This window comes from Candidatus Pantoea communis (genome assembly GCF_011752685.1).
In the GTDB taxonomy this organism is placed as follows: Bacteria; Pseudomonadota; Gammaproteobacteria; order Enterobacterales; family Enterobacteriaceae; genus Pantoea; species Pantoea communis.
The window spans coordinates 1-57,204 of record NZ_VWXC01000019.1 but is presented as its reverse complement, the minus strand read 5'-3'; the positions used below and the strand labels follow the sequence as shown (position 1 = coordinate 57,204).

Annotated in this window: 58 protein-coding genes and 2 pseudogenes (1 of these 60 only partly in view); 43 read left to right on the top strand and 17 right to left on the bottom strand. The window is 50.7% G+C overall.

Annotation, left to right across the window (positions count from 1 at the left end; genetic code table 11):
- The 12 genes and pseudogenes from F3J37_RS21330 to F3J37_RS21275 all read left to right on the top strand — a co-directional run.
- On the top strand, positions 1-220 hold the final stretch of the coding sequence (locus F3J37_RS21330; protein ID WP_166935584.1) for a single-stranded DNA-binding protein. Its footprint begins 281 nt before the window's first position; 220 of the gene's 501 nt are visible here — the last part of the coding sequence; its start codon lies beyond the left edge, outside the window; the stop codon is at positions 218-220.
- A gap of 62 nt (positions 221-282) precedes the next feature.
- Positions 283-525: pseudogene (locus F3J37_RS21325) on the top strand (DUF4160 domain-containing protein).
- Positions 509-757 carry a DUF2442 domain-containing protein gene (locus tag F3J37_RS21320; protein WP_023285897.1) on the top strand — a complete coding sequence of 83 codons (249 nt, stop codon included), beginning with the start codon at positions 509-511 and terminating at the stop codon, positions 755-757. Before F3J37_RS21325 ends, F3J37_RS21320 begins: the two are co-directional and overlap by 17 nt.
- 131 nt (positions 758-888) lie before the next feature.
- Positions 889-2,013: a PIN domain-containing protein gene (locus tag F3J37_RS21315; protein ID WP_166935582.1), complete on the top strand. Its 1,125-nt coding sequence runs from the start codon at positions 889-891 to the stop codon at positions 2,011-2,013.
- A 143-nt stretch (positions 2,014-2,156) separates the two neighbouring features.
- A complete protein-coding gene (gene pilL2, locus F3J37_RS21310) occupies positions 2,157-2,804 on the top strand; it encodes a PFGI-1 class ICE element type IV pilus protein PilL2 (protein WP_166935580.1) in 648 nt (215 codons plus the stop codon).
- A complete protein-coding gene (locus tag F3J37_RS21305; protein WP_370662138.1) occupies positions 2,789-3,571 on the top strand; it encodes a DUF2275 domain-containing protein in 783 nt (260 codons plus the stop codon). Before pilL2 ends, F3J37_RS21305 begins: the two co-directional genes overlap by 16 nt.
- Positions 3,572-3,581: 10 nt before the next feature.
- Positions 3,582-4,307, top strand: coding sequence for a TIGR03759 family integrating conjugative element protein (locus tag F3J37_RS21300; protein ID WP_166935578.1), 726 nt, complete (start codon positions 3,582-3,584; stop codon positions 4,305-4,307).
- Entirely contained in the window at positions 4,286-4,915 is a 630-nt protein-coding gene (locus F3J37_RS21295; protein ID WP_166935576.1) for a lysozyme family protein, read from the top strand. The genes F3J37_RS21300 and F3J37_RS21295 overlap by 22 nt, the downstream gene beginning before the upstream one ends.
- 2 nt (positions 4,916-4,917) lie before the next feature.
- Positions 4,918-5,424: an integrating conjugative element protein gene (locus tag F3J37_RS21290; protein WP_166935574.1), complete on the top strand. Its 507-nt coding sequence runs from the start codon at positions 4,918-4,920 to the stop codon at positions 5,422-5,424.
- Complete coding sequence (locus F3J37_RS21285) at positions 5,421-5,990, top strand: restriction endonuclease (protein WP_166935573.1); 570 nt, start codon at positions 5,421-5,423, stop codon at positions 5,988-5,990. Before F3J37_RS21290 ends, F3J37_RS21285 begins: the two co-directional genes overlap by 4 nt.
- Positions 5,987-8,086, top strand: a complete 2,100-nt coding sequence (gene traD, locus F3J37_RS21280) for a type IV conjugative transfer system coupling protein TraD (RefSeq protein WP_166935571.1) — start codon at positions 5,987-5,989, stop codon at positions 8,084-8,086. The genes F3J37_RS21285 and traD overlap by 4 nt, the downstream gene beginning before the upstream one ends.
- A complete protein-coding gene (locus F3J37_RS21275; protein ID WP_166935569.1) occupies positions 8,079-8,852 on the top strand; it encodes a TIGR03747 family integrating conjugative element membrane protein in 774 nt (257 codons plus the stop codon). Before traD ends, F3J37_RS21275 begins: the two co-directional genes overlap by 8 nt.
- 261 nt (positions 8,853-9,113) lie before the next feature.
- Here F3J37_RS21275 and F3J37_RS21270 read toward each other — a convergent pair whose 3' ends face one another.
- On the bottom strand, positions 9,114-10,124 hold the full coding sequence (locus tag F3J37_RS21270; RefSeq protein ID WP_166935567.1) for an IS110 family RNA-guided transposase: 1,011 nt from the start codon (positions 10,122-10,124) through the stop codon (positions 9,114-9,116).
- 69 nt (positions 10,125-10,193) lie between these two features.
- The gene (locus F3J37_RS21265; RefSeq protein ID WP_166935565.1) at positions 10,194-11,231 is read right to left on the bottom strand and encodes a S66 family peptidase; all 1,038 of its coding nucleotides are present in this window, start codon (positions 11,229-11,231) and stop codon (positions 10,194-10,196) included.
- Between the two features lie 384 nt (positions 11,232-11,615).
- On the opposite strand from F3J37_RS21265, the gene F3J37_RS21260 reads away from it, so the two are divergent.
- Positions 11,616-12,044: an ASCH domain-containing protein gene (locus F3J37_RS21260; protein WP_166935563.1), complete on the top strand. Its 429-nt coding sequence runs from the start codon at positions 11,616-11,618 to the stop codon at positions 12,042-12,044.
- 60 nt (positions 12,045-12,104) lie between these two features.
- Here F3J37_RS21260 and F3J37_RS21255 read toward each other — a convergent pair whose 3' ends face one another.
- From F3J37_RS21255 to F3J37_RS21245, 3 genes are all read right to left on the bottom strand, one after another.
- Positions 12,105-12,563, bottom strand: coding sequence for a GNAT family N-acetyltransferase (locus tag F3J37_RS21255; protein ID WP_166935561.1), 459 nt, complete (start codon positions 12,561-12,563; stop codon positions 12,105-12,107).
- 59 nt (positions 12,564-12,622) lie between these two features.
- On the bottom strand, positions 12,623-12,958 hold the full coding sequence (locus F3J37_RS21250; RefSeq protein WP_369410691.1) for an ASCH domain-containing protein: 336 nt from the start codon (positions 12,956-12,958) through the stop codon (positions 12,623-12,625).
- Positions 12,959-13,204: 246 nt separating this feature from the next.
- Positions 13,205-13,699 carry a GNAT family N-acetyltransferase gene (locus tag F3J37_RS21245; protein ID WP_166935559.1) on the bottom strand — a complete coding sequence of 165 codons (495 nt, stop codon included), beginning with the start codon at positions 13,697-13,699 and terminating at the stop codon, positions 13,205-13,207.
- Between the two features lie 263 nt (positions 13,700-13,962).
- Between F3J37_RS21245 and F3J37_RS21240 the strand changes: the two genes are divergently transcribed.
- From F3J37_RS21240 to F3J37_RS21230, 3 genes are all read left to right on the top strand, one after another.
- Positions 13,963-14,493, top strand: a complete 531-nt coding sequence (locus F3J37_RS21240; RefSeq protein WP_166935557.1) for a GNAT family N-acetyltransferase — start codon at positions 13,963-13,965, stop codon at positions 14,491-14,493.
- Between the two features lie 201 nt (positions 14,494-14,694).
- Positions 14,695-15,147, top strand: a complete 453-nt coding sequence (locus F3J37_RS21235; RefSeq protein WP_240154150.1) for a GNAT family N-acetyltransferase — start codon at positions 14,695-14,697, stop codon at positions 15,145-15,147.
- Between the two features lie 253 nt (positions 15,148-15,400).
- Positions 15,401-16,624, top strand: a complete 1,224-nt coding sequence (locus tag F3J37_RS21230) for an MFS transporter (RefSeq protein ID WP_166935553.1) — start codon at positions 15,401-15,403, stop codon at positions 16,622-16,624.
- An 84-nt stretch (positions 16,625-16,708) separates the two neighbouring features.
- Here F3J37_RS21230 and F3J37_RS21225 read toward each other — a convergent pair whose 3' ends face one another.
- Positions 16,709-17,869, bottom strand: a complete 1,161-nt coding sequence (locus F3J37_RS21225; protein ID WP_166935551.1) for an IS30 family transposase — start codon at positions 17,867-17,869, stop codon at positions 16,709-16,711.
- A 109-nt stretch (positions 17,870-17,978) separates the two neighbouring features.
- The gene (locus F3J37_RS21220) at positions 17,979-18,644 is read right to left on the bottom strand and encodes an SOS response-associated peptidase family protein (RefSeq protein WP_166935549.1); all 666 of its coding nucleotides are present in this window, start codon (positions 18,642-18,644) and stop codon (positions 17,979-17,981) included.
- A gap of 376 nt (positions 18,645-19,020) precedes the next feature.
- Here F3J37_RS21220 and F3J37_RS21215 point away from each other — a divergent pair, with 376 nt between their 5' ends.
- From F3J37_RS21215 to F3J37_RS21135, 17 genes are all read left to right on the top strand, one after another.
- Positions 19,021-19,356 (top strand): integrative conjugative element protein, RAQPRD family, encoded by a 336-nt coding sequence (locus tag F3J37_RS21215; protein WP_166935547.1) that lies wholly within the window; start codon positions 19,021-19,023, stop codon positions 19,354-19,356.
- Complete coding sequence (locus tag F3J37_RS21210; protein WP_045814466.1) at positions 19,356-19,598, top strand: TIGR03758 family integrating conjugative element protein; 243 nt, start codon at positions 19,356-19,358, stop codon at positions 19,596-19,598. Before F3J37_RS21215 ends, F3J37_RS21210 begins: the two co-directional genes overlap by 1 nt.
- Positions 19,599-19,628: 30 nt before the next feature.
- Positions 19,629-20,018 (top strand): TIGR03745 family integrating conjugative element membrane protein, encoded by a 390-nt coding sequence (locus tag F3J37_RS21205; protein ID WP_166935545.1) that lies wholly within the window; start codon positions 19,629-19,631, stop codon positions 20,016-20,018.
- Positions 20,019-20,029: 11 nt separating this feature from the next.
- Positions 20,030-20,395 (top strand): TIGR03750 family conjugal transfer protein, encoded by a 366-nt coding sequence (locus F3J37_RS21200; protein WP_166935543.1) that lies wholly within the window; start codon positions 20,030-20,032, stop codon positions 20,393-20,395.
- Entirely contained in the window at positions 20,392-21,048 is a 657-nt protein-coding gene (locus F3J37_RS21195) for a PFL_4703 family integrating conjugative element protein (RefSeq protein ID WP_166935541.1), read from the top strand. The genes F3J37_RS21200 and F3J37_RS21195 overlap by 4 nt, the downstream gene beginning before the upstream one ends.
- A complete protein-coding gene (locus F3J37_RS21190) occupies positions 21,048-21,965 on the top strand; it encodes a TIGR03749 family integrating conjugative element protein (protein WP_166935539.1) in 918 nt (305 codons plus the stop codon). Before F3J37_RS21195 ends, F3J37_RS21190 begins: the two co-directional genes overlap by 1 nt.
- Positions 21,955-23,484 carry a TIGR03752 family integrating conjugative element protein gene (locus F3J37_RS21185; RefSeq protein WP_166935537.1) on the top strand — a complete coding sequence of 510 codons (1,530 nt, stop codon included), beginning with the start codon at positions 21,955-21,957 and terminating at the stop codon, positions 23,482-23,484. Before F3J37_RS21190 ends, F3J37_RS21185 begins: the two co-directional genes overlap by 11 nt.
- A gap of 11 nt (positions 23,485-23,495) precedes the next feature.
- Positions 23,496-23,912 (top strand): TIGR03751 family conjugal transfer lipoprotein, encoded by a 417-nt coding sequence (locus F3J37_RS21180; RefSeq protein WP_166935535.1) that lies wholly within the window; start codon positions 23,496-23,498, stop codon positions 23,910-23,912.
- Positions 23,912-26,776, top strand: coding sequence for a conjugative transfer ATPase (locus F3J37_RS21175; protein WP_166935533.1), 2,865 nt, complete (start codon positions 23,912-23,914; stop codon positions 26,774-26,776). Before F3J37_RS21180 ends, F3J37_RS21175 begins: the two co-directional genes overlap by 1 nt.
- Positions 26,773-27,168, top strand: coding sequence for a hypothetical protein (locus F3J37_RS21170; protein ID WP_166935531.1), 396 nt, complete (start codon positions 26,773-26,775; stop codon positions 27,166-27,168). The genes F3J37_RS21175 and F3J37_RS21170 overlap by 4 nt, the downstream gene beginning before the upstream one ends.
- 628 nt (positions 27,169-27,796) lie before the next feature.
- Positions 27,797-29,173, top strand: a complete 1,377-nt coding sequence (locus F3J37_RS21165; protein WP_166935529.1) for a hypothetical protein — start codon at positions 27,797-27,799, stop codon at positions 29,171-29,173.
- Between the two features lie 28 nt (positions 29,174-29,201).
- Positions 29,202-29,972, top strand: coding sequence for a DUF2971 domain-containing protein (locus tag F3J37_RS21160; RefSeq protein ID WP_166935527.1), 771 nt, complete (start codon positions 29,202-29,204; stop codon positions 29,970-29,972).
- Positions 29,973-30,161: 189 nt separating this feature from the next.
- Positions 30,162-30,557, top strand: coding sequence for a TIGR03757 family integrating conjugative element protein (locus tag F3J37_RS21155; RefSeq protein ID WP_166935525.1), 396 nt, complete (start codon positions 30,162-30,164; stop codon positions 30,555-30,557).
- Positions 30,554-31,531 (top strand): TIGR03756 family integrating conjugative element protein, encoded by a 978-nt coding sequence (locus F3J37_RS21150; protein ID WP_370662137.1) that lies wholly within the window; start codon positions 30,554-30,556, stop codon positions 31,529-31,531. The genes F3J37_RS21155 and F3J37_RS21150 overlap by 4 nt, the downstream gene beginning before the upstream one ends.
- Before the next feature lie 8 nt (positions 31,532-31,539).
- The gene (locus F3J37_RS21145; protein WP_166935523.1) at positions 31,540-32,994 is read left to right on the top strand and encodes an integrating conjugative element protein; all 1,455 of its coding nucleotides are present in this window, start codon (positions 31,540-31,542) and stop codon (positions 32,992-32,994) included.
- Between the two features lie 14 nt (positions 32,995-33,008).
- Entirely contained in the window at positions 33,009-33,374 is a 366-nt protein-coding gene (locus F3J37_RS21140; RefSeq protein ID WP_240154149.1) for a hypothetical protein, read from the top strand.
- Positions 33,374-34,882, top strand: coding sequence for a conjugal transfer protein TraG N-terminal domain-containing protein (locus F3J37_RS21135; RefSeq protein WP_166935519.1), 1,509 nt, complete (start codon positions 33,374-33,376; stop codon positions 34,880-34,882). The genes F3J37_RS21140 and F3J37_RS21135 overlap by 1 nt, the downstream gene beginning before the upstream one ends.
- Positions 34,883-34,913: 31 nt before the next feature.
- Here the strand turns inward: F3J37_RS21135 and F3J37_RS21130 are convergent, their stop codons facing one another.
- The 3 genes from F3J37_RS21130 to F3J37_RS21120 form a co-directional block, all read right to left on the bottom strand.
- Positions 34,914-35,336 (bottom strand): DUF3742 family protein, encoded by a 423-nt coding sequence (locus tag F3J37_RS21130; protein ID WP_166935517.1) that lies wholly within the window; start codon positions 35,334-35,336, stop codon positions 34,914-34,916.
- 550 nt (positions 35,337-35,886) lie between these two features.
- The gene (locus F3J37_RS21125) at positions 35,887-36,699 is read right to left on the bottom strand and encodes a nucleotidyl transferase AbiEii/AbiGii toxin family protein (protein ID WP_166935515.1); all 813 of its coding nucleotides are present in this window, start codon (positions 36,697-36,699) and stop codon (positions 35,887-35,889) included.
- Positions 36,653-37,648: a type IV toxin-antitoxin system AbiEi family antitoxin gene (locus tag F3J37_RS21120; protein ID WP_166935513.1), complete on the bottom strand. Its 996-nt coding sequence runs from the start codon at positions 37,646-37,648 to the stop codon at positions 36,653-36,655. Before F3J37_RS21120 ends, F3J37_RS21125 begins: the two co-directional genes overlap by 47 nt.
- A gap of 457 nt (positions 37,649-38,105) precedes the next feature.
- On the opposite strand from F3J37_RS21120, the pseudogene F3J37_RS21115 reads away from it, so the two are divergent.
- Positions 38,106-38,546: pseudogene (locus F3J37_RS21115) on the top strand (DUF2913 family protein); the annotation flags it as partial.
- 11 nt (positions 38,547-38,557) lie between these two features.
- Here F3J37_RS21115 and F3J37_RS21110 read toward each other — a convergent pair.
- The 7 genes from F3J37_RS21110 to glnT form a co-directional block, all read right to left on the bottom strand.
- Positions 38,558-39,583 (bottom strand): tyrosine-type recombinase/integrase, encoded by a 1,026-nt coding sequence (locus F3J37_RS21110; RefSeq protein WP_166935670.1) that lies wholly within the window; start codon positions 39,581-39,583, stop codon positions 38,558-38,560.
- Between the two features lie 569 nt (positions 39,584-40,152).
- Positions 40,153-41,064, bottom strand: coding sequence for a hypothetical protein (locus F3J37_RS21105; protein WP_166935511.1), 912 nt, complete (start codon positions 41,062-41,064; stop codon positions 40,153-40,155).
- Between the two features lie 810 nt (positions 41,065-41,874).
- Positions 41,875-43,173 carry an ammonium transporter gene (locus F3J37_RS21100; RefSeq protein ID WP_166935509.1) on the bottom strand — a complete coding sequence of 433 codons (1,299 nt, stop codon included), beginning with the start codon at positions 43,171-43,173 and terminating at the stop codon, positions 41,875-41,877.
- 61 nt (positions 43,174-43,234) lie between these two features.
- Entirely contained in the window at positions 43,235-44,560 is a 1,326-nt protein-coding gene (locus F3J37_RS21095; protein ID WP_084931594.1) for an FMN-binding glutamate synthase family protein, read from the bottom strand.
- 12 nt (positions 44,561-44,572) lie between these two features.
- Positions 44,573-45,256 (bottom strand): GltB/FmdC/FwdC-like GXGXG domain-containing protein, encoded by a 684-nt coding sequence (locus F3J37_RS21090; protein WP_240154148.1) that lies wholly within the window; start codon positions 45,254-45,256, stop codon positions 44,573-44,575.
- Positions 45,256-46,176, bottom strand: coding sequence for a class II glutamine amidotransferase (locus tag F3J37_RS21085; protein ID WP_166935507.1), 921 nt, complete (start codon positions 46,174-46,176; stop codon positions 45,256-45,258). The genes F3J37_RS21090 and F3J37_RS21085 overlap by 1 nt, the downstream gene beginning before the upstream one ends.
- Positions 46,177-46,204: 28 nt before the next feature.
- The gene (glnT, locus tag F3J37_RS21080; protein ID WP_166935505.1) at positions 46,205-47,539 is read right to left on the bottom strand and encodes a type III glutamate--ammonia ligase; all 1,335 of its coding nucleotides are present in this window, start codon (positions 47,537-47,539) and stop codon (positions 46,205-46,207) included.
- A gap of 547 nt (positions 47,540-48,086) precedes the next feature.
- Between glnT and purU the strand changes: the two genes are divergently transcribed.
- From purU to F3J37_RS21035, 9 genes are all read left to right on the top strand, one after another.
- Complete coding sequence (purU, locus tag F3J37_RS21075; RefSeq protein WP_166935502.1) at positions 48,087-48,950, top strand: formyltetrahydrofolate deformylase; 864 nt, start codon at positions 48,087-48,089, stop codon at positions 48,948-48,950.
- On the top strand, positions 48,950-49,849 hold the full coding sequence (locus tag F3J37_RS21070) for a bifunctional 5,10-methylenetetrahydrofolate dehydrogenase/5,10-methenyltetrahydrofolate cyclohydrolase (RefSeq protein WP_166935501.1): 900 nt from the start codon (positions 48,950-48,952) through the stop codon (positions 49,847-49,849). Before purU ends, F3J37_RS21070 begins: the two co-directional genes overlap by 1 nt.
- Positions 49,850-49,860: 11 nt before the next feature.
- The gene (locus tag F3J37_RS21065) at positions 49,861-51,102 is read left to right on the top strand and encodes an FAD-dependent oxidoreductase (RefSeq protein ID WP_166935499.1); all 1,242 of its coding nucleotides are present in this window, start codon (positions 49,861-49,863) and stop codon (positions 51,100-51,102) included.
- 11 nt (positions 51,103-51,113) lie between these two features.
- Positions 51,114-51,431 carry a sarcosine oxidase subunit delta gene (locus tag F3J37_RS21060; RefSeq protein ID WP_166935497.1) on the top strand — a complete coding sequence of 106 codons (318 nt, stop codon included), beginning with the start codon at positions 51,114-51,116 and terminating at the stop codon, positions 51,429-51,431.
- On the top strand, positions 51,428-54,340 hold the full coding sequence (locus tag F3J37_RS21055) for a 2Fe-2S iron-sulfur cluster-binding protein (protein WP_205299015.1): 2,913 nt from the start codon (positions 51,428-51,430) through the stop codon (positions 54,338-54,340). Before F3J37_RS21060 ends, F3J37_RS21055 begins: the two co-directional genes overlap by 4 nt.
- A complete protein-coding gene (locus tag F3J37_RS21050) occupies positions 54,340-54,924 on the top strand; it encodes a sarcosine oxidase subunit gamma (protein WP_166935495.1) in 585 nt (194 codons plus the stop codon). The genes F3J37_RS21055 and F3J37_RS21050 overlap by 1 nt, the downstream gene beginning before the upstream one ends.
- 46 nt (positions 54,925-54,970) lie before the next feature.
- A complete protein-coding gene (locus F3J37_RS21045) occupies positions 54,971-55,774 on the top strand; it encodes an IclR family transcriptional regulator (RefSeq protein WP_166935493.1) in 804 nt (267 codons plus the stop codon).
- Positions 55,771-56,391: a helix-turn-helix domain-containing protein gene (locus tag F3J37_RS21040; RefSeq protein ID WP_166935491.1), complete on the top strand. Its 621-nt coding sequence runs from the start codon at positions 55,771-55,773 to the stop codon at positions 56,389-56,391. The genes F3J37_RS21045 and F3J37_RS21040 overlap by 4 nt, the downstream gene beginning before the upstream one ends.
- 554 nt (positions 56,392-56,945) lie before the next feature.
- A partial coding sequence (locus tag F3J37_RS21035) for an amino acid synthesis family protein (protein WP_166935102.1) occupies positions 56,946-57,204 on the top strand: 259 nt, incomplete at its 3' end.

Sequence of the window (57,204 nt, the reverse complement as noted above, 5' to 3'; positions counted from 1 at the left end):
GCAGGACAAATACTCGACTGAGGTCGTTGTTAACGTTGGCGGCACTCTGCAGATGTTAGGGGGCCGTACACAAAATAGTGCTCAGCAGCAGTATAGTGGCAACCGGGGCCAGCCTCAGCAGCCAGTATCACAGTCACAGCCTGCAGGAGAATGGGATGATGATATACCGTTCCTCGGACACGGTTGCGGCATCGCGAAGCACGCTTTATCCTCTCTCTGACCCTTCGCTGCGTTTTGACCGCTGCACTAAATTTCACCATAATCCTTTAAAGGTTACTGACGATGCCTGCCATACTACGGCTGAACGGTTTTCGGTTCTTTTTCTAATCCAACGAAGGCAATCCGCGCGAACCTGCTCACATTCATGTGATAAAAGCGGGTACAGAAGCAAAATTCTGGCTGGAGCCAGTTGTAAAACTGGCGAGTAACGATGGATTTGACTCACGGACAATAAAAGAGCTGATGACAGTGATAACACAACACCAAACCATGCTTCTGGAGGCCTGGAATGATTATTTCAGCTAAGAACGTTCGGTTCGATCATCATACTATGTGGGTCGAACTCTCAGACGAGCGGATAATCGGCGTACCGCTTTCATGGTTTCCCCGGCTCCGCAACGCGTCTGCCGAACAGCTGAAAGATTACGAACTATCTCCCCGTGGTATCCACTGGGACGCACTGGACGAAGACATCTCAATCGATGGCCTGTTACAGGGGCGCGGTGATGTAACGCACCCGCCTCATCAGGTCGCCTGAAGGTGCTGATTAAAAAACGCTGACTCCGGTCGGCGTTTTTTTATTGCTATACATATAATAAATATTATAAAAAGATGTTATTTCTTTTAGTAAATGCTGTCAGCTGTTATTCAATGCAAGGAGGACTTAAGATGAGTGATAAACCATATACAGCCATCACATTAGATACGTCTATTTTTGACGGTAATAGATTGCTCTTGGAAAAAGGATTGCTAGGTAAACTCAGCCAATTCAAAAACTCAAAGGTCAAGTTTGTGTTAACTGATATTGTTGTGCACGAACTGAAGAAGCATCTTGATGAAAAAATAAAAGCAAGTAAATCTTCTTTGGAAAAATCTATAGAGGATGCTCGTGAGCATTTGTTTTTTGAAGGAAGCGAGTTGAATGAAGCCAAAGAGAAAATTCTAGAGGGTAAAAATACTGAAGATCTAGCAAGAAGTCGGGTTGAAAAATTCATTGAAAGTACAGGTGCGCAATTATTAGACTCTGGTAGTTATGTTTCAATTTCTGAATTAAGAGATAAATATTTTAATAATGAGGCTCCGTTTGCAGCAACTGGAAAGAAGAAACATGAATTTCCAGATGCGATTGCTTTGATGGCTCTGGAGAGCTGGGCTGATGCGAATGATGAGAAAATTTATGCTGTAGCAAAGGACAAAGATTGGGAATCATATTGCGAAGAATTAGAGTGTATTGATTATTTTGAAGATTTAAGTAAAGCACTGGACCACTTCAATAGACATAACACTCCATCAGATGTCATAGGTCGTCTTGAAAGTGCTATTTCTAATAACACTGCAATGAAATTCATCCAAGAATTGGGTCAGGGTTTAGAAGACTATTACAGTAGCTTAATAATCGATCAAGAGTGTGATTCTCCATTGAACTGGGAACCACAAGGGGTAAACATCTCATTCACTGACTTTCATTTCTCAGAAGACGAGTTGCAGATTATAAACTCAGACCATGATTCTATTATTATAGAGGCATATTTAAATGTTGATTTAGATATAGAAGGAGAATTCTCTCTTTATCAATACGATTCTATTGATAGAGAAAATATTTACATGGGCTCAGTGTCGCCTAATGTTTCGCAAAACTTTGAGGAAAAAGTTTTGATTACAGTTTCAGGTGATCTTGAGAAAGCCAAAGCAGACCCTGATGAACTTGAGATAGTGGATGTTGAAGTGTTGAGGAAAAATAGAACGGTTCATTTCGGCTATCTTGAACCAGAAATTGAACCTGACTACGATTAAATCGATAACTTTAAAGCTCCCTGCATTAAAGCGCTGACTCCGGTCGGCGTTTTTTTTTGAAAACGCAAAAAGAGTTGTTGATAGAAGCATGCTGAAGAGTTGCGCACAGTGAAGCCTGTTCTCACTGTACAGGAACTTTTCAGATGAAATTTAACGCCGTCTTTGCCGCTTTACCGCTTGCGCTGCTGGCGGGGTGCGTTCAGCAGCCCCAGAAGCTGCAGGAGCGGGCACCTGCTGAACCGGTTGCCCCGGTCAGCGTATCCCGAAATATTCAGGCATCCGATGATGATGTTTATGCGCGTACGCCAGAAGTGGTTCGCTACGATCGTTACCTGCTGGTCAGCACTGACCCGCAGGCCGTGCAGCGCGACCCCCTCTCGCAGATTATTGACGTTCGCATTCCCTCTTCAGTGCAGCCAACCGTGGCTGACGCTATGCGCTATGCCCTGAAGCAGTCCGGCTACTCGCTTTGTCAGACCGGTCCGGCTAACGGCGTGTTATACCGTCAGCCACTACCGGCCGTCCAGTTTCAGCTCGGTCCTATGCGCCTTCGCACCGCGCTGCAGGTACTGGCGGGCCCGGCATGGGAGCTTGAAGTTGATGACGTTCAGCGCGTGGTTTGCCACAGCCTGCGTGCCGGTTATCAGCTTCCCGTGTCACAGCTGCCGCCACCTACTGCCAGCGCCTACGCACCGGCTACAGGCACGCCATCTTCTGCCAATTCCTCTCAGGTGATCGCGCCTCGTCCTATTCAGGCCCAGCCTGCTCACGGAGGGTGGCTAACAAAATGACCACAGATACGTCCTTCCCTCACGAAAGTGCTGATGATGTTGTTCCGTCGTCGTCAGGCAGCAGGTTCAGCGCTGTAAAACGCCGGCTGCCGGCTATAGGACTGACCACGCTTTCTATTGCCGCGCTTGGCCTCGCATTTATATCGCTTCGCGCCGGTGTGTCGCAGGAAAACCGTCTCAGCTACGTTGAGAAGCAGCAAAACGTGGTTTACACCCAGGCACTGGCTAAAACCGATCTTGAACCTATCCAGGCAAACATTAATACGCAGGCTGAGGCAATAAAAAAACAGCAGCTTCAGCTTGATGCGGTCCGTAAATCTCTCGAAGCCTGGTCTGCCAAAGGCTTGTCTGAAGCTGTCGGACAGGTTCGCCATTCGATCGATGAGCTGAATGATTCCCAGACCGCGCTGCAAAGCCGTCAGGCTGCTCTGGAACAGTCAATCACCGCATTACAGCACCCGCCTCAGAAAGCGCAGCAGGCCACGGCTGAACCCACAGCGACACCCCCTGTAAAAAAGCCGGCACCCGCTAAGCCACATCAGGCAGTCAAAACCGTGGCCCGCAAAGCGCCATTTGTACTGACCGGCGTTGAAAAGCGGGGTTCAGAGTCTTTTGCGGCCATTGCACCGTCAGGGTTTAGCTCCCTGGCTGAAATCCGCCTCATCGGCGAGGGCCAGACCGTTAATGGCTGGACACTTGTTCACGCCGGCTACGGGCAGGCGCAATTTCGCGTGAACGGTCGCCTGACGACGATCAACGTTGACTAAAGGAGGCAGTATGAAGCTAAAAATGATGCATCTTGCGGCGGTTATGCTCTGCTGCTCTGCGCAGGCCGGCGTTCAGGTTCAGAATTCCAAGGGCGAACCGGTGGATGCCCCGGCTCAGAGCGTGCAGCAAAGTAACGTGCAGGATCTGCAACAGCAAGCCGGGCAGTGGGGACTGAGTCAGGACGATTATCAGCGCTATAAGTCGCTAATGAAAGGTCCGCGCGGCATTCAGTCACCGGGTCTGGATCCGTTGTCAACGCTGGGTATCGAGGCGCGGAGCCAGGCTGAACGTCGTCAGTATGCTGAGAAGTGGGTTAAGGAAGAGTTTGCGCGTACGCAAAAAGAGCTGGATTTCCAGCGCGAAGTCACAGCCGCATGGAAGCGGCTCTATCCGGAAACGCTTGCCGTAAACATGGGCAACGCAGCCGGCATTGCCCACGATACCGGAGGCAGACTGGCGCTGTTCGTTAAGTCAGCGGGCTGCGGGCAATGTGACGCCCGTCTGGCAGCGGTCTTAGCCGATAACAGGCCGGTTGATATCTACCTTGTAGACAGTCAGGGCGATGACAGCAAACTTCGCGGCTGGGCAAAAGATCATCACATTCCGCTGGACAGGGTGCGCAGCCGTCAGATCACACTGAATCACGACGGCGGTCGCTGGATGCGGTTCGGTAACGGCATGATGCCGGTGGTTCTGCAGCAGGGGGAAGACGGATGGCAACTCGCCGCATTCTGACCGGAGCGGCGCTACTGCTGCTTTCATTTTGCACGTTCGCGGCTGGCAAACAGACCGTTCCGGAGGGGTACGTGCGCGTAGCGCAGGCTCACAACGTGCCGCCGGAATCACTTTACTCTGTCAGCCTGCAGGAATCATCGCGCAGGCTGCCGCAGGGCGAACGCCCCTGGCCGTGGACCCTGAACGTGGCGGGTAAGGGCTATCGCTATAAAACCCGTCTTGAAGCCTGGCAGGCGCTGCAGGTGTTCATGAAAACGAACTCACTGAAGCGCATAGATGTCGGTATCGCCCAAGTTAATCTCGGCTGGAACGGCCAGCGATTTACGTCAACCTGGGTAGCGCTGGATCCTTATGTGAATCTCAACGCTGCCGCCGCCATCCTGCGCGAGTGCTGGAACCGGAAACCCGGAAGCTGGCTCGATGCAGCCGGCTGTTATCACCATCCCGCAGGCGGCGCACCCGCTGCCCGCTATCGCGCTTTCGTTAAAAGTAAGCTCGCCATGCTCCAGCCCTCGCCGCATCTGCCGACGGCTACCGCAGTTGAACAGACAGCGTCTGTATCGGTGCCGGATAACGGTCTCGTCTGGATAAATCCACGGAGTCAGTGATTATGAATATGAAAAACCTCATCGTTACCACGTTCATCGCTTTTTCGCCTGCCGCACTGGCGGAGCTCAACGTCATTGCAGATCTGGGAGGGGAGAGCACGCAGGCTATTTTCGAGGCCGTAAACCGCCAGGATACGCCGCCTGCGTCTGCTGCGACTCCTGAACAGGGGGAAGCGGCCATGCTGCCTGTTACTACGTCAGAACTTTCCCCTGGCAACGTGGCCCCCCGGGCGCTGCAGCTGCCGGGTATCGGCTCGCTGTTTATCATTGGTGATGACAGCTATTCACGGCAGTGGCTGCAGCAGAACGTACAACTGCTTTCGGCCAGAAATGCAGCCGGCCTCGTTGTGAACGTTGAAAGCATGGCATCGCTGGAATCTCTGCGCAGTCTCGCACCCGGTCTTCAGCTGGCGCCCTCATCAGGAACTGAACTTGCCCGCCGCCTGCAGCTGACCCATTACCCCGTACTTATCACGGACAGCGGCCTGTCTCAGGAGGTAGGGCCGTGATATCAGCTCCTAACATCGCTGCACTGCTTATGGCAAATCCGGTCCTACTGGCCATCCTGTCGGGCGTGATTATCTTTCTGCTCTGGCGTTTTCGCCGTCAGTCGGCCAGCGAGCGGCGGCACCGCAGGTATCGCGCCACAGCAGAGCGCGTTTATGTCCGCCTTCGCCAGCTCAATGGAGACGGGCAGCTCATGAGCTATCTGCGCAAGATTAACCCCTACGTCTTTGAAGAGTTACTTCTGCTGGCATTTGAGCGTCAGGGGTATGCCGTACAGCGCAATACGTCATACAGCGGCGATGGCGGGCTGGATGGACGCGTACACATAAACGGCGAGTGCTTATTGATTCAGGCCAAGCGCTACAGCCGGGCGATAACGCCGGCTCACGTTCAGGATTTTGACGCGCTGCTGACGCGTATGGGGCAGCGTGGGTTGTTTATTCATACCGGCCGAACGGGCCAGAAAAGCAGGGCTGCCAGTAGCAGTTCACAGCAACTGATGATTATCAGCGGACAACGCCTTCTGGCTCTGCTGGCAGGTAAACCCTTTAAGGAGTTTTCTTTGTGAGTGATAAATATGTAATTGAGGCTCTTCTGCGCCCGGCTGTGGAGCTGAATACAGCGGTCGCAGCGGGCACTGCCGCCATCGTCTGCATCACAGCGCCATGGGCAGTAGCTTTGGCACCCTCCGTCAGCTACGTTACCGCCGGCGGATTCGCAGTGCTTTCTGCCATACGCGCGCGTCAGGGAATGCAGGTTATTCGCTACCGCCGCAATCTTCGCCGTTTACCTCGCTACGTCATGACGTCAAAACAGATCCCCGTCAGTAAACGTTGGCTTTTTCTGGGCCGCGGGTTTCGCTGGACCCAGAAACACACCCAGCGCCTGCGCGATACGCTGCGCCCGGAAGTGGCCCACTACCTTAAGCCATCGAAGCTGTATCAGCTTGCACGCCAGTTAGAGGAAGTGACAGAGAGCAGTTTGCCGGCAATTGCCAAACTGCTCAGTGCCGACTCGCCCGTCAATCCCGTTCGCCCGCTTCCCCCCGTGGGCGGTAATCCGGCCGTACACGGCATAGAGCCCGATGAAACTGACGTTACTCTCGATTTACGTGAGCGTGTCGGTCACACGGTTGTTTACGGTACAACCCGCGTGGGCAAAACGCGCCTCGCTGAGCTGTTAATCACTCAGGATATACGGCGCGGAGACGTCACTATCGTATTTGATCCTAAAGGCGATGCGGACCTGCTGAAAAGGGTCTGGGCGGAAGCGCACCGTGCAGGTCGGGGCGATGAGCTGACCGTTTTCCATCTTGGCTGGCCTGAGATTTCCGCGCGTTATAACGCCGTAGGCCGCTTCGGGCGCGTATCGGAAGTCGCGACCCGCGTTGCCGGCCAGCTAAGTAGTGAGGGCAATAACGCAGCATTTAAAGAGTTTGCATGGCGGTTTGTGAATATCGTTGCGCGTGCGCTGGTCGCACTCGGAGAGCGACCGGATTATACCCTCGTTACCCGCTACGTGAATAACATCGCCGATTTGTATCTGCGCTACGCTGAAAAAATCGTTACTGAGAAACTGCCTGAACTGAACATTCAGATCGAAAATAATGCCAACGCATTCAGTGAGGACGACGTGCCGCGCAACATGCAGGGGCAGCCTGAGGCAATCCGGATTTGGGCAGTTGAAGTGGCGCTGAGTTCTGACGCAGGAAACGCGCTGTATGACCCGATACTTGACGGGTTGCGCTCTGCAGTACGCTATGACCGTACTTATTTTGACAAAATTGTGGCGTCACTGCTGCCACTGCTGGAAAAACTCACCACCGGTAAAACGGCGGAGCTGCTGTCTCCCGATTATCTGAATATGGAAGATCCGCGTCCTATTTTTGACTGGGAGCAGGTTATCCGTAAAAAAGGCATCGTTTACGTGGGGCTCGATGCGCTCAGCGACAGCGAGGTTGCCAGTGCCGTAGGTAACAGCATGTTTGCCGATCTGGTGAGCGTGGCCGGTCACATCTATAAACACGGTATCAACGGCGGCCTGCCGGGTTCAAAAGAGGGCAAAGACCCTATTAACCTTCACTGCGATGAATTCAACGAACTGATGGGTAATGAGTTTATCCCACTAATCAATAAAGGCGGTGGTGCGGGCATGCAGGTAACTGCCTATACGCAGACTTCGTCTGATATAGAAGCCAGGATCGGGAGCGCGGCCAAAACTTCTCAGGTTCAGGGTAACTTCAACAACCTAATCATGCTGCGCGTGAGAGAAAACCGGACGGCAGAGCTGCTGACCTCACAGCTGCCGCAGGTTGAAATCTACAGTAAAACACTGGTCTCGGGTCATCAGGATTCAGCTGACGTCACCGTCAATCACGATTTTACCTCCAGCACCCAGGACCGTGTCGGGACCATTAAGGTGCCACTTCTTGAGCCTGCAGATATTGTCACGTTGCCTAAAGGGCAGGCATTTGCGCTGCTTGAAGGCGGCCAGCTCTGGAAAATTCGCATGCCGCTGCCGGCGGGCGATGCAGGCGACGTGCATATGCCTGAGAACATCGCGCGTCTTGCAGAAGAAATGCGACGCAACTATCACAGCAGTGAAGGATGGTGGGACAGTCGCAGTTCAGCAGCTGCGCCAGTGAAGGGAGATAACAATGGCTGAGGCTCGTCGTACCGCACCACAGCAAAATCCGCAGCAGTTCCCCACGCAACCGCGTGAGCATGGCCTGCTTTATAACCTGGTCTGGGGCTGGCCTTGGAAACTTATTGGCGTGATCCTGGCTTCCCTGATGGTGAGCCTTGTCATTGAATATGTCGGGATTGCGTTCTTCTGGCCTGCAGAGGGTGCAGCACACAGCCAGGCGGTGATGAATACCGAGTTCGGCTATCTGTCTTCTGATTTTACCCGCAGCCTGCTGCTTTCCGAGCCGGCTGCAACGGTGACGCGCTGGGTAACTGATGCCTATCAATGGGCGTTTGTGGACAGTGGGATCATCGGCTGGATACAGGCAAAATATCAGGCAGAGATGAATAGCGGCAATGAGGTATCGCGCAATCTTAAAGGTGCCAGCAGCTGGCTGGGAAATTATCTGAAGCAGTACATGCTGGCAACGGTGTACGTCTCTGTAGTGACTTTGATTCGAGTCACTATCATCGCCCTTTCTGTACCGCTGTTCGTCCTGGTTATATGTGTCGCCGTGGTTGAAGGGCTTGGCCGACGGGATTTACGGCGATTTGGTGCCGGTTATGAATCATCTTTTCTGTACCATCGCGCGAAAAGGCTGATTAAACCGGCTGTGTATCTTCCTGTGATGGCTTACCTTTCATGGCCTTCAGCAGTCTATCCAAACCTTCTGCTACTGCCCGCAGCTTTAATGCTGGGAATTACCATTACGGTTACAACGGCATCGTTCAAAAAATATATATGAGCGCCTCCCGTTTGCCAGGCTTTGTACTTCATGACGGACAGGACGATTGCGGCTATATATCCGGTCTTTATGCAGCTGCGAAAGCGGCTGCTGACCCTAATGAAATCCGCTGACTCACGCCTCAATTACCTCTGCGAACCCGGTGTTCGATATTTTTTTCAGGCCTGGTGAGCCCCGGTCTGACCTGTTCTGTCATTACATACACTGCCTGCGCAACCTGGTGACGTTCTGCTTATACACTGTGATTTAGCAAGTAAGTGCTCAGTTAAGAACTGCTTCCTTCTGGTAGGGTCTGCCTTGAGACAGCACAGCCCATATTATTCGTGCCATTTTATTGGCCAGCGCCACGGAGGCGACGTTTACCGGTCTCCGCTTCAGCAGGTCGGTAACCCAGGGCCCCGGCTCGCGGGCATTCTGTATGACGCTATGGGCGCCGTTGACCAGCAGTTTTCGCAGATATTTGTCGCCCCGCTTGCTGATCCCCAGCAGTTGTATTTTCCCGCCGGTTCCGGTCTGCCTGGGAACGAGCCCCACCCAGGCAGCAAACTCCCGGCCTGAACGGAAGGCGTCAGTACTGCCCATTGAAGCAACCGCAGCAGTGGCAGTCAGGAAGCCCACGCCGGGAATTTCACTGATGGCTTTTACGCCGGGGTCATCTCTGCTCAGCTCACGTATCCGGCGTTCAATATCGGTAATACGGCCATCCGTTCTTTCAACTTCACTCAGCTGCTCACGCAGGCTGTCTATGAGCACAGCCGGCAGACGTTCTGACAAACGAATAAGTATCTCGGGGACGTTTTTTACTAGGCTGGCATGTCCTTTACGCATCACTTCACCGTATTCCGCGAGTAACCCGTGCAGGGCATTAGTCTGCATCAGCCGATACTTCATCAGCTGGGAGCGTATCCGGTGCAGCGCCAGCATGGCCTGCTGCTGTTCAGTTTTGACCGCAACTGCCTTCCCGGGTTGCTGCACCGCCCGCCAGATAGCCTGCGCGTCAGCCGTATCATTCTTGTTACGGATATTGAAGGCCTTGACGAACTCGCCCGGCATCAGCTTGACCTTATGACCGAGACTGGTTAACTCTCTTGCCCAGTGATGTGCACCACCACAGGCCTCCATTCCGATAAGGCAGGGGGAACGGTTAGTAAAAAACTCCAGAAATTTGTCGCGCCTGATGGCTTTATTGAAAATTTCTCCAGTATCTGTGTTTATGAAGTGAACCTGCATCACGTTTTTGGCAATGTCGACACCGACTGGTATGAGTTTCATTTCTGTTACCTCCTCCAATCTCTAAGGAAACCGCGACAAATTTATGTCGAGGCAATCCTGCACATATGATTACAGTTGCTGAGTGATAGATCCTGAACCCTCGGTAAAGGTTACTGTAGCTTTAGCACCGTTAACAATTGAAATCTGTGGTGGAATGTGACCAATATCAACGTCATACAATACTGGGATTGAGAGGTCGCCGAGAGCAGCTTTAAGAGCATCCAGATAATTATGTTTAGTATTATCACTAACATCTGGGGCTGCGCTTCTGCCTATAAGAATACCTTTCAAATTTTCGAACCAACCGTGTAAGCGTAGGCTTATCAACGCCCGAGTCATTTCACAGGGGGCCATTTCTACGTTCTCAAAATACAGAATTACGCCTTCTTCAATATGCTGTTCAGTAAACAACTTGATATTCCCAAATGGTGTGCCTGCTAATCTCGAAATGATTTCCAGGCATCCTCCAATAAGGTATCCATTGAAAGATACAGAAGACGTAACGCCATCAAGGATCTTCCATTCAGTTTCGTGGGATAAATTGAATCCAGCATCGCTGGCTGAACCCCACTGATTTTCTTCAATCTGATGTGCTTTCGAAGAAAACTGCTCAATTACATCTCCCTTTTCTGCTGTCAAAAATTCCCATACAGATTTTGTTGTGGGGTCCAGCTCTTTTGCACCAAGATCCATCAGATTCGGCCCATGCAACGTAGACCAGCCAGAGAGTGTAACCAGTGGAAAATGAATAGTACTCAGGTCGGAAAAGCCGACAAACCATTTTGGCTCTGTATTTTCTAAGATGCTGAAATCCATTAACTCAAGTAACTCGATAGCCCGATCTCCTCCCCAAGGGGGCATAACTGCTTTTACCTCTGGATCAGTCAGAACGGTCATTAATTCTTTTGCACGTGAAGTTTTGCATGCGCTTTCATTCTTATGCTGAGAACGCAAGCATTCGCCTTCTAGAACCCTGAAACCCTTTTTTTGGAGATTATTGATGGCGAGTTCCAGTCGAGTATGTAGGTGTTCAGGTACGCCAGATGATGGGGCAGTAACTGCAATCAAATCTCCCGGGACCAGCTTGGGGGGAATGCGAGTATTCATGCATAAATCCTTTTTCCGAATGTAATTCTATAGTCCATAAAAGAATAGAGCTTGCAACCTTTGCCAGCATCCATTTAATGGCATTTTCCGACTTTTAACCCACGCTACCGCCCATGCTCAAGAGGTAGGGAGGCGCTCATTTCATTACCTTTAATGGCCTGATACCAAAGCCTGTTAAATGCAGGCTTTGGTTTACGCCGGTACAATCGATTAAATCTGTATCGGCTTGGACGTCCGCTGTGAGCGATCTGCGGACGTCAAAATTCTGGGGATGGGGATGGGGATGGGGATGTTACGCCACATTAAACATACCACTCCAGAAACTAATTCAATGAATCTATGCTAACTTCAACCACCAAACGGTTGCTGCAAAAGGATTTTATTATGAATTTAGTTGATGCTCTGAAGGCGAAATATCCGGATTCCCAAGCTTTGCAGATCGGAGACAATGCTGATATGGCTAACGAGCTGGCAGACTTGGTTATGAAAGGGATTAAAACCGCATCCTGTGGTTCTTTGGCCTCATACCTGGCAGAAAAATCGCCACCAAGAATAGGCAGTCACAATATTATCCTCGACGGTCGGGATGAGCCGCTATGCGTCATCAGAATGACTTCAATGCGTCTGGTTCGCTTCTCTGACGTTACTGAGGAATTAGCCCGCAAAGAAGGCGAAGGAGATCTGAGCCTTGAATACTGGAGATCTGAGCATAAAGCCTTTTTTACCAGAGCTGGCTTTTACGCTGACGACATGGAGCTTGTCGCAGAAGAATTTGAGGTCGTTGAGGTCTGTAACAGGACTTACCATGCTTAGCTCTCATATTAAATATAACAGTTCTGTAGCGCACTTCCTTGGCGCTATAACAGCATGAAGTCAAGGAAGCTCTTTGCGCATAAAAACACTCAACGGATCTGCTTTATACGGGGTAAATGCATCGCATATCTCGTACCCGCACCTGCGATATAGCGTTATAGCCGGTTGTTGGTGAATCCCTGTTTCAAGCTGCAACAGCCGCGATTTCTTTTCTGAAGCAATCCCCTCGATTGCACTGACTATCTTCTGTCCAAGCTTCCTTCCCCGGTATTCCGGTCGAATGTAAACCCGCTTAATCTCGGCTGAGCCGTCTTCGTGAAATAGCAAAGCACCACAACCTGCAGGTGCATTTCCTTCATCACGTACGATCACGCATCGGAGCTGTTCGTCACTGACTGCTGAAAAATCTAGGCAGTGGTTACTTTCTGTAGGATAAAGTTCGCTCTGAAAGGCATCGAGCTCACTAACCAACCACGTCAGGTCAGAATCCCCTTTTTCGACTTCTGAAATGTTGAACATTCACTATCCTCAGCTCAGTTTTAACAACTGAATCTACCATGCTGTTCTAACTATGACGCCTATAAAGATTTAACATACGCCGCAGGCGGTAAATGGTGGATGACCGTAACCTCTGAATCCATCTCAATTGACGGGTAGTGCTCACGCATCCCTTCCAACAGTTCAGCATCAGGCCATTCAGCACTTTTTCCAAGCCTGGCCGCAACGTCATAAAGCGGCATTTTTTCGACGTGCGTGACACACACCATGACCGTGTCAAAGACATCCTGCACGTTTACGTAAAGCATAGGGCCCGGCACAATTTCGCGTTCCCGCCATCGAATGGTATGACGCTTCCTGCCTGCGCGAACGTCCGGCAGTAGGCGAGGCACGATTTCAACACTCTGCAATGACACATAACCTCCGGTGACCTGCTCCGGTATTTGAGACAAGGATCATTAGTAATACTAGTTTTTAACTAATGGATTGAATTTAATCTTGAGCAGGTTAGTTTTGTAGCAAAGCGTATCTTTTAAACGTCCGCTACTGGCACAATGCGTACGCTATCCAGCCCAATGTCCGCTGTGAGCGAACAGCGGATATTGAATAAATTGGGGCTGGATTTTTTCACATTAAACATCCTATCCCGATTATGAATCAGCCTATGTGTCTCGTCTCATCAGGAATTCGTCATGAAACACTCCATCAACGCATAGCGCATCTGCATCAGTCGCCCACTCTTTAAACCCGAAGGAACAATAAAGTGCATACGCGGCCCGGTTAGTTGTAACCACTGACAGTTTCACGGTTTTTGCTGAACTGGCAGCTTCCAGCGCCGCCTCCATTAATTCTGATGAAAGCCCGGAACCTCTGTTACCGGCGCGAACATACAATCCCCAGATATTCGCCACATGACTCAACTTTAGTAACGAGTTACTGCTAACCCCAATCATGCCCTGCAAGGAGTTGTTAACATCAAAACCACCGAAAACATGGCTTGTCAGCAGCTGTTCGGCAAAGAACTGCAATGGCTTCTGACTGCATTCGCCGTAGGATGCGCCAAAGGCTTCCGGATGAAGGCGCAAAGCCTCCAGCCTCAATTCCCTGAAATCGTCCAGATCGCTTTCAACTATGCGTCGTACTGTGAATGCTTCCACTCATGGGCTCCTTACTCTTCCAGACTTGCATTGTCAGAAGCTAATTAAACTAGCATAAGAGTTCATGTGAAACTTCCGCTTCTGGCATGAAGCTGACTAGGTAACTAAGCGGAAGGTCCGCTGTGAGCGAAATGCAGACACTTATTGATAACGACTGAAGTTTCATCACATTAAACAAAAAATTCCTATTGTGGACCCGAAGATTTCTGACTATAAAAACAGCAAGATAACTCATTTAATGAGTCAAAAACTCAGGAGAAATTTTGCAGCTAATTACCTCCCGATTACATCTTAGGCCTGTAATCGCCTCAGACGCAGATGACCTTTTCAGAATTTATGGCGATCCTGCCACAAATACTTTTAATCCCGCAGGCCCGTATCCTGAAATTGATTACGCCCGAGATGTTCTGGCTCGCTGGATTAAACACTGGGAAGATTGCGGTTTCGGAAACTGGGCTATCACTTTGAAGGATAATCCTGAAAGGATTATCGGTTTTGGCGGGCTGAATATCCGCAGTTATGCCGATACCGCTATCAATAACCTGGGATATCGTTTCTCCACTGAATCATGGGGAAAAGGCCTAGCGACAGAGTTTGCTAACTATGCGGTCAGCCACGGGTTTGGTGATTTCAAACTGCCTGAGATATCTGCAGTAGTAAGAGCAGATCACCTAGCATCGCAGAAGGTCCTGATGAATGCCGGATTCAAGTATGTTCAGGACATTCATGATGTGAAAAATGCGCCCGCCAGTATGCTGTTTAAACTAACCCAGGCAGAATGGGACAAAAGTTAGTGTAAGGGAGCTACTGAGTGTTTTTTACCATAACAGTGCATGTGCAACGTCCGCTTCTGGCACACAGCAGTCTTCGGCTAACCCAAGGACAGCTATGAGCGAGGAACAGACATCACACTGTTGTCCCATACCCGTTTTGTGTGGATGTATTCCTTTACTGGATGCATCATGTTAGTCGCATTCATCCTTCAGGGTATAATCATGATTACAGTAGAGAAATCAGATCCGTTGTCTTCAGAATCCCATCGCTTAATCGAATTGCTATCCGCAGAACTTGCCACTATTACGGGTGATAACGGCAAAAGCAATTTCGCCGTTGAAACAATGAGTGATGAAAAAGCCGTATGGGCATTAGCGAAGAACTCCCAAGGTAGAGTTGTCGGGTGCGGTGCTATACGACCTTTAACGCAAAATATAGCCGAGCTTAAAAGAATGTATTCAGACCGAAGTGAGTCAGGAGTTGGCAGTGCTTTACTCACTTTTCTTGAAAAATCTGCAAAAGAGATGGGATATACCGAGCTTAGGCTGGAAACCCGACACATCAACCACCGGGCTGTAAATTTCTACAACAAAAAGGGTTATATCCGTATTGCGAATTACGGCCCATACATAGGTAGGACGGAAGCAGTCTGTTTCTCGAAGACATTACGCTGATTGTATTAATCGGATCTGACGTCTGCTTCTGATACCAAGCGGACAAGCTAAGAGTGGTGACTGTCCGCTGTGAGCGAGAAGCGGACGCTCCGGCTTCGAGAATACCGCCTGCTTTTTATGTGATACAGTGTTGTATCTGTTTCCAGAAATGTAAATTTTCCAATGTAAAGATTCTGTCTTTTAACAGTTATTGCTTTCCGCATTGCCTGTCGGCTGTGTGGGTTTCTGTTATTTATGATGAGAATCTTTCCGCATGAATACTTTGCTGCTTGCGCTAATTCGCGCACTGCGTAGTCATGACTGGCTGCGCTTCCTTGGTTTTGCTTATATCCTGTCATCTCTAGGTAATGGACTTACTCAGGTCATTGTTTTTGGGCAACTTTTAAACTGGCAAGCTTCTCCTGCGATTCTGACGATAGTTTATATGCTGTCAATGCTGCCCAGTTTTCTGGGGAGCATACTGGGCGAAGCTCTGTGTAAGAAAGTTTCACCACTCCGAATCCTGATTTTTACAGAGCTACTCGGCCTGCTTGCACTTGTTTTTCCGCTATATGGTTTGCTGCATCACAACGTTCCGGCTCTGCTTGCGGTACAGTGTGCAGAAGCCCTATTCAGCGGCATGAGTTATCCGGCACTGGCTCTGCTATTTAAACGTGGATTGGCGCATGACGAACTACCTGCAGCAACCGCTATGGAAACGATAATTTTTGCCTCACAGGTTTTGCTCGGTACCGGATTGGGCGTTTTACTGTTCGACTTGATTTCTCCTTTGAATCTCCTTGCCATTGATGCCGTGAGTTTTGTCGCTTCTACTGCTTTGCTTTTGACGTCAGCCTCTGTTTTTCAGGCGATGGAGCTGCAACCAGAAAAAGCGGTGCCTGACACGCATAAGTTGTTCTGGCGATGTTTATCTCCCTTGCAAAAACGAAGCGTTATGCTTTTACCTGCCCTTGCAGCTGTGGGTTCTCCCGCTATGGCGCTTTTACCTGCTCTTGCACAGGAAATAAGGCCTGAAGAGTCAGCCGGGCTGGCACTGCCGCTGCTTTTTGCGCGCAGCCTCGGACAACTCTGCGGCCCGCTAATGCTCGATGCCGGTAAATTGCAGCGCTATTCCGCTAATAACTGGCTGTTGTTGCTATGCCTGGGTATACATATTGGAAATTATTTTCTAATACCTTTGTCCGCCGGATTGCCATACGCCGGGCTTGTTATGATTTTCAGTGCACACATGGGTTCGAATATTGTTTTTGCTTTGGGTACGTTCGGCGTACTCAAAAACTTCGCAGAAACTCAGGTCGCCAAAGCCAGTGCACTTACATGGCGCGGACAGGTTCTGACCGCGGCTATTTCTACCGGTATAACAAGTGTGATAGCGCAGAAATTGGGTGCTTTTACCGCTCTTTACAGCATTTCTCTGTTTAGTCTGGTAGGCGTCGGAGTTTTACTCTGGTTAAACAGAACGCCCAGAACAAACTAAAACAGGGTTATGTATAGCATCGTAAACAAAGAGTGGGGCGCAGATCTCTCCCCACTAATACAATGTCTGCTTCTGGCTGTGAGTTCAACTGATGGACGCAACACACTTATTGAACCGTTCTGCGGGTGATTCATAGTCTAGCGTTTTTCTCGGTCTTTCGTTGAGCTGTCTGGCAACGCTGTTTAGTCTGTGCTGACTGTGAACCGATAAGTCAGTTCCTTTTGGAAAATATTGTCTTAGCAACCTGTTCGTATTTTCATTTGAGCCACGTTGCCAGGGAGATTGAGGATCACAGAAGTAAATCTGGATGTCTGTTGCTACAGTAAACCGGGTGTGGCTGGTCATTTCAGCTCCCCGATCCCAGGTTAATGTTTTATATAGCTCAACAGGTAATTCCCGGGCTTGTCTGATGAGTGCAGATATAACCGTTATGGTCTTGTTGTCCCTGATTTTGGCTAACATAACAAAACGGGAATGGCGTTCTACAAGGGTAACGATATCGGAGTTTTTCGAGCCCTGGCTCAGATCACCTTCCCAGTGACCAGGGATGGCTCTGTCTGAGGCTTCCGGTGGCCTTTCGCTGATAGGTATCGCATTCGGAATTTTCCCTAATCCTTTCCCTTTAAGTGATGACGTTCGGGATCTACGAACCGCTCTTCCGCTTCTGAGGCATTGCTGCAGCTCTTTTTTTAATGCCCCCCGGGTTTGTATAAAAAGCGTTTTATAAATCGTTTCGTGTGACACATGCATTTCCTGATTATCCGGATAACAGCGTTTCAGCCAACCGGCGATCTGTTCCGGCGACCAGTCCTGATGCATCTTCTCTGCAATGATTTTACACAATGTGGGGCTTTCAATTAGCTTGCAAGGTTTTGGTCTCAGAGCATTTTCCCAAGCAGCATTGTCGGCTTTTGCTGCACGGTATTGCTTGGCACCTCCGTGCCTCCTGACCTCGCGGCTAATCGTTGAGGGTGCTCTTGATAAGTTGGCAGCGATGTCCCTGATACTGAGTTTTGCTACCAATCCTCTGGATATTTCTTCTCTTTCATCAAGCGTAAGCGCTAATCGATGCCGCTTTCGAACGGGAGGACGGTAGCCACCTGTCTGGTGGATTGTGGGCATGATAGAAGAATGAAATCTGTCGAACATTCTGGCGATATCATGCAGGGAATCACCTTGTTTATATCTATCCCAGATAATTGCCTTCTGCTCTGGCGTGTAGTTAATACGAGTTCTTCGTTTCATGGCAACGTCCCCCCTTGATTAAGGATAGCGTTGCATCGAGCCATTGAACTCACAGCACAAAGCGGACTGATCTTACCCCGATAATAGGTGTTAGCGAAAAACAGCTTACCTATATGTTTTCAATCAGCTCTTTGCCCTGATGACGAGGCGTATTCACCTTCGTTGATACGGGGTGCCATTTGAATGCGCTTTCCGGTAAGGCTGCGTTATGCGCGATTTCTATCGCGCGTTCGGGCGTGGTATCACCATTGAGCCACTCCCTTACCGCTGACGCCTTCAGCACCAGAGGCCTGCGGTCGTGAATGTCCACCATGCCCTTGTTACTGGCTGAAGTGACAATCAGAAAACCTTCATGCCCGTGCGGTTCGTCATAGGGCGCTTTGCCGATGGCGGCAAAAAACAGCGGCTCATGCGTTTTGTGATAGATGAAGTAGGGCTGTTTCCTTTCTTCTTCCTTCACCCACTCAAACCATCCATCGGCAAACACTACGGCGCGACCGTGGTTCCATAGCGGCTTAAACATACGGCTCGATGCGGCGGTCTCTCCGCGCGCATTGATGAGCGGCTGCTTGTCCCACCATTCAGGTCCATAACCCCAGTACACCGGGTCAATTTTCAGTTTGTCGTCGCGCTCGCTCAGAAGCAGCACATTAGTGCCAGGAGCAACGTTATAACGCCCAATAGGTTCTGGATCGTGCACGTAATCACTGCCGGCTGCGCCAAGGGCATCAAGGTAGACGTCCCGGCTCTGATACTGCGCAAACCTTCCGCACATAATGTCTCTCCTTTTCTGCAGGATACCTTTTAACGCGGGCTGTGCCTGGCTTTACTCATCATTCAATATTAGTCGGCGAAACCGCATATTAAATTTTGCGTTCGGGGAATTAATTTAATGTCTTAGGCTGTTTTCCCCATATCAGAGCTGGACGGAGGTACCTGAAACTTGTTTCAGATGCCGGCCGTCAGCAGGCAAGGCGCATAGCGCCGCGTCAGAGCAATTATTTAGTTACAACAAACATTAAAACTTAAATCCACTTCTTTCAGCATCTGCGCTGCTTTCTAAATTTTTATTTTCCCAAAAAGAGTTAACGGCTGAACCCGGCAGCCAGATTTCGCATGCTTACCGCACCAAAAAACCACTGGAGGTGCATATGAAATCTCTTCGTCCGGCAACACAACTTCTGTTATGTGGCGGTGTGCTGGGCCTGACCTTTCTCGCGTCCTCTCCGGCGTCTGCATCTGAGAAAGACGAGCTGGCATCCGCTCAGCGAATGATCTTTCAGGTTCAGGCTTCGCTGGAACGGGCGCGGGTTGCCGCAGCACAGGCTGATCCGTCGGAGCGCGGCCGCTACTTCTTTGATTACCAGCGGGCTAATGGCGATTTGAAAACCATAAGCGCCGGCATTGATCGTTACCTGGAGCCAACGCGTGCCCAGCCCCGCGATTTGTCTGCTGTAGCTGGAAATTATCGCCGGGAGCGTCCCTGATGGCGATGACTTCAGCCCAGATGACTGCATTTAAATCTGCGTCAGGAAATCTTGAGCCGTCAGGCCTGCATCTTCTTTGCCTGGGGCTTTTGTTCGGTTTCATGTTCTGGTGGGCTGCCTGGGCAATTGTTGATGTTTACTCAGGCTGGGCAAATCAGCGCCTTAAGGAAGGCGCGTTAGGCAGAGCCGTAGTTCGCTCAGTTTTATTGTTAATTGTAAGTATCTGGATGTTTGGCAGTTAATCCCTAATCAACCCTTTTACAGGTGAAATCATGTCTAAATTTGCTTCTGTTGTGTCCCGCTCAGTTATCAAAGCTAAAAGCTTTTACGCACGCTCTCTGGCAATCGGCTTAACCGGCTGGTTATCGGCTAAACCGGCCTTTGCAGACCTGCCAACTGTTGAATCGCCCTCTTCAAGTGGTTCTGGTACAGGCCTTAATGGTCAGCTGACTGGTTATATACAGGATGGATTAGTTCTGGGTGGACTGGTTCTCTGCGCGATCGCATTTTTCATGGTTGCTCAGAACTGCCTGGTAACTTTTAACGAAGTGCGTAATGAACGCGCGACCTGGGTGAAGTTCGGTTCGATTGTAGTCGTTGGCGTCGCGCTTCTCGTTGCCATCATCTGGCTGCTGGGCAAGTCTGCGGACATCATCAACTAAGGAACTTCACTATGGCGACCATCAGATTTTTACCGGATCGCCTGAATGCTGAGCCAGTAGTTTTTCGGGGGTTTACCACCCCCGAGTTAGGCCTTGCGGCTCTAATCGGTGTTGCGGCTGGCTTCATCCTTTCCCTGCCCTTACTCCTTTTTTTCAGCTGGCTGATTGTTCCCACGGTAACGCTGCTTTTTCCTCTCGTCCTCATTGCTTTCGGTGGACGGTGGCTTAGCAGCAAAAAGCGCGGCAAACCCGAGAACTTTCTCTGGCAGCGGTTTGCTTTGAAAAAGCGCTGCATGGGGCTGGGCGATCCTAAATTGATCATTGACTCGCAGGGCTGGTCCCTGCGACGCAGCAAAAACCTCAGGAGTACTAAATGAGTCGTTTTCGCCACGCGGTTAAGGGCCGCGATCAGCATATTTTTACCCTGCGGGCGGCCTGCGTAGTGTTGCTGCTATTACTGGTTACTGCTATGGGCGGCTGGATGAGAGCGCCTGAAAAGCTGACCATCCATAACCCACCTGATTTGCGTAAGGGCAGCACGCGCCCGTGGTGGGAAATCCCGCCTCCGACCGTGTACGGCTTCACGTATTACATTTTTCAGCAACTTAATGCCTGGCCTAAAAACGGAAGAGTGGACTACCCGGCTCGCATTCAGTCGCTTTCTGCTTACCTGACGCCACAGTGCAAAGCGTTTCTTGAGGAGGATTCAAAGGTGCGCGGTGAGAAAAATGAGCTTACCGATCGAGTGAGAGTGGTTTACGAAATTCCCGGCCGTGGTTATTCAGGTAACAGCGTGAAAGTCATCGATCGTGATAACTGGGTAGTGAAGCTCGACCTTGTGGCCGACGAATACTATCTCACAGAGCCGGTTAAGCGCGCCATGGTGCGCTATCCGCTGAAAGTTGTGCGCTGGGACGGTGATTCTGAGTCCAATCCATTTGGTTTGGCGCTGGACTGCTATGAAGGCATCCCGCAGCGTCTTTCCGCTGCGCCTGAACAGCCGAAACCAGAAAGAAAGGGGATGTTCTGATGTTGAATCCATCTTTTACCTCAGGATCACGTGCATGCCTTATTGCGCTGTCACTGTCCCTGCTGCCCGTGACGATGATTTCCGCGCCAGCGCATGCTGACGAGCTGATGAAATGGGAGCGCGTGCCGCTGCAGATACCTCTCAAAACGGGTCAGGAACGCGTGATTTTCGCTGATAAAAACGTGCGCGTGGGTTTTCCGCCGGCACTTAACGGCAAGCTGCGCGTGCAGAGCACCGGCGGCGCAGTCTATCTCAAAGCAAACAGTGATTTCCCTCAAACGCGCCTTCAGCTGCAGGACATGGAAAGCGGTGAGGTCATTCTGCTGGACGTCCGTACGACTGCCACCGCATCAGCCGAACCGGTTAAAATCGTTTACAGCGGTGACGTCAGTACCATCAGCAGTGCAGACTCTGAAATCGAACAGAAAGCCGCTGGCGATAGCAACAGTTCACAGGCGAAGCGTAAAAAAGTCAGCTTTAAAGCTCCCGTTCCGGTGCTGCTGACACGCTACGCAGCTCAGAATCTGTATGCGCCAGTACGAACCGTTGAATCCGTGCCGGGCATTCACCCCGTTAATCCACATCTGCCATCCCGCATTACTACCCTGTATCCCTCAGCTCCCGTGACCGTGTCACCAGTAGCGGGCTGGGGCGTGGCAGGTCGCACCGTTATCGCGCTGAGAATCCGCAACAACTCTTCACAGAAGGTTGTGCTCGATCCGCGTGAACTGCAGGGCCAGTTTGTCACGGCCACCTTCCAGCATCGCTGGGTGGGTGCCGCTGGCACGCCGGAAGACACCACCACGCTGTACCTGGTTACCGCCGGTCGTCCTGATGGCGCTTTTGTACGTGAGCCCTCTGTAGTGAATAAGGCTACTAACCGCCCAGCCCAGAAGGTGATCCGCTATGAAAATTAAGTCAAATGGGCTGGTTAAAGTGCTGGTCCCCGCCATTCTGGTTGGCGGCGGATTTATTGCTGTAAAAAGCCATAACAGCAAGTCACAGGAACCCGCCACTCAGAATGTTAAGACAGGCGACGCTCTGAAAAACCTCTCACCGCAAGAGTTGAAGGCGCTCGGCATTGAGGGGGATACGCCGCAGGATACGCTTAAGACGATCGTAGGCTCTCTTAACGCCGTTCGTCAGCAGCAGGATTCTCTCAACAAGCAGAATGCACAGCTATTGGATGAAAACAAAAAGCTACGCGATCGCAATAACAACGTTTCCGGCCAGGTTAATGAAGCGGTTCAGGGCGTGGAGAAAAGCTATCACGATCGTGAAAAACAGATGAGCCAGCAGCAGAACGTCCTGACGTCAAAAATCAATGAGCTCACAAATAAACTGCAGAATGCCGGTAAGGGTATTGCAGACAAGGCAAAGGGTGCTGACAGCGATATCCCTCTCGGTCTGGGCCTTGATGGCATGGGTGCTGGTGATAGCAATCCTCCGGCCTCCGGTAGTGATGGCCTGATGTGGGTCTCGCCCCAGGACAGTCCCTCTTCGGCTTCAGCTCAGAAAAATGGCGCTGCAGGCAGCAGCAACACCGGCGAATCCGGCTTCCCGACGTCATTTCTCAGTGAAAACGCGCTGACAAAGCAAAAATCCAGCTATGAACAGCAGGTAAAGGGTTCAACCGCTGAGAAAGGCGCAGAAGAGGAGGCCGAACCGGTATATACACTACCGGAAAACTCCACGCTGATTGGCAGCCGAGCGATGACGGCGCTGCTCGGTCGCGTGCCAATCAACGGCACCGTAACCGACCCGTATCCTTTTAAGGTACTCATTGGTAAAGATAACCTTACGGCCAACGGCATCGAGTTGCCGGACGTTGAGGGTGCGATCGTCTCCGGCACCGCCTCCGGCGACTGGACCCTGTCCTGCGTGCGCGGTCAGGTCAACAGTGTCACGTTTGTATTCACCGACGGCACTGTACGTACTCTGCCGAAACCGGACCGCAGCGGCAAAGGCAGCAATAACAGCAACCAGAACGGCGGGAAAGATACTGGCACCAGTGGCGGCATCGGCTGGATTTCTGATGAAAAAGGGATCCCCTGTATTGGTGGAGAACGTAAGTCAAATGCTTCTACCTATCTGCCAACTATTTTTGGGTTATCTGCAGCCGGTGCAGCTGGTGAAGGCTTAAGTCAGGGGCAGTACACAACTCAAAACAATGTGAATGGTATCTCTTCAACCATGACAGGAGATGCAGGACAAGCGGTCCTGGGTAAAGCCCTGTCAGGCGGCATGTCTGAAACCACTGATTGGGTTAAGCAGCGTTACGGGCAAACATTCGATGCAATTTATGTTCAGCCCGGAGCGCATCTCGCTGTGCATATTACCCGCGAGCTGGCGATCGATTACGAAGATAAAGGCCGCAGGGTGCGTTATGACTTTACCCTGCCCGGCGAAGACGGCAGCACCGGCGGACTGGACTGAGGAGAATGACCATGGGTATTACTGCAAAATTCGGGATTTTCATGATTATTGCAGCCAGCACGCTTGCCGGCTGCTCCACAAACAAAGATGAAATGCTGCCGCCGGGCAACAGCAACATGCTGGAGCTGTGGAAAGGCACCGACGGTGAATCAGGTGTATCGCGCGGCAGTGAAGCACGCAGCACGCTGCGCCGTGGTCTTACTGACAGCGAACAGCAGGCCGCACTCCACGACGATCGTAGCTACAGCCGCACGCAGGAGTCCGAAATCAGCCAGCAGTTCCCTCGCCTGCCTAATCCTGACATGGTGATGTACGTCTTTCCTCATCTCGCACAGGGTAACACCCCCGTGCCTGGTTACAGCACTGTTTTCCCCTTCTATGACCAGACACAGTACGCCATGCCTGGCGAACGTACGGAGGCGCTGTAATGTTCGGACTCTTTAAAGGGAAATCCTCTAAAAAAAACAATGACTTACCTGACGTTTCTGAGCAGGCCGGTCCGGAGCCCGTTGTCCGTCCCGGCAAAATGTCACAGGCCGATGAAAAACGCGTTTATTCGCATAATCCGTCCATCGTTGATTATCTGCCGTGGGCAGAATTTCTAGATGAGGAGCAGTGCCTGCTGCTTGACGATGGTATCTCCGTGGGGGCCGTCTATGAAGTGACGCCGGCGGCAACCGAAGGGCGACCTGACGAGCGTCTGGAGCAGATCCGTGACGTGGTTGAAGATGCGCTGCAGGACAGCTTTGACGATCTCGCGAGCAACCCGTGGATCGTTCAGTTCTACTGTCAGGACGAGAATAACGTTGATGCCTACCTTGACCGTCTGCGCGGTTACGTAAGACCGCACGCGCAGGACAGCGAGTTTACCGAGGCATGGCTTAAAGAAACCGAGCAGCATATGCGCGGGATTGCGCGCCCTGAAGGTCTGTTTGAAGATAAACTGATCACCGGCCAGCCATGGCGAGGGCAACAGCGACGCACGCGGATGGTTATCTACCGCTGGGCGACTAAAAACAGCGTTGATTTGATGTCACCTATCGTCATGCTGAATCAGGCGTGCGAACGCCTCTGCAGCGCTTTTTCCAGTGTCAATATTAACTGCACACGCCAGAATGGCTTGCAGGTTCACGCCTGGCTGCTGCGGATGTTCAATCCCGCGCCAGAGGGCATGAATAAAGAAGCATTTTACCGCGCGGCAGCCTATGAAGACAGCCGCGACACGCCTGCAGGCATGATACCTGTAGAGAATGATTTTGCCGAAACCCTGCTATTCACGCCACCACGCTCAGATGTCGAAAACGGCGTGTGGTGGCTTGATAACATCGCCCACTCAGCCATTTCCGTGGAGCGCCTGCGTAAACCCCCTGAGCCAGGCACACTCACCGGTGAAAAGAGCCGGGGTGAAAAGAAAATCAACGCGCTGATGGACACTTTCCCCGAAGGCACCATGCTTTGCATTACGGTCGTTGCAGAGCCGCAGGACACGCTGGAAGAGAAGTTTAACCGCCTGGCGAAAAACGCCATCGGCGAGAATACCGAGTCCGGTCGCGTCCGCCAGGACGTCGCCGCCGTCAAGGAACTGCTGGGAAACCGCCACAAACTCTATCGCGCGGCCATCACCTTTATCCTTCGCGCAAAAGACATGCCCGAAATGCATCGCAAGCGCATCGAGCTCAGCACAGTACTGTTGAACGAAGGGCTGCAGCCGGTACGTGCTGAGCATGAAACCGGCCCGCTTAACACCTGGCTGCGGGCGCTGCCCATGTGCTTTAACCCGCAACATGACAGGAAAAACTGGTATACCCGCCTGACATGGGTCCAGCACATTGCCGGGCTGCTGCCCGTTACCGGCCGGGAAACCGGGACCGGTAATGCCGGATTCAGCTTTTTTAACCGTGGCGGCGATGTGCTGGACTTTGATCCACTGAACAAAGATGACCGCTCCCAGAACGCGCATATGCTGTTGTTCGGCCCGACCGGCGCGGGTAAATCCGCCACGCTCTGCTCAATGCTCTGTCAGCTGATGGCAGTGCACCGCCCGCGCCTGTTTATTGCAGAAGCCGGTAACAGTTTCGGGCTTACTGCAGACTACTTTGAAAGTCTTGGTCTTACGGTTAACAAGGTCAGCGTCAAACCCGGCAGCGGCGTATCGCTGCCCCCCTTCGCTGATGCACATAAGCTATTTGACGGCGATGCGCCCGCTCCGGCAATTGATGAGAGCGATCTTCCGGACATTGAGGACGATCCTGATGATGATGAAGAGGATGGCAAGCGCGACATTCTGGGCGAAATGGAGATTTCTGCCCGAATGATGATCACCGGCGGCGACCCGAAAGAGGACGCCGCGCTGAAACGTGCCGACCGCGCCATGATCCGCGAAGCGCTGATTATGGCCGCGCGTAAAACTATGGAAGAAGGCCGTCAGATGCTGCCGGGCGACCTGCAGAAAGCGCTTAACGCCATTTCACTGGAGACTGAAAGCGGCAACGGACATGTGCGTAACGAAACCCGGCGGGCGAAAGCGGCTGAAATGGCCGAATCCCTGGGCATGTTCACGCAACAGGGGAGCTTTGAGGCAGAGCTCTTTAATCAGGAAGGTTCTCTGTGGCCGGAAGCTGACGTTACGCTGATTGATCTCGCGCACCTTGCCCGTGAAGGGTACGAGGCGCAGATGGCGCTGACGATGGTGTCACTGACCAACACCATCAACAACATTGCTGAACGTGACCAGTACCTTGAACGCGACATCGTTTTTACCGTGGATGAGGCGCACGTTGTGACGGTTAACCCACTTCTCGCCCCCTATATGACCAAAGTGGTCAAGATGTGGCGTAAGCTTGGCGCATGGCTATGGCTTGCCACACAGAACCTTGAGGATTACCCGAACGCTGCCGGCAAGATGCTTAATATGGCGGAGTGGTGGATCTGTCTGACGATGCCGAAAAAAGAGGTGGAGGATATTGCCCGATTCCGGACGCTTTCAGAGGAGCAAAAAGCCGTGCTGCTTTCCGCCAGTAAGCTCTCAAGGTGCTATACCGAAGGCGTGGTGCTCTCGAAGAAAATTGAAGCGCTGTTTCGCGCTGTTCCGCCCAGCCTTTACCTCGCGCTAGGGATGACGGAGAAAGAAGAGAAAGCCGAACGTAAAGCGCTGATGCGTAAACATAACTGTTCTGAGCTGGATGCTGCTATTCTCGTAGCGAAAAAACTGGATCGTCTGCGTGGATTGATGACGGAAGATGAGGCCGGGATGCCCGAACACAATGATAAGAGAGAGATGCTGACCGCATGATTAAGCTCAAGTATGCGCAACCTCTGACCCAGAGCCCTGCGCCGGACGAAACGCCAACCCCTGCTATGTTTAGCCTGCATCCGCAGGGGGAGCCCGCGATGACGGCAACGACGGCAGAGCGACTGAAAGCAATGGAGAACGCACTGAGATTGAGGCTGCAACCGCCGGTAACGATTACCTGTAACCCACATCGTATTGGTAAGAGCAGCTGCGTGTCGGTTCATCTTGAGGACAACAGGGGCAAACGTGCGGACATTCTGCTGACGCAGGAAGGCCGCGCCGGACTTCCCCTGGACCACGAATTCGATTCGCCGCGCTGGCATGTAAACGTGCCTGACGCAGCTGATATGGTTTTCCTTACGCTTTGGCTCAACAACGTTTTCCCTAGCTGAGTTAAAAGTCACTATGAAACCGGCCTTTAAGCCGGTTTTTTTGTTAAATGGCCTTGTGCCAGGAGCTACCGCTCAGTAGAACAAAATTCTTGTAAAAAAATCAGTACTAAAAAGATGTTTCCGAAGTCCGAACAGAAGACTTTAAATGCTAACAAATTGATTTTTATTTGATAAATTATTCGTCTAAGCGATCTATGTACGTACAGCACACCTTGCACAAAGCCCGTAGTGACTCCGCTAGTCAAAATGCACTTTATCTATGATACTAATTTGACTTTATCTAGCACAAAACACTATTTAAAGTGATCAGTGGCGAAGAAAATAAAATAACTGCTATTTTTCATTTTAACTATATGTTTTATAAGTATGTTAATGTAGGTTTAACTGATCTACACCTCACAGAGTGTTTGTAATTATTATTAACGCAGTGTGACATCCAATGCCTAAAAATCTAACGCATATTCTAAAAATTAAAGGCCCTCTTCTCAGTTCTGACCTGTGCAACTATTTGTGTGCAGAGGGGAACATAACCCGCATAGCTGCGACGAAACAAATATCTCGCGCGATAGCCACAGAAACGGTGAGTAGTCTCAGAGGGCTCTTTCCTCGTCGAGAGGCGTTCATCTATTTGCCTGAACAGTTCGGGAGTCCGACTTACTGGCAAATTCTCACAAGTACGTTGCAAAAAACACAATCTGCTTATGGCTACGCGATTGGGGCGCTATTAGCACGTGGCGGAGTCATGCCTCTAGCGCATTTCCCTGCGGCAAGTGGGTCACCTCACTTCATGAGTAAAAGGTTATCACATGAAGCAGTATTACAGAGACTATGTAGCAACGGTCTTGTGAAAAAAATAGATTTACTAGGTATTGGCGAATGTGTCGCACTACGAGAATCGAATGAAGAATATTTCAATGGCGTAGAAATTGAAGTAAAAGCTCGTATGGTTACTGAATCTGTGCTGCTTAAAGCAGTGGCACAATGGTCAAAAAACCTTGGCCTAGTAAGTTATGAACAATTGAAGAATAGAGACGTCAGCGAACCTAAAGTTACGGGTTTTTTGTTTGATCTCACTGCACCAAGTTACCTCACAGGTCTGCTTCAACAAAAATCTTCAGGCGGCACTATGCCTGGATTTTTTTGCTGTGATGTATTATTTAACGGAAAGTTAGAAGAAGAACACATAGCTCCTTTTATTAATAAATGCAGATCTATAAAGAGCCTACCAAAAACAGGTAGGCCTTTCTTCATCTTTGTGGCAGATTCTTATTCCAAGGAAGCATTCTTAGCTCTTAAAGAGCAAGGAATAGTGCCTGCAACTGTCAACAATCTTTTTGGACAGGAAACAGCCGAAACTCTACGAGCCCTTACAGAAACACTGAAAAGCATTACGTTTCTAAATAATAAATCAGAGCAAATAGATGAAGTAATGACTCGCCTTTCTCATATTGAGGGTGCAGCTTCACAGCTTCGCGGTGATTTATTCGAATATATTGTTGCTAAGGCTGTAAAAGATAGCGCACAGTATGTTGAAGTCGGTGTGCAGTGTAAAGATTCGAAGGGGAAAAAAGCTGACTGTGATGTTTTTGTATCGAATGGCTACAAGAAAGTAACTTTCATTGAATGCAAGGGGTATAACCCTTATGCTGAAGTTCTCCATAAGGATGTCAAGCATTGGATTCATGAGCAAGTACCTGTGTTTTTTAAGCATGCCTTAATACATTATCCTAACACTGCTATTCATGTTGAGTTTTGGACTACAGGTAAGCTGGGCAAGGATTCAATGGACTTATTGAATGATTTTAAAGAAAAAAATAAAAATGACCAGAGGTATGAGGTTGTTTTTCGCCAAGCTCATGATGTAAAAGATTTTATAGATGGAACTCGAAATAAAAGTTTAGTTCGTGTTTTTGGTAAGCACTTTATAGATTATTATAGGAAGGATCCATTAGGTGCGGTTACTCCTCCGAAACGACTCGCTAGCAGCGATAACGTGCCAACTTAATTATTGAGAAATTTAAAGTGGAGTTGAAATGAATCAGCAAGCTTTGTTGTTAAAAGGAATTGAAGATGGTGTGTATCCCGAAACATTATTCAAATTTAGGGGGATCAGTCGCGGTAAACAAATTCTTAAAGACTGTACGTTCAGGTTTTCAAGCCCAACAGCTTTCAACGATCCATTTGATTGCTCTTTGGATGAGGTCGCTTCCTATAAGATGTCCGAAATAAAAAATTTTTTTAATAAAAATAATTTTGGATATGCAAATCTCCCATTAGATAGACGCAATCTAATTAAGCAAGATAAAAGTATCGTTTCGAAATGGGTCCAGGATGCCAAAAACAAGGCCGTAAATTCAAGAGGTGTCTTGGCATTATCAAGAGATGTGAACGAAATTCTTCTTTGGTCACATTATGCTGATTATCATAAAGGTTTGGCTATTGAGTTATCCCTTAGAGAAGACTTGGATTTCTTTCTAGGCCCAAGGATTATAAAGTATGTGGATAATTATACACCTACAAATTACCTTTCTGATCCGGAAGGTACAGTCGATGCAATTTTATCAAAGAAACATGTAAAATGGGAATACGAAAAGGAGTTTAGGATTTACAAAACGGACTCGGCTAACATTGATATTTCAATTAACCCAAACGCAATAAAATCGGTCTATTTTGGTTTGAAAGCCAAACAGTCGGAAATTGATGATGTAAGAAGTATATGTAGTACTCAAGCATTGAGCCATGTGCGTTTTTTCCAGGCCGAAAAGGTTTACGGGCAGTTTAAATTGAGATTTAAACTTTTATAAAATCCATTTTAGTGACGGTTGTCTAATTGCGGCATGTTAAAAATCCGAGGCCGTTGAGGATTCAAACAACCGTGAACATTGTACAACCTCCTTCTTCAGAAATTTTCAAAATCGGAAAAAGAGTTTACTGCTGAAAGCCTGACCACGCGCTGCCACTCTTACGGCCTGTTACCGTAACGGAGATCTGCTATGCGACTCAGGTTATTACACTCACTTTTCCTGCTTATACCGTTTCAGCTGATGGCCGGCACCGTTGTATATACCGATGCCGGACATCCCCCTCAGAATCTGACCGAAGAAAGCTCGGTTGTCTGGCTTGATGGCCCCGACCGCCTGCAGGATTCTATTTTCGGCCAGTTAGCTGCCGATCCGCAGCTGGCCGCTCAGCAGGCCCGCGAAATCATTCAGTCACCGCAATGGCCCGGTCAGCAGGAGCAGATTGCTCAGGCGTACCGGCAGGTTGTGCATGCTTGGGAGATCGGCCTACATAAGTTCCCTGCAGTCGTTTTCGATGATCGGGATGTGGTTTATGGCACGGCCGACATTGCCCGGGCAGCCACGCTTCGCAGTCAGGGGGGTAAATGATGCGCTTCTCCCCCGGAACACATTTAAATGCCGCCGGTGTTGCCACCGTGCTGGTAGCAGCTGCGACGCCGGCCACGGTCTCTGCCATTAATACTGCCGGCATCATTGCCAGCGCCATTACCCAGGACTGCATCAGCTGGCGCGTCAGCGGCATCTGTTACTGGCTGATGTGTACGCCCTTTGGCTGTTCAGTGAAAACCTCCGTTAAAGTGACACACTTCATTCCTGAAGTGGTGGTGTCCACCTACACCGGCCCGGGCGGGAATCCCTGGACAGAGATGGCGTTTATGAGTGGCGCGTCCGGTACGATCGACAACGCGCTGACCAGCGGTGCGCCAGCCGGCGGCGGTAATGCCGCCGATATCAAGACGCCCGGGAAGCGCAAGTCGAACATCAAATTCAAATACGCCGATGCGATAGGCCACCCTGCCACCTCCGTCATCGGCGGCAGTATTGCCGGTTATTCGTGCGATACCGCCGCCACGCCATTTAATCCCTACTATCTGAGCACGCTGGACTCACTTGTCTGGCGATCGGGATTACCTGAGTCACTGTATCCCGAAGCTCTGATTCCCGGCCAGCGCGAATTGGGCAGCCAGACCAGCGCAAACATGTGGGGCAATATCTACCCCCGTTCCGGCTTCGTCAGCCAGACAGACGATGATAAAGCCTCCGCCGTGGTCGCGCAGCGGGTCGCAGACATTATCACCCGCTCCGGGCAGCCCCACGTTTACCAGGTACTGAAGGGCATGCACAAAGCGGGCTACTGGCCGCCCGGAGAGGTTAAAGAAAACACGGGCACGGCGAATCATAAATGGCAGCGCCTGTCACCCACGCTTTCCGCTTCCTGCGCCGCCTTTCCTGACGGCGCGTATCCCATTGCTCAGGACGGTAACGAAGCGTATGCGCTCTGGCAGCCCTACAGCTGCTGCAAGCGACGCGGCCAGACCTTCCTCTATTCAACTGACTTCTGAGAGGCACAATGTCACCAGTTAAATTTAGATCGACCGCTCTTGCCCTGTGCATTGCGTCCGTAGCGTCATCCGCGCAGGCGGCTGATGATAATCAGTCCGGCGCTTTCGGTATTTCACTGCCCTCCGTGAACAACAGCGCCATAGGCTACGGCAAGGACGTCAGCGGCGCAGTTTCTGACAAGCTCTACTATACGCTCGGCGGCGGCTCTGTTATTTCGCAGCCGGCAACACGCAGTAGCATGCGTAAAATTGGTATGAGCGCAGGCTGGAGCAGCGACCTGATGTGCGGCAACTTCGATCTGAAAACAACCGTCGGCAATCAGCTTAATGGGGTAACAAACGGTTTTAAAAACCTCATGGGCGACGTGGTGCAGAACGCCACCGGTGCCGTCGCCAGCCTGCCGGCAATGATTATCCAGCGTGCCAATCCCGGCCTGTACGACATGCTCACAAACGGCGTGCTGCAGGCAAACGTCTCTTTTGATAAAGCCCAGCTCAACTGTCAGAACATGTCGAAGCGCATGATGGATTTTGCCGGCAACAACAAATGGACGCAGGGCGCGGTCATGGATGAATACAAGTCGCTTGTTAACAGCGGAGACGCTGATGCTGTCCGCGTGAATAACTCAGCGGACAAGTTGCAGGGCAACTCAGGCCAGAACTGGATTGGCGGACAGAAACGCGGCGGTCAGGGCCAGCAGGCTATCCGGCCTACCCATGACTTAACCGCTGCGGGGTTCAACATGATGAACAGCCTGCCGGTACTGAGTTCTGATTCAGTCAGCAGCAACAGCTGTAACGGAGGTGCCTGCGGAAAATATGCAAGTGCCGATGAAGCGGCCAAAGCCGTGGTGCAGGTTGTGGGGGACACCTCCCTGCGCACCTGCAGCGACGCATCACAATGTACCAGCGGCGATGACGAACAGCAGCCGGGTGCCACTCAGGCCGGTACCGGCTTTGCGCCCATCCTAGAAGAGACCACCAAAGAGAATACTGAACAGCTTGTCAAACTCGTCAACGGCACCGAGCAGCCTAACGCGACGAACCTGGCAAAACTCAAAACCGGCAGTTTGCCCATCACTGCAGGTGTCATCAGAGCACTTCAGCGTGATCCAGACAACGCCGCCCTGACCGCCCGCCTCGCCGGGGAGCTGGCGATGGCGGATACGGTTGAAACCGCGCTGATTATGCGCCGCATGATTGTTACCGGCATGTCAGAGCCTAACGCTGCCGCTCAGAATGCAGCCATTGAGGAGGGCGATCGTCGCGTTGCGGCCATCGATCGTGAGATCACCGCCCTGAGAAATGAAATGGAGCTCAAGCGCGAGCTTTCCCGCAATTCTGTGCTCACCATTATCGATCGGGAAAACGGGCGTGTTAACAGTAACCCGCAGACGCAAAGCGATGACAGCACCGACAGCCGTATCAACCGTCTGGCCGTTCCTGAGACGGAAAACAACTGATGAGAGCGCAGCCTATGAAAACCGAAAACGGGGCACAACGCGCCTCATTTTTCCGCCGGCACCCCGTGCTGTTTAGCGTGCTGTGTACTGCCGGCGCTCTGCTGGCATTGCTGCTGGCCGGGATCATCGTCGCAGACCGGGCTGTAAGGAATCCTGCGCAGGCCGCTGCGTTTCGTGACTGGATGGAGCACGCCCGCTATGGCTGGCTGATATGGCGTCTGGCAATTTATGGTGCTCTGGCGTGGGGTTTTGTCAAAGTTTTCCGTGCGCCGGGCTTCGGCCCGCAACACCGCCAGCCGCTATTCCGCATTGCGGCTGTCAGCCTTATTTTTGCTGTTGTCTGTGAACTGGTGCTGCTCGGCGGCACGGGAGCGTCCTGATGCTGACTAACAGTTACCTGGAATATTTCCTTACCCTGCTTGGCTGGGTTGTGAACAACGGACTCTGGAATATTCTCATCACAACCGGCCTGTTTGCCGCGCCTGTTGCTTTCCGGCTTATCGGCATCTGGCTGAAAGTGCGTGAAGAAGGAGAAGATGAGGGAAATAAAGGTGCCCTGTCCATACCCCGCATGGAACATGCGATTTACTCCTCTTTTCTGGTGATGATTGCCTGTTGTATGCCGCTGATGAACGTCGATATGAGCACGATAAAATATGACACGTCGCGAGCGCAGAGCTGCGGGACGTGGACGCCAAAAGCGCCCGATGACACGGGATATTCACCGGTCATATCGAGCATTAACGATCAAACGGCTGCCGCGCCGGTCTGGTGGTATCTGATTCACAAGCTGGCAAAGGGCATTACGCAGGCGTCTGTTGCCACAATCCCCTGCCGCCCGGACATGCGCCAGCTTCGTTTTGAGGTTCAGCACACGCGAATTAACAACAAATCTCTCGCGGAAGAGCTGCAGGACTTTACCAACGACTGCTATTCGCTCGCGCTGTATATGTGGAAACGTCAGGATCAAGGGCAGACGAAAGACAAAGTCACGCTGCGTGATATTGAGTGGATCGGCAGCAAAACCTTCCTCAGTAATTATTACGGCAGCCTGCAATCGAAAACACCCCGGGCGGAATTTGCCTGGAACGAAAGCCGAGACAGCGGCAGGCCGGATACCGGCCGGGGTGGCTACCCAACCTGCAGCGAGTGGTGGAATAAAGCTGATAGTGGACTACAGGCTCGTGTTGTTGATCAGGCTGACCCTGGATTGTGGACCCGTCTGTCGGCCGCTATGACCATGATCGGTGGTAATGCGGCTGACTATAAGGAGGCCATTATCCGCCGCCTGGTCAGCCCTGAAAGTCTGACCGTATCGCAGGGGGGACACGTCTATGCCGGCTATGGAGGAAACGCCGATTTTACACTCGATAACTCTGTTTCGCGTGTAGCTGCGATCGGCGGCACCGCGTTAGGCAGTCTGGCAGCGTTCCCGGCATTCGATGCCATGCGCCAGGCGCTACCGATGGTGCAAGCTGTATTACTCATGGCGGTGGTGGTGATTCTGCCGCTTATCCTAGCGTTCTCAGCCTATGAAATTAAGACAGTCATTACACTCACGTTTGTGCTTTTTGCACTGAACTTCCTGACATTCTGGTGGGAGCTGACACGATGGCTCGACAGCTGGCTGCTAACAGCGCTGTACAGTTCTGACACACACAGCAGCTTTAACATGGCCGGATTTCAGAACAGTTCGGATGACCTGATCATGAACTTTGTTATGGCCACGATGTTTCTGGTGCTGCCTGCAGTTTGGATGGGGGCTCTGTCATGGGCGGGCATTAGAATTGGAGGTGCACTTGATGGGGCATTTAGAAATGGCACTGCTAAGGTCGAGCAGAGTGGGGGAGAAGCAGTTAATAAAATGAAAAGCACCGTAAAAATGTAATGACATAATTAGCTTGGGGGCGGCTCAGTCCTCAAGCTTTGTCCTCTTCCTCTTCCTCTTCCTCATTATTAGAGCCAGCTGATGAAAAAATTGAATCATCAGCTGCACCATAATAATAACCGTATCCATCCCGACCATTTCTGTACTCAGGGCCGAACGAAGAGGCTGCTTCATTAGAAGCATTGGAAACTGTGTTATTAAGCTGTATGAAGCGAACCATAAACACAATTCCAGATACCAACAACATAGTCGCGCCCAGAGCGAATCCTGCAACGATGACCAGCATTATTAGCAAAAGAACAGAAAAGGGCACAACTGATTTTCCTATCGATGCAGGTATCTTTTTCCGGTCTGCCCAAGCAACAAAGCGATCATTGGCATCGTAATAGACGCGAGATAAGCGCTTCCAAACAGACGCAGCTTTTGTTCCGCGAGCATATGCGTTGGAACTCATACGTACCTCAATTGAATTAGCCTTAAACTGACGATACCGAAAGTTAACCATAATTGCACATTGAACTTAAACATCGCTTTATAGTTACAACACACATAAATAATCCAGATAACACCAGCCCCGAGCCGAACCTGAAACCCCACGCCCCTCTCAACCCGGACCCGCACCGTACCTGCACACCGGTTGCCCCCACTGACCAGCCGCAGGGCCGGATCAGTGAAGGCTCATAAATGGATGCTGTAACTACTCGGTTCTTCTTTGCTGTGCGTTTTACCGCGGGTTCTTCCTTTCGTCTCCGACCGTCTGACTTCAGTGCGCCTGAAAGGCCGCTGCTTAAACGGCGGTCGGGCAGGACATGGTTTGATTGGCGAGAATAACTTTCGCGGGTAGGAGGTATCGTGCTTGATAAGCTTTAAGTATGAATGATGATGTTTGCACCGTCTGAAATTCAGACGCAACAGAGTGAAGCACAGGCGTTGTTACGGGCTTTCTACACTTCTGCCTGTGCAACCAATTCTCTTATTTCATAATATTGACTCATGGAAGTATGCTATTCAGAATGCTGAATTCCTGCCCAGAAATCTTCCAGCACTCTTTCGATCTCCTCCGGGCTCTCGCTCCGGCTTTGTCTGACCACTGCATCCGTTAACTTCTCAATGTCCAGGGTGAGTAGTTCTTTCATGGAAGCAGCACTTGCGATCACCGCTATATCGCTGCCTAACAAATATGCCCCCATTCTCAGAGTATCCCACGCCAGTTCCTCACCATCGACCGGCGACTCATATATACGGCCATCTTCAATCACGCCATATTCAACGATTATTTTGTATAAATCCGCGGCATCCTTATTGTTTCCTACTCCGCGGTCTCTCCATGCAAAGAGTTTCAGCAGTGCCAGCCCCGGCAGCGAGCAGAACGGGACCGGATGATCTGAAACGACGTTAACTAGCACAGTGTGTCTGAACGCTTCTTCAAATCCATCAACAGCCATGACCACATCTCGATCCGGTGGCCAGGCGACTTTATTGGCTTCTGCAACACCACCAAATGGAATGATATCAAGCTCGACTCCATCCAGAATCAGACGGTGCGCGTTCCCTTTACTCGCCATGGCTCCTGCTTTGATGAAACCCTGTTTGAGCGCATCAAAAAATGCCCATTCTTTAACAAAGACGGCGAAATCAATGTCTCGGGTTCGTCTGCCAACAGGACGGCCATAAACATGGTGAATGAGAATTTCCCGCGACGTCGCACCAGCAATAAAGTAGGGGATTTCGTGAGCGCTGCATATTGTATCTATCTTGCAAAGTAGCTCCTCAGTAGGAGAATAGAGCTGCTTCGCTAAGTTCAAGGTAATTGTCATTAATGATCCTGGCAACTTCGAGTGTTCTGTCATCATGTACGTCAAGCATGTCGGCAAGGCAAAGCATTGCCTTTGCTTTCTCGTTAAGAATGAAACTGCCCCAGAAGCATCTAATCAACTGGAGTCCGGCCTCAGGCACCGGTTTCAGATTCAGCTCTTTACGCCGCTGTAACAGTGAATGAGGTGTATAGATAATCCCCGATCCCGGTATCAAGTAATTATCAGTCAACGCGGCGGCGGCGAGCTCTCCTCCTTTATATTCTCCCTCAGCCAGCGTCAGATGCGCCCATGATTCAGGAGCGGCCACAACCAGTTGATCAAGACGCGGTTTAAGAGCGCGCGCATACTCTTTTATCCAGAGAGTGCAAAGTGCTTCCGGTTCGATAAGACGCCGGCCGCTCTGTGCTTTTCGATAATGCCGGCGCTGTTCCAGCAGTTCAAACCCCTTACTGACCATGCCCAGAGAAATACCTGACAGTTCCGCCAGCTTTCGATAGGGTTTATTCAGTAGGTCAGGCTCTGAAAGCAGCACGAAGAGCAGTTTCATTACACCTTCAGGAAGGCTTCCGGCAGAAGCGATGGCTTTTTCTGCCTGTTTTCCTGCGACGTGCATATACAAGCCGGGAACACTTATCTGCATATTTCCAGCAATATCAATGTAGTTGATGCCGTTTTGTGAGCAGTATTCTGACATTCCCTCAGAGAGCTGATTGCAGATGAGCAGTAAAGGATATTTAGCAGCTTCATCAGACATTCTTCTTATAGCACCCAGCGTGGATATACGAAAAATCTGCTTAATCTCTGTAGCAAAGGTTAATTTCTCCCCTTGGGGGGTTACGATCGTGAGGAGCCCATCAGAATCACCTGTTAGTTCCTCACTTTCGTATTCAGCGCTTAAACCATACGGCAGGTTCTCGATCGCTTTTGATAGCAGCATCTCAGCCTTCATTTGTTCACACCCCAAAGATGTTCATGATTCATGAACATAGTAATATTAAGAACAAAATAAAAGTTATGCAACTCTGAGAAATTAAATCAAAAAAGCGTTGTTTATGCATGTACAGGAAGCCCAGCCACCTGAGATGGGCAGGGGGACGGAATGGCGATAGATGCACAGTGATTCAGTGGTCTGGTTCTCCTCTGCCTTAACTTCTGCAGATGTGATGAAATTCTGGAGCAGGCAGGTTAGGATCTGGCTTAATTAGCACTCAGCTCTAGGTCGACGTACTCCGGAGCATTTACTCAAGACTGAATGAATGGACAATTCTAACCTTTATGTAGACCATCTCGCATGGTGCGCCCTCGTTGCACTCAATATGGCCCGTAAGGCCGGCACGGTAAATTCAGCTGCACAGGAAAATCTTTTCCTGTGCAGGTGGCTGGCTACGGCTTAAAAAAGGCGTCTCTTCAGGCGAGAACTGGCAAGCGATATACACTGGCTTCTGAAGGAAGGAAGGGAGAAGGGTTTACGTGCGGATTTGCCGGGAAAGCTTGAATATCTCTGGCGAGCCAGCAATGGAGAGCTGTTGGAACAAAACGATCTCTTCAGGCTACAGCATATCATGCATGCCATTACGCTGACCGGGATCAGATACGGCGTCCTCACTGAGACAGAATGGGAAGGGCGTCTTGCCACTAAGCTGAATCCAAATATACCCGGGCTGTATATTCGAAAAGCAGGTCTCGCGGCCGGATTTAATGAGGACGGTTATCAGACTAAGCCACTGGAAGTGCGCATTACGGCAGAACTGGGGGCCGTTGATGCGCTACTTTCCCGCGCGGGCTGGCAGAGAACTTCTGAAGAAACAGAACCCTTTCTTCATAAACTTAACACTGCAGTTGTATAAGCACCGAGCTGTCAGACTTTATGCTGCCCCATTAAATCAACCATTGCACCAGCATGCGCGTCCACGTGCCGAATATAACGCATGACCGTTTCCGCTTTCTTCCATGTCCCTTCCTGCATAATCTGCGCAGTGCTGTATTTCTTTGTGGCCATGTCGATTGCTGCGCCGACGCGAGTGCTGTGACCCGACCAGCCGCGGTACCGGTTTTTATTGGGCTTCATGTCCTGGCCAGCACCGGCTACCTGCCAGGCGCGGGCAAAAATGTCCTCGAGCGCACGGGTGGAAAGCGGCCTCTTCGCCTCGACCCGCGCGCGGTTCGTTCTGTGCACGGGACTGAAGATAAAGGCGTCCGGCTCGGCAATCAGCCCGGAGACTGTCAGCCACTCCGTCAGCCTCTGCGAAGACAGGTCGCCCAGCCCCTTAATCAGTCCGCCGGTCATCACAATGGTTTTGGTCCAGGCCACGTCAAGCACGATCCGGCCGTCGGGGGCGCGTGAAATGTCGCGTACGCGGAGCCGTCCCAATTCGCTGACGCGAAGCAGGGTGGCGTAGGCTACGTGCAGAAACGTCAGGTCACGCAGCTCCTGCAGTCGTTCGGAGTCTGACCACCGGGCATCCAGGCTGAGCAGGTCGCCGAGCCGGAACGGGACGGCCTGGCCCGTGCGTTCTCCGGCGATCACCGCGGTACGGTTGATCTTCTTCACCGCACGAAAAACCTGCGGAGAGCGGTTTGGCGGAACCAGCCCAGCGTTACGGTGTAACATCGAGATCAGTGCTGCGTGCGTTGATATCGTTGAGGAAGCGCGTCCGCTGGCCTGAAGGTAAAGAAGATAGTCGCGCAGGCAGGTTGAGGACATGGGCAGAAAAGTGCGGCCGTTTTCTTCAGCCCACTTTGCGCAGATCCGCATCACGCTGAGCAGCTGCCGCCATGTGTTTTCAGAGAACGCTTCCCGATCCTGCACGAACTCGCGCAGCCGGTGGGCAATGTCGCCGTCAGCGGAAAGAGTCAGTGCTGAAGCAGGATGTTTTTTGTTCATATCGTCCGATTTTACAGCCGTCATTATGGAGGCGTTGCTGTGTGAATTCTGAGATACGTTCGGGGATGTTACTCTGCAGAATTTGCGTAGCGCTGCCGTAAAAATCATCAACTCCGCACGATGCAGGTTTGCTAAGGGCACGATCGCCATGGAGATCCCTATCATACTCGGATCTTCAATTGGATCCTATCTTCATATAAGACCTATTATATGAAGTTAATGTTGAATGGATGATTCCATCGTGGCAGGGTGCTCATCAGTGAGGCATTTTACTTTAACCTATATTCTATAAGTTAAGAACTTTGTTAGCCGTTCGGGCAGTACGGAGAAAGTAGCTCTGACTGTCATCAAACGCTAATTATATAAGGTGCCAAATACCTCATAAGTGACAGGTTGCGAAGAGCTAGTGATGGTATAAATAATGTTTAATTTATACTCAAAAAATTGTTCATAAGCTTCGGGTTGTACTATGTAACTTAAGCTAAGTCAGCTAATAAAAATCATATATGAAACACGCTCGGCCGTTACCATGGCCGAGATGTTGACGTGATTTTTAAATTAAAAAAACATTATTTCTTATTGTCTTTGATTGAATCTAAAACTATCTTCATAGTGTTAAGTAGCGAAGTAGAATCAGATTTATTTTGAGCGATCTCTACCGTTGACTGCCCTTTTTCTAATATGAAGTTTCGCTCAGTCTTAGACAAAGACTCAAAAATTTTAAATTTAAGCTTGTCTGGAAGTTCAGCTGACATTACTAACGAAACTTTCTTAGCCTCAATGTTTGTTATTTCATTTTGGATATACTTAATTTCTTGAAGGTTTCGTTTATATAAATTCAGAAAGAAAAAAGATAGCAATTCTATTGCTAAACTGACTCCAGCTTTTGATGATAACTCAAAAAACATAAGTGTATTATCATTGTTTGAATAATTAATATTAAAAACAAAATACAACAATATACTTATTCCTATGGCGGCTATGCTGATGCCAATGAACAAATTTATTCTAGATGTGACATTTAGGGAATTAGATCTAAGAACTAGCCTCTCTTTCATCTCAACAAAATAATCTTCAACCCTAGATAATGTATTATTGTTTTGTATTCTCGATTTTAACTCATCAATATAATTATCAAGTACATCAGATTTTAAAGAATTAAAAACCATGTCGTACAAATCTTTTTTATGATCTTTATTCAAATATCTAGATATATCACCATGAAGATTATCATTGTGTTCTTTATAAGAAGCCAACTGTTCCTCAAGATCATTTAGCCTCTTCCGTGCACTGGCGATAAATGATGTGGGTGCTTCTCCCACACTCCTATTCGAAATGACGCCAACCAATCCAGCAAAAGCCACTAAAATAACTGGTAGAGCAATAAAAAAAGAAGAGTCGCCATTTGTAAGCGCATTTATTATTCTAGATGATAAATTAACTATATTGTCACTAGCAAAGTGCGCGATAGTCCAAAGCAAAAAAAAAAATCATCAACAAATACTTTATGATGCTAGGAATTTTATATAACAAAATAATTCTTCTTCTTTTTTTATTTCCCTTTTATAAGCCTGAGCCTCTAGATAACTTTCTCTAAAAACGTTAGTGGTTTTATTTTGCAAAATCAATCCTTAAATCCATCCAATAATCATCTTAGAGTTGTTATCGGCAAGCGTGTAAAATCATTTAGTTTTTTTGCATTCAAGCCAAAAAAACTTTAAAAGCATAAAGCACTTTCATAAAACAAGTTAATAATTTCATTCTTACCTACGGCCCTCCTAGTAATCCAATACACTTTTGGAATAAAAGAAAATTATTATTCCGGCTTCAGTAATTCATTTATACATAGCCGGATGACTGAACTCCAAGGGCACGGAAGTTTAATACAAACGACGACAAAACACCGTGACAGCAACCATCAGTCAGTTTTGCATAAAAATTATGATGCGAGTATACACTCTTTAACTCTTTGCCACTCAAATTAATGATATTAAAAGGTACATTTTTGGCCTATATTTCTCCGCCCACCGTTCATAATCCATACGCAAAGGATGTCGCAGTTACTTTATGAATAACTAAATGATTGCCATAGCGATTGCTGATGGCAACGTTGTATGGGGGTCAAAGTGGGTTAGCACCGGCATTATCAATAATTTCAGGCCTGAATTAACATCATAAGTACATGCAGTAGCTTGATTCTGTATAATAGAAACGAAGAGATATCCTATTCTTTTTTGCATATGAGAAATTCAAACCAACTAGAAGTTTCACTACAAGTTGGTTTGAATAAATTAGGAATTGCTATGTCTATAACCAACTTCGCCATGTGTAGTGAGGTCTAACCCATCGAACTCGTCTTCGCGGTCCACCCTTAAGCCATTACATAATACGCCTGTAAGTTTTAACGCAATCCAACTGGTGATGGCTGAAAACAGGATACTAAAGACGATCACGCCCGCGTTGACCAACATCTGTTCGCCGATCAAGCGCCCGGCAACAAAACCACTGCCACCTAAGCTAGTCAGGGCAAAAATTGGCGTCAGTAGGCCACCCACAATGCCGCCGATACCGTGAATGGCGAAAACATCAAAGGCATCATCCAGATTTAAACGGTGTTTGATGAGTGTGACGAACGCCATGCAGCAGGGCGCGGTCAGGATGCCAACACAAATGGCGCCCACCGGCCCGACATAGCCGCAGGCGGGTGTAATGCCGACCATACCGGCCACAGCACCGCTGACTATACCCAGCAAGCTGGGGCGTTTTTGCAGCCGCCACTCAATAAACATCCACGCCACGGCACCCCCGAATGCCCCCAACAGCGTATTCAGCACGACCAGCATGGCGTAACCGTTAATCGCCAGTGCGCACCCGCCACAGAAACCCAGCCATCCTAACATCAGCATTGCACCGCCGGTCATGGTCATCGTCATGTTGTGCGGGGTGAGTGCCACGCTACCGAAGTTCTGGCGACGACCGATAATCAGCGCGGCTACTAAAGACGCAATACCGGAGTTGATGTGGACCACATTGCCACCGGCAAAATCTTGCACCGACAAGGCCGCCATCCAACCGCCGCCCCATGCCATATGCGCCAAAGGGATGTAATTGATGGTGGCCCAGATTGCCATGAACACTAAAACCGCACTGAATTTGACTCGCTCGGCGAACGAGCCGGTGATTAATGCGGGTGTAATCGCTGCAAAGGTCATCATAAAGAAGATGTAGACGTACTCAGGCACCGTGCCGACCAGCGAATCAACCGTAATATTCTTCAGGAAAACTTTTTCACCACTGCCTATGACGCTATTCAGCGTTTTGCCATCGGTGAAGGTAAAGCTATAGCCGTACAGCGTAAACAGAATCGCGACCAGCGCCGTGACGCTAAACACCTGCATCAACACGGACAACACATTCTTACTCTGCGCCATACCACCATAGAACAGTGCCAATCCTGGTAAGGTCATCAGCAGCACCAGCAGTGCTGTGACAAACATAAAAGCCGCGTCGCCGCTGTTTAACATTGGCGCGGCAAACGCAGGAAAGCTGCACAGCACAACAGGCAACGCGAATAGCATCGTTCGTTTCATTACGCACCTCAGCAGTAGCAGTCAAAAAAACGCCTCCGCAGAGCAGAGGCGTGAAGGGGAATTATTTCAGGTCCTGACCGGGAATCCAGTTGGTTCCGGCCAGTGGGACGCGTGCCATGGCAGCCGCTTCCACATTTAATGCCACCAAATCTTCGGGCTCCAGATTGTGCAGATGTGATTTACCGCAGGCGCGCGCCAGAGTTTGCGCTTCAAGCGTTAACACCCGCAGGTAATTGGCGAGCTTCTTGCCAGCCAGTTCAGGATCGAGACGTTTGCTCAGCTCGGGATCTTGGGTGGTAATCCCCGCTGGATCCTTGCCTTCCTGGAAGTCGTCATAAAAACCAGCAGCTGAGCCCAGCTTTTTATATTCCTCTTCATAACGCGGATTGTTATCACCCAAGGCAATCAGTGCCGCAGTACCGATTGCCACCGCGTCGGCACCTAAGGCGATAGCTTTGGCCACATCCGCGCCATTACGGATACCGCCGGAGATGATGAGCTGTACCTCACGGTGCACGCCCAGCTCCTGCAATGCCTGAACCGCCAGCGGGATCGCCGCCATGGTTGGAATGCCTACATGTTCGATAAACACATCCTGGGTCGCCGCTGTCCCGCCCTGCATGCCGTCGACTACCACGACATCAGCACCGGCTTGTACCGCCAGTTTCACATCATAATAAGTACGGGTTGCACCCACTTTCACGTAAATCGGCACCTGCCAGTCAGTGATCTCACGCAGTTCCGCGATCTTAATCGCCAAATCATCCGGGCCGGTCCAGTCGGGATGACGACAGGCACTACGTTGGTCGATGCCCTGTGGCAGGCAGCGCATTTTGGCTACGCGTTCAGAGATTTTCTGTCCCAGCAACATACCGCCACCACCGGGTTTTGCACCTTGGCCGAGCACCACTTCGATGGCGTCGGCTTTACGCAGATCGTCCGGGTTCATGCCATAACGTGATGGCAGATATTGATACACCAACTTGCTTGATTGCCCGCGCTCTTCCGGCGTCATACCGCCGTCGCCAGTGGTGGTTGAAGTGCCGACGGCTGAAGCACCACGACCTAAGGCCTCTTTTGCCTGCGCCGACAGGGCGCCAAAACTCATGCCCGCGATCGTCACCGGCGTACTGATCACCAGCGGCTTTTTGGCATAGCGCGTACCGAGCACCACTTCGGTACTGCATTTTTCGCGATAGCCTTCCAGCGGATAGCGCGACATGCTGGCACCGAGAAACAGCAAATCGTCGAAATGCGGCACCTGACGTTTGGCACCCCAGCCGCGGATATCATAGATGCCGGTCTCAGCGGCACGTTGGATTTCGGCAATCACTGAACGGGTATAAGTGGCGGATTCGCGTAACGCCGGATTGTATTTATCACTCATGGTGTTCTCCACTTAATACGCTGACGCGTTATCCACTTTGAAGTTGTAAAGCTGACGAGCTGAGCCGTAGCGCGTAAAGGCGGTGGGTGACTCATCGAAGCCTGCTTGTTGCAGGAGCAAACCGAGTTCTTCGATGTGTTCCGCGCGCATCTCTTTCTGCACACAATCTGCACCCAATGAGGCGACAGTGCCCTTTACATAAATGTGTGCCTCGTACAGTGAATCGCCGAGTGCTTCACCGGCATTTCCGCATACCACCAGACATCCGGCCTGAGCCATAAAGGCGCTCATTGGACCGATATCGCCTTTCACTACGATGTTGATGCCTTTCATTGAGATGCCGCAGCGAGCGGCCGCATTACCTTCAATTACTAACAAACCACCGTTGCCGGTTGCGCCTGCAGATTGCGAGGCATCGCCTTTTACGCGTACTGAACCGGACATCATGTTTTCCGCTACGCCGACGCCAACGTTACCTTGCACGGTAATCGCCGCTTTCTGATTCATGCCCGCACAGTAATAACCGGCATGACCGTCAATCGTGATATCCACTTCATCATTCACGCCGCAGGCGATGTTGTGTGCGCCAGCTGGATTAATCACCTGCCAGTTTTTGATCTCTTTAGTCAGGTTGGCATCGTGCAATGCCTGATTCAGTTCGCGCACGCCGTGACTTAAATCGTAAGTTTTCATCATCACACTGCTCCTGCGGTCTGGGTGCTGTTGCGCTCCCACACGTAAAGTTTTGCCGGTTCCGGCTCCCACACGTTGGCGTCCTTGATGCCCGGCAGATTTGCCAGCGCACGATATTCGGAGGCCATGGCGACGTAATCATCGGTTTCTGCGATCACTGCTGGCTTACAGGCGATGGGATCGCGCAGTACTGCAAAGCCGTCACGCGTGCCGATGGTGAAGGTGAAGAAGCCATCGAGATCTTTGAGCGCGTTCTCCAGCGCCACCTGCAACGAATCACCTTGCGCTAAGCGCCACGCGAGATAGCCCGCAGCCACTTCGGAATCGTTCTCTGTTTTGAACTGAATCCCGGCGCGCTTAAGTTTTTCGCGCAGGCGATTGTGGTTAGAGAGAGAACCGTTGTGCACCAGGCAAAGATCCATGCCGGTTGAGAACGGATGGCTGCCCTGTATCGTCACGGCACTTTCCGTGGCAAGACGGGTATGGCCAATCGCATGGCTGCCTTTCATCTTGCCGAGATTGAAGTGATCGGCGACTTGAGCTGGCAGACCAACCCCTTTAAGAATTTCGATACTGTGCCCGGCGCTCATGACATCGATTTCCGGTGCATGCTGTGCCAGCCAGGCCAGTGCGCTGGCTTCATCGGTTGGCAGCTTAAAGACCGCCACGCTGCTGTTCTGGAACCACTCATCAACCTTGCCAAAGTCGGTCGCCAGACGGTCGGCCAGGCCGTTCCAGTTAAAGCTGGTATCATCACTGCGCAGCGTCAGTTTGATGCCCGCGTCATATTCGTCACCGTAAACGGCAAAGCCAGCACTGTCGCAGCCACGTTCGGTCATCGAGATCAGCATCGGACGGAACAGATCGCCCAGCTGCTGCTCCATCGCCGCATTTTTAAAATAGAGTCCGACAATTCCACACATAGAATTTCCTTTGGTTTGCAGGGTTTCATTAAAAGAATTCGAGGTAGCGACGGGTTTCCCACTCGCTAACATGACGGTGATATTCGTGCCACTCCTGGCGCTTGACCTTAATGAACTCGTCCACGATCTCCGCGCCCATGCATTCGCGCAGAATCTCGTCAGCCGCGAGGGCATCCAGGGCTTCTTTCAGGTTTTGCGGCAGTAATTCGATGCCTTCGCGTTGGCAATCCTGAGCCGTAAGGGCATACAGATTGCCGTTCTGCGCTTTACCCGGCTCAAGTTGACGTGCCACACCATCCAGTCCGGCTGCGATAATGGCCGCATGCACCAGGTAAGGATTGGCACCAGTGTCGGGCAGGCGCAGCTCAAGGCGACCATAAGGGATCCGCACCATGGCCGAGCGGTTGTTGTCACCGTAGGTGATAAACACCGGAGCCCAGGTTGCACCCGTGGCAGAACCGCCACTGGTTAAGCGTTTGTAAGAGTTAACGGTGGGCGCAGCAAAGGCACAAAGGGCTTTCGCGTGATGCAGCATGCCCGCCATAAAGTGATATGCCGTTTTCGATAAACCCAGGCCTTGCGGATCGCTGTCATCGTGGAAGATGTTATTGCCCTGACGATCGGCCATCGATAGATGGAAATGCATGCCGTTACCGGGGCGATCAGCGAAGGGTTTTGGCATAAATGAGCACAACAGACCTTGGTCATGGGCAATTTCCGCCGCTGCCATGCGCACAAAAGTAAAGCGGTCAGCTGAGGTCAATGCGTCGCTGTAGGTGTAATTAATCTCGAACTGACCGTTAGCGTCTTCATGGTCGATTTGGTAGACATCAAAACCGACCTCCTGCAACGACTCAGTGAGTTTCTCCAAGAATGGGCGTACGCGGGACAAGCCTTTATAGTCGTAGCAGGGTTTTGCCAGCGTATCGCTGCTATCGGCTGGCAACAGGGTGCCATTTTCACCGCGAGTGAAGAGCGAGAACTCCGGTTCCAGGCCGCTATTCAGCGTCCAGCCTTTTTCGGCCAGGCGCTCAACCTGTTTCATCAACACCACACGACTGTCGTAGGGGTGCGGTTGTTTATTCACGTAACCGTTGCAGGCAATACGCGCATAACCCGGCTGCCATGGCACCAGTGACAAGGTACTGAGATCGCCACGAGCGCAGAAATCGGGGCCTTGCGGCTCCATGCCCATACCTGAAATGGCGAAACCGGCAAAGCCCGCACCTTTCTCAACCACATCCATCAAGCACTTAGCCGGCACCGATTTGGTTTTAGCGGCGCCGTGAATATCAACGAACTGTGCGAGCAGATAGCGCACATTGTTGTCTTGTAAAAACTGCCTGGCCTGTTCAGGTGACATAACTACCTCTTAACCGCAATGAAATGGAGCACGCTGCTTGAGTGCGTGGGCCTTGTTGTATTCTCGTGAGGAATATTTTTTCACTGACAGGAAAATGCAGGAGCTGTGCCAGAATGGCTGGGTTCTTAGATGAAAAGTAAAAAAACCTTTTATTTCATGGTATTAAATTTCATCCGTAAATCAGGATGGGTGAATTAGGCAGTAAGGAAACCAGATTTCACCAACCTCAATCATCAGTAATGAATATTTAGCAGGAGTGGATTCCCCAAATTGGGGCTTAGTAATGGGACTTTTAACTCCCTATTTGCACATAAATCTTCATGGATAAATAAAATGAGTGAAACCATTCAAATTTGAAATGAAGTATTTATATATAAATGATTAATTTGATGTGGGGTGATTTAGGGATATTTATAAAATGTCGCTAGACAAGCGCGGAAAGATGAATTAAATGTGTTAAATAAGAATCGCAATGTGGCTTTTTGATTGTCGCAAAGCTGATATTTATTCACTCGTAAATTAATTCATTCACCTGTGTGGAGTGGCTATGTCTGCATCTGTTCGTGATTTCATTATTACTGCAACTTGTCCTGCAACCTCGGGAATTATTGCCGCTGTGACGGGGTTTCTAAGTCAGAGTCAATGTTACATCAGTGAGTTGTCACAATATGACGATGAGCACTTAGGGCATTTCTTTCTGCGTGCGCGTTTTCGTTTTAATGAAAACCTCAGCGCGGATATTGTCACGCTAAAAAAAGATTTTGCCGCCATTGCCGAGCGTTTAAACATGCAATGGGATATTTTCGATACCTCAGAGCCGATGCGTGTGTTGCTGATGGTGAGTAAGTTTGACCACTGCCTGGCGGATCTGCTTTATCGACGAAATAAAGGTGAACTGAATATCAACATCACCGCCATTGTCTCCAATCATTTGGATCTACGGCCTATGGCGGAGCGTGAGGGTATCCGCTTTGTTTACTTGCCGGTCAATAAAGAAAACAAGACACAGCAAGAGACTGAGCTGTTAAAAATCGTCGAGGAGACGCAAACGGAACTGGTGGTGTTAGCGCGTTATATGCAGATTCTCTCGGATAATCTGTGCAAACAGCTGGCCGGTCGGGCTATCAATATTCATCACTCGTTCTTACCCGGTTTTAAAGGTGCGATGCCTTATCATCAGGCGTATGAGCGTGGTGTGAAATTAATTGGTGCCACGGCGCACTATGTCACCTCCGATCTGGACGAAGGCCCGATTATTGATCAAGAAGTGCAACGCGTAAATCACACACATCGCCCTAACGATCTGATTGTAGTGGGCCGAAATACCGAAACCATCGCACTGGCGCGCGCGGTGAAATATCACACCGAACATCGCGTCTTCCTCGACGAAAATAAAACGGTGATTTTCTGATGACAACCACGCTGACCTCGCAACCGATAGCCATCAATATCGATGGCAAAAAAAGCGCTGCCAAACTACTCGAAAATACCGCCCAAGAAGTATGCCAGTTAAAACAGCAGGGCATGACGCCCTGTTTAGCTGTGGTACTGGTGGGAGATGATGCCGCTAGTCATGTTTATGTGCGCAATAAATTACGTACCGCCGAACAGGTCGGCATCAAATCTATTGAATTACGCTTTGATGCGCAATTAACCGAGGCGCGTTTGCTCGCCACTATTGACGAATTAAATAATGATCCCGCGGTGCACGGCATATTAGTGCAGTTGCCATTACCTCAACAGATTAATGAAAGCGCAATTGTACGGGCCATTTCACCTGTGAAAGATGTGGATGGTTTTCATCCGCAAAATGCCGGCGGCTTGGTTCAAGGCCAACGGGTGATCACGCCATGTACTCCGCTGGGTTGCCTGCTGCTGTTGCAGGAGTATGGCGGTGATCTGAGTGGTAAACACGCGGTGGTGATTGGTCGCTCCAACATCGTGGGCAAACCGATGGCCAGTTTGTTGCTGCATGCGCACTGTTCGGTCACCACGTTGCATTCGCGCAGCCGTGATGCCGCGCAGCTGGCGCGCCAGGCAGACATCCTGATTGCTGCTGTAGGCCAGCCACAGATGATTGATGCCAGCTGGGTAAAGCCCGGCGCGCTAGTGATTGATGTCGGCATTAACCGTGTAACCCGACCAGACGGCAGCACTCGACTGGTGGGGGATGTGGATTACGACAGCGTGAGTCTGGTGGCAAAAGCGATCACCCCTGTACCCGGCGGTGTCGGCCCCATGACTATCGCTTGTCTGATGCAAAACACCGTGCTGGCGGCTGAGTTGCAACTTCAGCAAGCGGCGGGTTAAGGAGAGGGAAGATGCCATTAGCGTTATTGAAATACGGGCTGTCGTCAGAATATCCGGCAGAAGTGGATATTCCCGCACCGCGTGAACTGAAAAAACACTATGACGTGGTGATCATTGGCGGCGGCGGTCATGGCTTAGCCATTGCTTATTATCTGGCGAAATACCACGGCATCACCAATGTGGCCGTGCTGGAAAAAGGCTATTTGGCAGGTGGCAATACGGCGCGAAATACCGCAGTGATTCGCTCTAATTATCTCACCTCTGAAGGCGTACGTTTCTACAGTGAGTCGGTGAAGCTGTTCCAGAATCTGTCGAACGAATTTGACTTCAACATCATGTATTCCGAACGCGGACAGCTGACCCTGGCCCATACCGACAGCACGGTGCGCGCCTTTCGACAGCGTGCTGAGGTCAATAAGCACTTTGGTGGTCGCACCGAGATGATTAATCGTCAGCAGATCAAAGAGCTGGTGCCAACCTTAAACCTCGACCCCGGTAATCTGCCAGTGCTGGCAGGGCTGTGGCATATCGATGGTGCCACTGCGCGCCACGATGCAGTGGCCTGGGGCTATGCCAAAGAGGCAGCAAAGCGCGGTGTGGAAATTCACCAAATGACCGAGGTGGAGGATTTGGTGATCGCCGAGGGGCGCATTACGGCGGTGAAAACCAACCGCGGAACCGTGGGTTGCGGTTGTGCGGTACAGGCTGTCGCGGGGCACAGTTCGCTGCTGGCACAAAAAGCCGGTTTCCGCTTGCCGGTGGTGTCGTATCCCCTACAGGCCATGGTGACGCAGCCGGTGAAACCCTTTCTCAATCCGCTGGTCAGTTCCTCGGCGTTGCACTGTTACGTGCAGCAAACCAGCCGTGGCGAAGTGGTGTTTGGCGGTGGCTCCGATCCTTATCCGCTCTACAACACTCGATCGACGTTGGATCTGAAAGAGAGTCTGATCGCCCATGGTATAGAGATGTTCCCGTTCCTGGCGAAAGCGCGCTTGATGCGTCAGTGGGCGGGGATCACCGACATGACACCCGATTACAGTCCAATCATGGGCGCAAGCCCGGTGAAGAACTACTACCTCGACGCCGGATGGGGTACGTGGGGCTTCAAAGCTACGCCGATCTGCGGCAAAACCATGGCGGAGTTGGTCGCCAGCGGCGGTAAAACGCCGGAACTGATCGCACCGTTTCAGCTGGAACGTTTTGCGCGCTTTCAGCAGGTCAATGAAATGGGCGCTACGGCGGCCAGCCACTAAAGGAAAGACAGATGAAAATCATGCATTGCCCGCTCAACGGGCCGCGCAATATCACTGAATTCGCCTACGGTGGCGAATTGAAAACCCTGCCTGATCAGCTGAGCTGCAGCGATCGTGAATGGGCGGACTACGTGTTCTATGAAGATAATCGGGCAGGGGTAGTGACTGAATGGTGGTTCCACACGCCGTCGAGTTATTGGTTTCTTGCACAGCGCAATACCCTAACCGATGAAGTGATCCGTACCTTTGACGCCAGCGAAGTCTTCCCCAACCTGCACAGCAGTGCGCTGCCCGCCAGCATCAGCGCAGCCATGGAGGTGGCATCATGACCCAGAAGCGTTTAGCAGCCCCTATGGGACGGCTGATTGACCGTCGCCAACCGCTGCAATTTACTTTTGAGGGCGAGCAGATCAGCGGATTTGCTGGTGATTCGATTGCCAGTGCGGTGATTGCCAGCGGACGTCATTTGTTGTCGCGCTCCTTCAAATACCATCGCCCGCGAGGTGTACTCAGCATGTTTGGTCAGGATGCCAATACGCTGGTACAACTAACGGATGAACCCAACGTGCTGGCCGATGTACAGCCAATAGCGCAGGGACTCACCGTCACCGGACAAAATTACAACGGATCGCTGGATAACGACCGTGACGCGAAAATGCAGCTGTTTTCACGCTTTATGCCGGTGGGTTTTTACTATCGCGCTTTTTACAAACCCAAGGGAATGTGGAAACGATGGGAGCCGCTAATCCGTCGCAAAGCGGGTCTGGGAGTATTGAATCTCAAAATCGAAGCAGCGTATTACGACAAAGCGTATCTGTTCTGTGACGTGCTGGTGGTCGGCGGGGGACCGGCAGGATTACAGGCTGCGCTGACCGCTGCAGACAGCGGTGCGCAGGTAATTGTGGTTGAGCAACTGCCGCTTATCGGTGGCGCACTCAGTTGGGCGCGGATGGCAGCTGAGGCGCAACAGACGGAACAGGTCTTGCAGTTCATGACTAGTCGTGTGGAAACGCACCCGAACATTCGTGTACTGCTTAATGCGACTTGCAACGGTTGGTTCAAAGATCACTATTTGCCCGTGATTCAGGGGCAGCGCATGTACAAAGTACGTGCAACCAGCAGTGTTATCGCTGCGGGTGCCTACGACCAGCCGGTGATCTTTCGCAATAACGACTTGCCAGGTGTGATGTTAACCAGTGCCGCCCAGCGTTTGATGCAGCATTACGGCGTCAAACCGGGTCAGCGCGCCGTGTTGTTAACCGGCAATGATGATGCGTATCTGGCAGCGTTGATGATGCATGAGCAGGGTGTGACGGTTGCGGCCATTATCGACTTACGCACTGAACTGCCGTCAGCGGCCCTGACACAACCTTTACAGCGTGCAGGTATTGAGCTGATCGCCAATGCTACGGTTTATGAGGCATTGGCTGCGAGTGCGGGTCAGGTTTCAGCGGTTGAAGTCCGCAGCATTGTCGGCCAAGGCAAAGTGGCAGCGAGCGGCAAACGTATCGAATGCGATTTACTCTGCATGTCTGCGGGGTATATGCCTGCCTGGCAACTGCCGTGTCAGGCAGGTGGCAAACTCAGCTATGACGATGCCAGCGCCAGTTTTACGCTGAGCCATTTGCCCGCGGGCATGTTCACCGCCGGTTCGATTAACGGCTGGCATACGCTCGAAGAGGTGGTACAGGATGGCACCCACGCCGGACGCATGGTGCTGCAACAGTTAGGAATCAACAACAACATCAGTACTTTGCCACCGAAACAAGGAGAAAAACCACGTATTAATCATCCCTGGCCAATCTTCGCCCATCCGAAAGGCAAAGAGTTTGTCGATTTCGACGAAGACCTGCAAATCAACGACATCATCAACGCCACCAAACATGGCTATCGCGATGTGCAGCTGGTAAAACGTTTTTCCACCGTCGGTATGGGGCCGTCTCAAGGGCGGCATTCAGCACTACCGACCGCACGTTTAGTGGCGCAGGCTACTGCACGCAGCGTGAGCGAAACCGGCGTCACCACCGCACGTCCGCCATTTAGTGCAGAGAGCCTGGCGCATCTGGCTGGACGTCATTTCGACCCGTGGCGTGTCACGGCCATACATCAACGTCATCTGGCTTTGCAGGCGCAAATGATGCCAGCAGGCAACTGGCTGCGCCCTGGCTGGTATCAAACTGTGCCTGCCACCGACAAAAAAACAGCCGTGCAGGCAGAGGCGCTCAATGTGCGTAATAACGTCGGACTGATTGACGTTTCGACCTTGGGCGGCATTGAGTTGCGCGGCCCGGATGCCGCAGAGTTCCTAAACCGTCTTTATACGTTCGCCTTTATCAAACAGCCTGTGGGACGCACGCGCTATGCGTTGATGACCAATGAACAGGGCGTGGTGATTGACGATGGCGTGGCTTGCCGCTTGGCGGAGAACCACTTCTATGTCACTGCGACCACCAGCGGTGTGGCACGAGTGTATCAATCGATGTTGCAGTGGAATACGCGCTGGCGGCTGGATGTGGATATCGCTAACGTCTCCTCCGCGTGGGCGGCGGTCAATCTGGCGGGACCCCAGTCGCGTAAGGTGCTGAGTAAGTTGTGTGATGAACTGGATTTGAGTGCCGAAGCGTTCCCCTATTTAGCCTGTCGTGAAGGAAAGGTGGCCGGTATACCGGCGCGTCTGCTGCGTGTGGGCTTTGTTGGCGAACTGGGCTATGAGATCCATGTGCCGACCCGTTATGGTCAGGCCTTATGGGATGCGCTGATGCAAGCGGGGAGCAATGACGGGATAAAACCCTTTGGTGTCGAAGCACAGCGTTTGTTGCGCCTGGAAAAGGGGCACGTGATTATCGGTCAGGATACCGATGGTATGAGCCATCCAGGAGAAATCAGCATGAGCTGGGCGGTTAATCGTGTTAAGCCGGAATTTATTGGCCGTCGCGCCATCGATATTCTGGAATCTCACCCACCGGTGCGCAAACTGGTGGCTTTCACACTGCCTGCAGCATCCCCGCTCCCGCTGGAAGGTCATTTAGTTTTAGAAGGTGAGCGTATCACCGGCAATGTAACATCCTGCGAATATTCACCCACGCTCAAAGCGATAATTGGCATGTCCTATGCATCAGCAGATCGGGCAACCCCGGGCGATAGCATTACCATTCGCACTGAAGGCGGCAGGGACGTCACTGCATTAGTGGTGAAGTTGCCCTTTTATGATGCTGAAAACCAGCGACAGGAGCTGTAATGATGCAAAACATGCACGTTTTGGCGGCAGGACCGCTGGATCATCTTGAGGCGGCGTCGATTGATAACGGCGCAATCGCACTGCACGACAGCTCGCATCAGGCGCGCGTGGGTTTTCGCGGACGCCACGCCGCGTGGTATCTGCAACAACGCGGCTTTGTGCTGCCCGATCAGCCAAATCAGTGTTGCTGGCAAAGCGACGGCTCACTGGTCGCGCGTTTATCACAGACTGAATTTTTAATTCTGGCCGCAGATAACGCCCCCTCGCGGATTCAACACGAGGAGCAGTCATGGCAAATGAATGAGCTGTCGTGCTTTATGCTACCGCGCCAGGATACCCATGCGTGGCTGGCGATAAACGGCGCTCAGCAAGCGGCAATGATGGCGAAGTTGTGCGCGGTTGATCTCTCGTCGGATAAATTTTTGCCTGGCGCAGTAGCACAAACCTCTGTCGCGCGTGCCAATGCATTAATCATCAATGCCTCGCTGCCGGATGATGAACAGTTTTGGCTGCTGGTGGATTACTCCATGGCGGCGTATTTCTGGGATGTGTTGCTTGATGCCATGGCGGAGTTTGCTCGCTGATTTCCACTCTCCGGGCCACGGCCCGGCTTCACATATGCAGGTGTGTATGTCTCTGGCTGCTATTACTGAAAATGATTACACGGTGCCCGCACTCTTTCGCGGGCTGACCATCATTGAAATGTTCAATAGTCGTGACCGGGTATTGACGGTGCAGGATTTTGCCGATCATCTTGGTGTATCTACCTCCTCGATTTACCGTATTGTCACGACGCTGACTGAGATGAACTATCTCGATAAGGTGGCGAAAAATACTTATCAACTCGGTCCGCAGGTCATTTCCAATGGATTTAGTTACCTGGCCAGCCGGGATGTGGTGGATATCGCCATGCCGCATTTGAATACGCTGCGTAATACCGTTTCCATGTCATGCCATCTCAGCATTCGTGAAGGCCAGGAAGCGGTCTATATTTATCGCTCATTTGCGTCACAGCGCCTGTCGGTGAATGTGCCTATTGGTACGCGTATTCCCTGTCACTGCAGCGCCATGGGGCGGGTGTTGCTCACCGGCTTAAATGATGCAGAACTGGATAGCCTCTATCAACATGTGCGACTGGATGGCTATTCGGTTTCAGCACCCCGCACCTTGCCAGAACTGAAGCAAACCGTGCAGCAGGACAGCATACAAGGCTGGGTTGAGCACCAGTCCGATTTCGCCACCGCGATTGCCTGCGCGCTGCGCGATCATCACAACCAGATTGTGGCGGCGATCAACGTCTCAGGACCTGATGCGTTGATGGAAGATCCTCATCAGAAGGAGGTGGTGCGTAATGCGTTATTAGCTACTGCGCAACGTATTTCGTTCGAACTTGGAAACCTGCGCAAAATGTCGGAGAAAATTAAGCCTCGATGAGCAAATCGGTCACCACCAGCCAGCGTGAGAGCCCGTTGAGTCTGGAGCAGCATATTGCGCGTTCGCTGAAGCAGCGGCGCATTTCTCAGGGTTATAAAATCTCAGATGTGGCACGTATTGCGGGTGTCAGCGTTGGTATGGTCAGCAAGGTGGAGAATGCCCATGTTTCCACCAGTCTCGATATTCTCAGTCGTCTGTGTGACGCCATCGGTTTGTCGGTTTCCAAATTATTTAGCGATTATGATGTGGCCAAGCGCGGCGCCCAGTTGATTAAAGCGGGTGAGGGCATGGAAGTAGTGCGCACTGGCACCGAAGTCGGCCACTCCTATCATTTACTCAGTTATGCGCAAGGCCCGCACAAACTGTACGAACCCTTTCTGGTCACCATGGACGATGCCAGTGAAGAGTTTCCCAATTTCTGTCATCCAGGGCATGAATTTCTCTATTTGTTGGAAGGAGAATTGATTTATCGCCATGGCACGCGCCTTTACCCCATGTCTCCGGGCGATAGCTTGTCATTTGACGGCGGTGTGCCACATGGTCCAGAAAAACTACTACAAGTACCTATACGACTATTGTCTATTGTTCATTACATTGAGAATGATGAAGCTTACTAATTGTTAATCTTGAAACACCTCAGCTCTCACTCATTTTTTCCATTCAATTTCCCATTCTCACAAAATAACGCAATCAACCCTTGATAGCCATAAGAAAAATTTATATTGCCGATAAAACACAATACATCCATATATGAAAAAAACACATACTGTAAAATAGCCCACCACCACCACCATGAAATAGTAAAGGTGCACCAAGCACCAAAGACGATAACTAAAATGCGACCTTATATTTACCTAGGAGAATATTTCTTCAAGTTTGATGATATGAGGCATTAAATTAGCACCAAGTTAAGGAGATGCATTTAAAATAACCAAAAAAACCTTAAAAAGCATACAGATAGAATTGCACCACATCAGTGCTTAATAGCCATTAAAAAGTTCACTTATGAATGCAAAGATTTAAGTTTAATTTTTTATAGTCCAGTTACAACCCTGAATTCCTAACATCCACCCATAAGAACAACAATGCCAAATAAGAATGCCATATTATGGTATGCCAAACTGAACATTTAAGATGAATTAACTCCCATCCTCACTTCAAGGTTGAAACTATGCATCCAGATATACGCAAGACGTTCGTTACCACCGAGACCATTTACTCCGACGGCGGCAAAGCGGCGACGACACCGCTGGTGATGATTGCGGCGGCCGCCGTGGTGAAAAATCCGTGGGCAGGCGAGGGTTTCGTGGAAGATCTCGCCCCTAAGATTCGTGAAATGGCACCCGTGTTGGGCGAGTTACTGACCGGGTTAATCGTGAAAGAAGCGGGCGGCGGTGACAAGGTTGTGGCTTATGGCAAAAGCGCCGTCG

Excerpts from the sequence above, each read along its gene's own strand:
- F3J37_RS21320 (WP_023285897.1), top strand. The coding sequence starts at position 509 with ATGATTATTTCAGCTAAGAACGTTCGGTTCGATCATCATACTATGTGG.
- F3J37_RS21315 (WP_166935582.1), top strand. The coding sequence starts at position 889 with ATGAGTGATAAACCATATACAGCCATCACATTAGATACGTCTATTTTT.
- pilL2 (WP_166935580.1), top strand. The coding sequence starts at position 2,157 with ATGAAATTTAACGCCGTCTTTGCCGCTTTACCGCTTGCGCTGCTGGCG.
- F3J37_RS21300 (WP_166935578.1), top strand. The coding sequence starts at position 3,582 with ATGAAGCTAAAAATGATGCATCTTGCGGCGGTTATGCTCTGCTGCTCT.
- F3J37_RS21295 (WP_166935576.1), top strand. The coding sequence starts at position 4,286 with ATGGCAACTCGCCGCATTCTGACCGGAGCGGCGCTACTGCTGCTTTCA.
- F3J37_RS21290 (WP_166935574.1), top strand. The coding sequence starts at position 4,918 with ATGAATATGAAAAACCTCATCGTTACCACGTTCATCGCTTTTTCGCCT.
- F3J37_RS21275 (WP_166935569.1), top strand. The coding sequence starts at position 8,079 with ATGGCTGAGGCTCGTCGTACCGCACCACAGCAAAATCCGCAGCAGTTC.
- F3J37_RS21270 (WP_166935567.1), bottom strand. The coding sequence starts at position 10,124 with ATGAAACTCATACCAGTCGGTGTCGACATTGCCAAAAACGTGATGCAG.
- F3J37_RS21265 (WP_166935565.1), bottom strand. The coding sequence starts at position 11,231 with ATGAATACTCGCATTCCCCCCAAGCTGGTCCCGGGAGATTTGATTGCA.
- F3J37_RS21260 (WP_166935563.1), top strand. The coding sequence starts at position 11,616 with ATGAATTTAGTTGATGCTCTGAAGGCGAAATATCCGGATTCCCAAGCT.
- F3J37_RS21255 (WP_166935561.1), bottom strand. The coding sequence starts at position 12,563 with ATGTTCAACATTTCAGAAGTCGAAAAAGGGGATTCTGACCTGACGTGG.
- F3J37_RS21235 (WP_240154150.1), top strand. The coding sequence starts at position 14,695 with ATGATTACAGTAGAGAAATCAGATCCGTTGTCTTCAGAATCCCATCGC.
- F3J37_RS21230 (WP_166935553.1), top strand. The coding sequence starts at position 15,401 with ATGAATACTTTGCTGCTTGCGCTAATTCGCGCACTGCGTAGTCATGAC.
- F3J37_RS21225 (WP_166935551.1), bottom strand. The coding sequence starts at position 17,869 with ATGAAACGAAGAACTCGTATTAACTACACGCCAGAGCAGAAGGCAATT.
- F3J37_RS21220 (WP_166935549.1), bottom strand. The coding sequence starts at position 18,644 with ATGTGCGGAAGGTTTGCGCAGTATCAGAGCCGGGACGTCTACCTTGAT.
- F3J37_RS21215 (WP_166935547.1), top strand. The coding sequence starts at position 19,021 with ATGAAATCTCTTCGTCCGGCAACACAACTTCTGTTATGTGGCGGTGTG.
- F3J37_RS21210 (WP_045814466.1), top strand. The coding sequence starts at position 19,356 with ATGGCGATGACTTCAGCCCAGATGACTGCATTTAAATCTGCGTCAGGA.
- F3J37_RS21205 (WP_166935545.1), top strand. The coding sequence starts at position 19,629 with ATGTCTAAATTTGCTTCTGTTGTGTCCCGCTCAGTTATCAAAGCTAAA.
- F3J37_RS21200 (WP_166935543.1), top strand. The coding sequence starts at position 20,030 with ATGGCGACCATCAGATTTTTACCGGATCGCCTGAATGCTGAGCCAGTA.
- F3J37_RS21195 (WP_166935541.1), top strand. The coding sequence starts at position 20,392 with ATGAGTCGTTTTCGCCACGCGGTTAAGGGCCGCGATCAGCATATTTTT.
- F3J37_RS21190 (WP_166935539.1), top strand. The coding sequence starts at position 21,048 with ATGTTGAATCCATCTTTTACCTCAGGATCACGTGCATGCCTTATTGCG.
- F3J37_RS21185 (WP_166935537.1), top strand. The coding sequence starts at position 21,955 with ATGAAAATTAAGTCAAATGGGCTGGTTAAAGTGCTGGTCCCCGCCATT.
- F3J37_RS21180 (WP_166935535.1), top strand. The coding sequence starts at position 23,496 with ATGGGTATTACTGCAAAATTCGGGATTTTCATGATTATTGCAGCCAGC.
- F3J37_RS21175 (WP_166935533.1), top strand. The coding sequence starts at position 23,912 with ATGTTCGGACTCTTTAAAGGGAAATCCTCTAAAAAAAACAATGACTTA.
- F3J37_RS21170 (WP_166935531.1), top strand. The coding sequence starts at position 26,773 with ATGATTAAGCTCAAGTATGCGCAACCTCTGACCCAGAGCCCTGCGCCG.
- F3J37_RS21160 (WP_166935527.1), top strand. The coding sequence starts at position 29,202 with ATGAATCAGCAAGCTTTGTTGTTAAAAGGAATTGAAGATGGTGTGTAT.
- F3J37_RS21155 (WP_166935525.1), top strand. The coding sequence starts at position 30,162 with ATGCGACTCAGGTTATTACACTCACTTTTCCTGCTTATACCGTTTCAG.
- F3J37_RS21150 (WP_370662137.1), top strand. The coding sequence starts at position 30,554 with ATGATGCGCTTCTCCCCCGGAACACATTTAAATGCCGCCGGTGTTGCC.
- F3J37_RS21145 (WP_166935523.1), top strand. The coding sequence starts at position 31,540 with ATGTCACCAGTTAAATTTAGATCGACCGCTCTTGCCCTGTGCATTGCG.
- F3J37_RS21140 (WP_240154149.1), top strand. The coding sequence starts at position 33,009 with ATGAAAACCGAAAACGGGGCACAACGCGCCTCATTTTTCCGCCGGCAC.
- F3J37_RS21135 (WP_166935519.1), top strand. The coding sequence starts at position 33,374 with ATGCTGACTAACAGTTACCTGGAATATTTCCTTACCCTGCTTGGCTGG.
- F3J37_RS21130 (WP_166935517.1), bottom strand. The coding sequence starts at position 35,336 with ATGAGTTCCAACGCATATGCTCGCGGAACAAAAGCTGCGTCTGTTTGG.
- F3J37_RS21125 (WP_166935515.1), bottom strand. The coding sequence starts at position 36,699 with ATGACAATTACCTTGAACTTAGCGAAGCAGCTCTATTCTCCTACTGAG.
- F3J37_RS21120 (WP_166935513.1), bottom strand. The coding sequence starts at position 37,648 with ATGAAGGCTGAGATGCTGCTATCAAAAGCGATCGAGAACCTGCCGTAT.
- F3J37_RS21110 (WP_166935670.1), bottom strand. The coding sequence starts at position 39,583 with ATGAACAAAAAACATCCTGCTTCAGCACTGACTCTTTCCGCTGACGGC.
- F3J37_RS21100 (WP_166935509.1), bottom strand. The coding sequence starts at position 43,173 with ATGAAACGAACGATGCTATTCGCGTTGCCTGTTGTGCTGTGCAGCTTT.
- F3J37_RS21095 (WP_084931594.1), bottom strand. The coding sequence starts at position 44,560 with ATGAGTGATAAATACAATCCGGCGTTACGCGAATCCGCCACTTATACC.
- F3J37_RS21090 (WP_240154148.1), bottom strand. The coding sequence starts at position 45,256 with ATGATGAAAACTTACGATTTAAGTCACGGCGTGCGCGAACTGAATCAG.
- F3J37_RS21085 (WP_166935507.1), bottom strand. The coding sequence starts at position 46,176 with ATGTGTGGAATTGTCGGACTCTATTTTAAAAATGCGGCGATGGAGCAG.
- glnT (WP_166935505.1), bottom strand. The coding sequence starts at position 47,539 with ATGTCACCTGAACAGGCCAGGCAGTTTTTACAAGACAACAATGTGCGC.
- purU (WP_166935502.1), top strand. The coding sequence starts at position 48,087 with ATGTCTGCATCTGTTCGTGATTTCATTATTACTGCAACTTGTCCTGCA.
- F3J37_RS21070 (WP_166935501.1), top strand. The coding sequence starts at position 48,950 with ATGACAACCACGCTGACCTCGCAACCGATAGCCATCAATATCGATGGC.
- F3J37_RS21065 (WP_166935499.1), top strand. The coding sequence starts at position 49,861 with ATGCCATTAGCGTTATTGAAATACGGGCTGTCGTCAGAATATCCGGCA.
- F3J37_RS21060 (WP_166935497.1), top strand. The coding sequence starts at position 51,114 with ATGAAAATCATGCATTGCCCGCTCAACGGGCCGCGCAATATCACTGAA.
- F3J37_RS21055 (WP_205299015.1), top strand. The coding sequence starts at position 51,428 with ATGACCCAGAAGCGTTTAGCAGCCCCTATGGGACGGCTGATTGACCGT.
- F3J37_RS21050 (WP_166935495.1), top strand. The coding sequence starts at position 54,340 with ATGATGCAAAACATGCACGTTTTGGCGGCAGGACCGCTGGATCATCTT.
- F3J37_RS21045 (WP_166935493.1), top strand. The coding sequence starts at position 54,971 with ATGTCTCTGGCTGCTATTACTGAAAATGATTACACGGTGCCCGCACTC.
- F3J37_RS21040 (WP_166935491.1), top strand. The coding sequence starts at position 55,771 with ATGAGCAAATCGGTCACCACCAGCCAGCGTGAGAGCCCGTTGAGTCTG.